This window comes from Nakamurella sp. GG22, from assembly GCF_052976845.2.
Genome location: NZ_JBRIIO020000013.1, coordinates 115,344 through 170,044 on the forward strand (window position 1 = coordinate 115,344; position 54,701 = coordinate 170,044).

A 54,701-nucleotide genomic window follows, 5' to 3' on the forward strand; every position below is an offset into this window, starting at 1 on the left:
TCTCGGTCGTCTCCCGAAGCACACTGACCAGTTGGTCGAGGTTTTCCAGCCGGGATCCGTCCTGCGGGTCGTCGGAGGCCTCGAGTTCGGCGCGGTAGCCGGTGCGGTCCAGCACCGCCGTCAGCAGGTCGGCCGGTTCCATCCCGAATCCGACCTCGGCGCGCAGCCCGGCCAGCAGTCCGGCGAACGATTCGAGTGAGTTGGCGGACCTGGTGGCCAGGCCGGGGATGTCCTTGATCCGCTGCAGCGCCTCGCCGAACCCGATGCGCTCCCGTTCGGCGAAGACCGCGACAGTGGCCTCCGCGCGGTCACCGATCCCCCGCCGCGGGGTGTTCAGGATGCGCCGGAGATTGATCTCGTCATCGGGATTGGCGATCGCGCGGAGGTAGGCCAGCGCGTCCTTGACCTCTTTGCGCTCGTAGAACCGGACCCCGCCGACGATCCGGTACGGCATCCCGGTCCGGATGAAGACATCTTCCAAGGATCGTGACGCCGAGTTGGTCCGGTAGAACACCGCGACATCGCCGAACACCGCGTCGCCGGCATCGACGAGGGCGTCGATCTCCTTGCCGACGAACTGCGCCTCGTCGTGCTCGTTGTCGCCCACGTACCCGACGATCTGGGTACCGCCACCCTGCGCGGTCCACAGATTCTTGGCCCTGCGCTCCGGGTTACGGGCGATGACGGCGTTCGCCGCCGACAGGATCGTCTGGGTCGAGCGGTAGTTCTGCTCGAGCATGATCGTCCGCGCGTTCGGGTAGTCCCGCTCGAACTCGACGATGTTGCGGATGGTGGCGCCGCGGAACGCGTAGATCGACTGATCAGCGTCGCCGACCACGACCAGTTCGGCCGGGGGCACCGATGACGCCGCCGGACGCACCAGCTCGCCGTGGGCGGTGCGGACCTCCCGCTCGTCGGTGGTCCCGCCGACCAGGTGCTTGACCAGCATGTACTGGGCGTGGTTGGTGTCCTGGTACTCATCGACCAGCACGTGCCGGAACCGTCGCCGGTAATGCTCCGCAACGTTGGGATACGCCTGCAGCAGCTCGACCGTCTGCATGATCAGATCGTCGAAGTCGAACGCCTGCGCCGCCCGCAGCCGGGACTGGTAGCCCTCGTAGACCCGCGCGACGATCTTCGCCTGATCGGAATCCGCCCGGTCGATCGCCGTCTGCGGATCGATCAGCTCGTTCTTCAGGTTGGAGATCTGCGCTGCGAGCGAACGGGCCGGGTACTTTTTGGTGTCGATGTTCAGCCCGTTGGCCACCAACTGCGCCAGCCGCTGCGAGTCGGCGGCGTCGTAGATGGTGAAGGTGGACTTCATCCCGAGCTGACCGGCCTCGGCGCGAAGGATCCGGACGCACATCGAGTGAAACGTCGACACCCACATCGCGCGGGCTCGGTTGCCGACAAGGTCGCCGACGCGCTCCTTCATCTCCCTGGCGGCCTTGTTGGTGAACGTGATCGCCAGGATCTCGCCGGGCTGCGCCCCGCCCACTGCCAGCAGGTATGCGATACGCCTGGTGAGCACCCGTGTCTTGCCCGAGCCTGCTCCGGCAACGACGAGCAGCGGCGCTCCGCGGTGCTCGACGGCCTCCCGCTGTGGCGGGTTGAGGCCCTCCAGCAACTCGTCGGCGCGCTGCTTGGCCCGCTCGGCGCGTTCCCGGGCGCGTTCGGCATTGGCGGCCGCGGCTTCCGCGCCGAGGTTGCGAACACCCACCGCCGCGGCCGTCGCCACACCGGCGGGAGGGAGCTCGAAAAGGCTTGTCATATCGGCAACAACGCTACCCGGAACAGCCGACAGGACGGTGACGCCGCCACGCGCGTCCGGGTCGGGAGCGCCCGGACCGGGTCGTCGCGCGCCGGGGTGCGTCTTGTTGGCGACGACGCCCTGACGTGTGCACATCTGTGTGCGAAGGGGATGCGGACGACCGGGCTGATGTGGTTCACTACCCGACATGACCTGCCGCGGAACTCTCAGCTGTGCGCTCGCACGGCCGGAGTTTTTTTATGGGTACCGGATCCCGGTGCCCGTCCGCGGCTGAACCAACCGCCACGACGACGCCCCGAGGTCCGCAGAGACCCGGGGCGTTTTTCGTACCCGGCTCGAGCGGCCAGGGGCAGAATGAGGTTCGATCATGACCACCCCAGTCAGCACCGCCCCAGCCAGCACCGCCCCGACCAGCACCGCCCCGACCAGCACCGCCCCGATCGCCGCACCTGCCGGCGCCCCGACTGCAGGCGCCCCGGCCAGTAGATCTCTGGCCGACAGCGCGGTCCGCGCTACCCTCCCGGTGCACCAGCGGACCCGAGCCACCCTCACGGAGCAGGCCATCGACGCCACCGATCCAACCCAGGCACCGGCACCCGAGCTGATCCCCGTTCCACAGGATCAGGAGGGGATCGACGTGCTCCGCAAGGAGATCGACGCGATCGATGCCGAACTCGTCAAGCTGATCCTGCACAGGACCGCGATCTCGCACGCCATCGGCACCGCGCGCAAAACCCTCGGCGGACCCAAGATCGTCTACAGCCGTGAGATGGCCATCTTGGAGCGCTTCCGCGCGCTCGGCCCTGCGGGTACCGACCTCGGGATGCTGCTGCTCGCGATGGGGCGCGGCCGGCTCGGCCGCAAGTAACCCGTCACAAGCACCCGTCACACGCACCCGTCACTGGGCCTGTGCAGGTAACGGTGTGAGCCGCAGCCGAACTGCTGCGCGCCTCCGTCAGGTCCTCCCTGCGAAGTCGACATCGGCGGTGGCGACGGTTCCGGCGGTCCGGCCCGATAGGTCCAGTACAGGTTCGTGTGTGCGATCACCTGCTCCGGCGGTGGCGCGCCCCATTCCGACATGTCGCTGGTGGTGTGCGCGTCCTTGACCAGGGTCGCGTCGTATCCCCGGACGAGCGCGCCGTGCAACGTCGAGCGGATGCACTCATCGGTCTGAGCGCCGGCCACGATCAGCCGGCCCACCGAGAGACCTGCCAGCACCGACTCCAGGGTGGTTTCCTCGAAGGCGTCGCCGTAGCTCTTCTCGACCAGCGGCTCCGCCTCGTCCGGCTTCAACTCCGGCACGATGCGCCAGCCGTCACTCCCCCGGATTATCTCCTGGTCGCTGTGCTGAACCCAGACGACCGGAACCTGCTCCTGCCGAGCCTTGTCCACCAGGCCGGAGATGTTGGCCACCACCGCATCGCGCCGGTGCCCGTCCTCGACCACGCAACTCTGCACGTCGATCACGAGAAGCGCTGTATTGGGCCGGTTGTCGAGTGTGGTCATCGTCGCTCCCTTGTCCGCCGGACGCCTGGGGCGACCGTAGACCTCGCCACCGACAGCCGTTGTCTGCCTTGTTAGTCACCGACTGTGGGTGCGACGGCCGCGAGATGACGGGCTTCCAGGTCTCGACAATCGGTATGCCGTCAGCGCCGCCGAGCGTGGCTTTCGGTTGCCGGCAGTCAAACCGGACAATGACGCCGATCGGCGGCGCGCCAAGTTGCAGGCTGGCCAACCCTGCCTGGAGGGGCCGCGCGGGTAGGCAGGGCGGTCAGACCAGGCGGCGGTCGGACGCCCAGCGGGACAGCTCGTAGCGGTTCGACTTCTGCGTCTTGCGCAGCACGCTCGAGACATGGGTCTCGACGGTCTTGATCGAGATGAACAGCTGCGCGGCGATTTCCTTGTAGGCGTAGCCCCTGGCCAGCAGTTTGAGCACCTCGCGCTCGCGGGGCGAGAGCATGTCCAGCTCGGGGTCGGCGACCACGGCGGGCCCGTTGCGGTCGGAGAACGCGTCCAGTACGAAACCCGCCAACCGCGGGGAGAACACCGCGTCCCCCGCCGCGACCCGGACGACCGCGTCGGCCAGTTCGCGTCCCGAGATCGTCTTGGTGACGTATCCACGTGCGCCCGCCCGGATCACGGCGATGACGTCCTCCGCCGCGTCGGACACGCTCAGCGCCAGGAACACCACGTCGGGGAACTTGGCGTGCACCTGCTCGAGCACGGCGCGACCGCCGCCGTCGGGCATGTGCACGTCGAGCAGCACCACGTCCGGCGGCTGGGAGGTGATCCGCACGACGGCTTCACCGACCGACCCGGCCTCGCCGACAATGGCGATGCGGTCGTCGTCCAGGCCGGCCAGTTCCGCTTTCACGCCGGTGCGGAACAAGGCATGGTCGTCGACGAGGAACACTGTGACCGGCTCGCTCACGCTGGGCCCCTTGCTTCGGCGGACGCCCTGACCGTACTCGGCTGCGCACCCGGTCCAGTGTTCGAGCCGACAGGTCCGTTGTCCGATTCAAAGGGTCCGGTGGTCGAGCCGGCAGATCCCGAGTCCGAGCCAGCAGCCCCCGTGTTCGAGCCGGCAGGCCGCGTGTCCGAGCCGGCACCGGCCGGTTCGAACGGGCCGTCGAATCCGGTCCGGTCGGTGTCGTCGGCCGCGGTGCTCACCTGCACCGTCAGCTCGACCTCGGTGCCTTCGCCCAGCGTCGAACGGACGGTGGCCTTACCGCCGTGCCGCTCCATCCGTCCGCGGATCGACTCGGCCAGTCCGCGGCGGTCGGTGGCGACGTCCTTCTGGTCGAACCCGACTCCGCGGTCACGGACGAAGACACTGGCGACGCCGTCCTCGACCTCCGCGTACACGCTGATCTCCTCGACGCCGGCGTGCTTGGCGGCATTGACCATCGCCTCACGCGCGGCGGCCACCAGCGCGGCGAGATGTTGGTCCATGGTGGCGTCGCCGACGATCACCGGCGTGACCGCAACGGCGTAGGTGTCCTCGATCTCGCCAGCGACCTCGGCCAACGACGCGGCGAGGGAGATGGACGCCGGCCGTGACGACTCGCCTGCCGCGGCATAGCCGGCCGGGCCGTACAGCCACGTCCGCAGCTGCCGTTCCTGGCTCCTGGCCAGCCGCTGCACCTCCCGGGCGTTACCGGCCTGCCGTTGGATCAGCGCGAGGGTCTGCAGCACGGAATCGTGCAGGTGGGCGGCGATCTCGGCGCGCTCGCGCTCCTGAATGCGACCCCGCCGCTCGTCACCGAGGTCCCGTACCAGCCGGAGCCACCACGGGATGGTGATGACGGCAACGCCGACCAGCGTCAGCACGACGGCGATCAGCGCCGACCGCACCGCGGTGAAGTCGAGTTGGCCGATCGCGAAGACGGACAGCCCGCCGACGACGAGCAGACAACCGCCGATCAGTCGCCACCACGAGCCGGTCGTCGGCCCGACGATGCCGGCGGCCGTCCGGCGCCAGCGTGCCCGGCGTCCCTCATCGGCCTCGCGCCAGATGAACGCGGCGCCGATCGCTGCCAGTCCCAGCGGCCCGAGGACCCAGGTCAGCACCTGCCCGAAGCCGAGCGCGGTGGCCACGATCAGCAGCGCGACACCGACCGCCGCCACGCCCAGGGCTTGGCGGCGTTCGATCGCACTGGCCGGCCCAGCGGCCTGCGCGGGCGACGGCGTGCGCTGCGGGACGAAGATCCACAGCAGTGCGTAGGCCAGCACCCCGGCTCCGGCCATCACGGCCAGCAGCGCGAAGGTCACCCGTACCCAGAGCACAGGAACGCGGAGATGATCGGCGATCCCGCCGCAGACGCCGCCGAGGATCGAGCCCTCCGGCCGTCGGGTCAGCTTGGGCAGTCCGTCCGGGGTGAACCGCGCGGCGGGCGGCGGTCCGAGTAGTCCCGCCGGTGGGACCGCATCGGTGGGCGGAAGCGGGTCTCCCGACGGGGATGGTGGCAGCTGGGATGGTGGCGTCGGAGATTCTGGCGCCGCGGACGGTGACGCGGATGCTGGCTGCGCCAAAGATGGCCTCGGGGATGGGGCTGGCGGGGCGGCCGGCGCCGATCCTGCCGCTGAACCGGCGTCCGGGGCGGGCTTTTCCGATGGCATCCCGTCGCCGGGGAGATCGACAGTCTCGTCGACGCCGGCACCGACGGCGTGCTGCCCGGTCGCGCCGGCATCGGTTGCCGCGGAGGTTTCGTCCGCCGACGGGGCAGGACTGCCCGCGGCATGACCGAAACGCAGGTGCGCGCTCGCGTGGGCGCCAAGGGCGCGGCGGGCACGGGACGACGACTTCACCAGTTCAGGGTCACACGTCCCGGTCGCGAGCGGTATCCGGGTTCACCCTGGATCGGCGAACCAGGGGGATCCCCGATGGTGTGACGAGCGCGACCGGAGCACGCTCATGGCATGAGCAATTGGCAGCAGGATCGCACCCCGGGACCGGGCGCCCCCGGCGGAGATTGGTGGACGCGGCGTCCCCGCCGGTCGGCGAACGATCGCAAGGTCGCCGGCGTCGCCGGCGGTCTCGGTCGGGCGTTCGGCGTCGACCCGGTGCTGATCCGGGTCGGCTTCGTCATCCTGACCGTCTTCGGCGGCTTCGGTGGCCTGCTGTACGTGCTGGGCTGGCTCTTGCTGCCCGCGGACGGCGACGAGGTGTCGGCGGCCGAGTCGCTGATCGGACGCGGCCGTTCGTCGACGCCGCCGGCGCTCGCGGTCGGGCTCGCCATCGTCGCCCTGTTCTCCATCGCCTCGATGTTCTCCTGGGGACTTCCCTTCTGGCCGCTGGTGATCGGAGGCATCATCGTCATTTCGGTCGCGAAGAAGCGTGGTCAGGGATGCTCCGGACACGGTGGACCGCGCGGCTCATACGGCGGGAACCTCCACGGCGGTACCGATCACAGCGGGGACGACTGGGCCGCCAGGATGACCGCGAAGGGTGAGTCCTGGGGCGCCCAGGCCGAACAGTGGGTGGCCCGCCAGCCGTGGTCGGGAACGCCGACGCCCGGCAAGGACGCACCCTCGCCGTTCGAGAAGCCCGCGTTCTGGGACGAGAAGGGCACGTCGGGAGTCAACATGACCAAGGGGGGTGCGCCGACCGCCGGTGCATCCGAAGCCCCGACGCCGACCGAACCGGAGACACCACAGCCACCCGCGTGGGATCCGCTGGGCGTCGCGCCGTTCGCCTGGGATCTGCCCGAGCCCAGCCCGCTGCCGCCGGCAGCCCCCGCACCGCGTCAGCGCGGAGTGATCGGCCGGGTGACGATGGGCGCGGTGCTGCTGGTCGCCGGCCTCGCGACCGCAGGCATCTTCGCCGGGTGGTGGCAGCTGAGCTGGGCCGGCGTCGCGGCAACCGCCCTCGCTGTGGTGGCCCTCGGCCTGTTGATCGGATCGCTGCGGGGTCGTGGGCAGTCGCTGATCGGCCCGGGCATCTTCCTGTCCGTGCTGACCCTGGGGTTGACCGTCACCGGGGTCGACGGCACCAGCGGGTACGGCCAGCAGACCTGGACGCCGTCCACGGCCGCGGTCGCGGAGCAGCAGTCGCCGTACGTCCTCAACGGCGGCCAGGGCACGCTCGACCTGTCCGGGATCACGGTGCCCGCCGGTCAGACGGCTGACATCGAGGTGGAGGTGAGGGCCGGTCAGGCGTCGGTGACCGTACCGGCGGACGCGAACGTGAACGTCACCTGCAGCGCCAATGCGGGCCAGCTCGACTGCCTCGGCATCGAGTCCGACGGATTGCAGCAGGAGATCAACCAGACGCAGGTCGGCTCGACCGACGAGGGAACCATCAATCTGACCGTCAGCGTCGGGGCGGGACACGCGGAGGTGCGCAATGGCTGAGTCGAACACGACAACCGGTGCGGGACAGAGCGGTTCGACTCACGCTCCCGGCCGTCGGGTCAACATCATCGGGCTTGTCTTCTCGCTGGCGTTCTTCGCCGTCGCCTCCGTCGGGTTCACCGGCGACCCCTGGTGGTTGCTGAACGAGGCCACGAAATGGGTGATCGCCGGCGTGGTTGCCCTCGTCGGGATCAGCCTGCTGGCCTCGGCACTACCGGGCAGGTCAAAGCAACAGTCCTGATCGGCCGGTCCTCTCCCGGTCGAACGGCGAACGGTCCCGTCACCGCACAGGTGGCGGGGCCGTTTCGGCGTCCGCATTCAGTTCAGTCCGCCGGGGCCGGCTCCGGAGGCTGGAACGCGAAACTGATCCGCTGACCCGGCCGGGCCTGCGCAGCCCGGTCCACATCCGCGGTGACGACGACAGCGATCACCGGATAGCCACCCGTCACCGGGTGGTCGGCAAGAAACAGCACGGGTTGCCCGCTCGGTGGGACCTGGATCGCCCCAAGCGTCACGCCCTCGCTCGGCAGCTCACGAGAGTCGTTGCGCCGCAGGGCCGGTGCGGCTTCGGCATCCCCGGGACGGTCCAGCCGCACCCCGACCCGGTTGCTGTTCGGCGACACCACCCACTCGCCCACTGCAAGATCGGACGGCGAGGAGAACCAGTCGTCGCGGGGGCCGGCGATCACCCGCAGCGTCAGGGGGCCGGGTGGTGGATCGGCGTCCGGTCTGGTTTCGGCGTCCTTCGCGGTGTCGAGGGCACTGCGGTGCTCGTCGGATCCCGGCGTCCGAACCCCGATGCGGTCGCCCCGGGCGATGGCCGGCGGCCCGACACCGGACAGGGTGTCGGTGCCGCACGACCCCAGGACGACGGGCACGTCGAACCCGCCGCGGACCGCCAGGTAGCTGCGCAGCCCCTGCTTCGCCGTGCCGAGCTTGAGCTGCTGACCGTCGCGGAGCTCGAGCGGCGCACCGTGGTCCGCCGGTTCGCCGTCCACGGTGACCGGCACCTGTGCGCCGGTGACGGCGACGACGACGTCACCGCCGGCCCGTACGGCCAGGCCGCCGAGGACGCTCTCGATCACCGCGGCGCCGTCGTCGTTGCCGACCAGACGATTCGCCGACAGGTAGGACGAACTGTCAGCGGCACCGGACGTCCCGACCCCGATCGACGCGTTGCCCGGGCGGCCCGCGTCCTGGAACAGGCTGAGCGGGCCGGTGCGGAGCACTTCCAGAAACGGTGCAACAGAGGCAGTCCCGTGACCGGAGTCGGTTGACCGGGTCGCCCCGTCGAGCGAGGTGCCTTCGCGATCATCCTCGCCCGAGTCGGTCGGGTCAGCCGCGTCGGACCCGCTGCCCGCGTCGACGAACCGCACCACCGTGCCGGGCCGGATCAGCGCGGGCGGGTCCCGGTCGACGTCCCACAGCCGTGCGTCCGTTGTCCCGATCAGCTGCCAACCACCCGGCGACTCGGCCGGATACACGGCGCTGTAGCCGCCGGCCAGCGCGACGGCGCCGGCCGGGACCGTGGTCCTGGACTCGTGCCGCCGCGGCACGTCCAGCGCCGGATCACCGCCGACCAGGTACGCGAATCCCGGGGCGAACCCGCCGAAGGCCGCCCGCCACGGTGCGCCGGTGTGCCGGGCGATCACCTCGGACCGGTTCAGGCCGGTGAGCTCCGCGACCTCGTCGAGATCGGGTCCGTCGTACCGGACGCGAATCCGCACCTCCTCGCCGTCCGGGGCGGGATCCTCGCCGGGATCGAGACCTTCGGCGATCCGGGCGACCGTCGCACCGAGTTCGCCGAGGTCGTTGCCGGGCGACGTCAGCACCAGCACGGTCGTCGCGGCCGGCACCAGATCCACGATGTCCGCAGAAGCGACGACCCGCAGCGCGGCGGTCAGGGCCAGAACCGCCTCGACACCGTCGACCTCCACCAGCAGGGCCGCGTCGCCGGCGGGCAGGATCCTGGTCTTCACGTGAAGGCCCGCACGATGACCCCGGCGTCCTCCAGCGCCTTCTTCACGGCCGCGGCCATCTGCACCGCCCCCGGGCTGTCGCCGTGCACGCAGATGCTCTCCGCACGCACCTTCACCACCGACCCGTCGACCGCGACAACCGTTCCCCCGGTGATCATCCCGACCGCCCGTGCGGCGACGGCGGCCGGATCGGACAGCACGGCACCGTCCTCTGTGCGGGCCGCCAGGGTGCCGGCGGGGGTGTAGGCGCGGTCGGCGAACGCCTCGGGCACCGCGCGCAGCCCGCGGAAGGTCGCGATGTCCAGCAGCGCCGACCCGGGCAGCCCGAGCACCGGTAGGTCGGGATCGACGGCCTGGACCGCGGCGATCACGGCGCCCGCCTGGACCTCGTGCTCGACGGTCGCGTTGTGCAGCGCGCCATGCGGTTTGACGTACCTGACCTCGGTGCCGGCGACCCGGGCAAGCGCCTGGAGCGCGCCGATCTGGTAGATGATGTCGGCCGTCAACTCCTCGGCCGGGACGTCGATGAACCGCCGGCCGAAGCCAGCGAGATCGCGGTAGCCGACCTGCGCGCCGATGACGACGCCCGCAGCGGCGGCGAGTTCGCAGGTCCGCCGGAGGGTCACCGGGTCGCCCGCGTGGAATCCGCACGCGACGTTCGCGCTCGTGACGAACGGCATCACGGCCGCGTCGTCACCCAGCACCCAACGGCCGAACGACTCACCCACGTCGCAGTTCAGGTCGACGACGGTCATCAGCTCTCCCTCACATCCAGCGGAATTGTGCCCCGCTGCCCGGTCGTCAATCCGGAACCCTCACACGCCTGACCGGCGGCGTATGAGCACCTTGCTCAGGAATCGCGATTCCGCGAAGCCGCGGATCGGATGCAACGCTTTCACGTCGTGCCGCAACGGTGGTGCCCGCCGGTTCGCGCGCCGGTGTATTCCAGGGAGGGTGAAGAGGTGACGGTGTGATCAATTCTCACCCGTCAGGTTCTGACCGTCAGATTCTCACGACCGACCGGAGTACGTCGCCGTGGTGCATCTTCGCGAAGGCGTCGTCGATGCCTTCGATGCCGATGGTCTCGGTGACGAAGGCGTCCAGCGGCAGCCGGCCCTGCAGGAACAGATCGATCAACATCGGGAAGTCCCGACTGGGCAGACAATCGCCGTACCAGGAGGACTTGAGTGCGCCACCCCGACCGAACACGTCGAGCAGCGGCAATTCCAGCGTCATCTGCGGGGTGGGCACGCCGACCAGCACCACGGTTCCCGCCAGGTCGCGGGCGTAGAAAGCCTGCCGATACGTCTCGGGCCGGCCGACGGCGTCGATCACGACATCCGCCCCATTGCCGTCGGTGAGCGCCCGAATGGCCTCGACGACATCCGCCGTCTTGCCGTTGACGGTGTGCGTCGCGCCCAGATCGGTGGCGGTGGACAGCTTCCGGTCATCGATGTCGACGGCGATGATCTTGTTCGCGCCGGCCAGCCGGGCTCCGGCGATCGCGGCTGCGCCGACCCCGCCGCAGCCGATGACGGCAACCGAATCACCCCGGGTCACCCCACCGGTGTTGATCGCCGCGCCCAAACCGGCCATCACGCCGCAACCGAGCAGACCGGCGACCTCGGGTGCGGCGGCCGGATCGACCTTCGTGCACTGACCGGCAGCGACCAACGTCTTCTCCGCGAAGGCGCCGATCCCCAAGGCCGGTGCCAGCTCCGTACCGTCATCGAGGGTCATCTTCTGGGTGGCGTTGAAGGTGGCGAAGCAGTACCACGGCCGGCCGCGCTTGCAGGCCCGGCAGGTTCCGCAGACGGCCCGCCAGTTGAGGACCACATAGTCACCCGGTTCGAGGTCCTGCACGCCTTCGCCGACGGATTCGACGATTCCGGCGGCCTCGTGGCCCAGCAGATAGGGGTAGTCCTCGCCGATGCCGCCCTGCACATAGTGCAGATCGGTATGGCAGACCCCACACGCTTGGATTGTGACGACGGCCTCTCCCGGTCCCGGGTCCGGCACGGTGATCGACACCAGTTCCACCGGGGCGTTCTTGGTACGGGCGATGACAGCCTTGACCTGCTGGGGCACGGATCTTTCCTTCGGGTGTTCGGCGGCGGGAGCGGGCGGGCGGTCAGTCGGTGATGGCGTCGGCCGCCCAATTCTGGAAGTCGGCAATGTGGTGCTCACTGGGCACCAGCACGCCACCCTTGGCGTAGACCTTGGAGTCGGTTGCGGCCTGACAGAGTTCGCAGGCCTCGAAGTCCTGCCGGTTGACCCGGTCGAACAGTTCGATCGACTTCGACAGGTCCACGTCGGAAGCGATCACCTCCGGCAGGTAGAGCCAGTCGCATTCGACGATCGTGCGGTCGGGGGCCAACGGGAACATCCGGTGGAAGATCACGTGGTCGGGCACCAGGTTGACGAACACATTCGGCCGGACTGTCACCGCGTAGTAACGCCGGTCCTGGTCGTCGGTGACTCCGGGAAGCTTTTCAACACCTTCCGAGCCGTCGACGGTGAAACCCTGCACGTCGTCACCAAAGACCGCTCCATGCCCGACGAAGTACTGGGCCGCGAACCCGTCCGCGAATTCCGGCAGCACCTCGGTGAGCTCGGGGTGAATCGTCGCGCAGTGATAGCACTCCATGAAGTTCTCGACGATCAGCTTCCAGTTCGCCTTCACGTCGTAGGTGATGCGCCGGCCGACTTCGAGATTCTCGATGGAGTAGTGCTCGATCGACTCGATGTCGCCCAGCCGGGAACGCACGGCCCCCATGACGGTGTCCTCGAACGACGGGGGCTCTTCGGCGATGCAGATCCAGATGTAACCGAGCCACTCCCGCACATGCGCGGTGCGCAGGCCATACTCTTCCCGGCCGACGTCCGGCATCTTGGTCAGGTTCGGCGCGGCGATCAGCTTGCCGTTCAGGTCATAGGTCCAGGCGTGATACGGACACTGGAACGAGCGCTGACCCTTCCCGCCCTCGGTGCTGCACAGCCGCGCACCGCGGTGCCGGCAGACATTGAAGAAGGCACGCGGTTCGCGCTTGCGGTTGCGGCTGACGATCAGGTTCTCACTGCCCAGTTGCACCGTCTTGAAATCGCCGGGATTGGCCAGGTCGCTGCTCCGTACGGCGCAGAACCACATCTGCTCGAATATCTTTTCCTGCTCCCTGCGGAAGATGTCCGGCGAGGAGTACGCCTTGCCGGGCAGGGTGCGGATCAGGCTCTCGGAGATCGTGTCGCCGGCGTGATCGGCGATGGTGGGATCGGGGATCGGGGATTCGTCGGTCAGGGTCATGTGAATTCTCCTCGGGCAACTGCCGGCAGTGGAATGACGAGACGGCGGCGGATCTGGTTGAAATGGCGTGACTGGTCCAGTGCGAGGACGGCGACGGGTTCACCCCCGCGGCGGTAGACGGCAGCGAAGCTGCCCTCCGCGAGCGAGCCGACCTCCAAGGTGAGCTCCAGCGTGTCCGGATGATCTGCGAGGTCCCGATAGCCGGCCAACTGCAGTCGTTTGCCGTACAGGTCCGACCAGACGTACGGCGGACGGCAGGTCGGCAGCCGCTCGGCACCGAGCAACCGGGCGGCCACGACAGCGCCGCGTTCCTTGGCCGAGGTCCAGTGCTCGATCTGATGATGATCACCGCGGTGCGGGTCGAACCAGGCGGCGCAGTCACCGATCGCGTACACCCCGGGAAGATTGGTGGCGCCGGATTCATCGCAGCGCACCGCCCCGGTTTGACCGGTCGAGCCCGCCGCGCCATTCAATTCGAGCCCGGAACCTGCGAGCCAGCCCACGGCCGGGCTGGCCCCGATACCGAGCACAACGGTTGCTGCCGGAATGGCACTGCCGTCCCCGAGCATCACCTGCAACCCGGACCCAGTGGATTGTGCGATGCCCGTGACGCGGGAATGCGGACGAACGGTGACGCCGTGCGCCTCGTGCAGCGCGGCCACCGCATCTGCGTACGGGCCGAGCGCCGCCCGGAGCGGCACATCGTCCGGCACCAGAACCGTGACCTGGCAGCCCATTTCGCGGGCTGTCGCGGCCACTTCCGATCCGATGAACCCGCCCCCGACGATGACGACGCTGCGGCCGCTCTGGACCGCACTGTGCAGATCCGCGCGCAACGCCACCGCATCGTCGATGGTGCGCAGCAGGTGCACCCCGGCCATCCCGACGCCCGGCATGTTGCAGCGGGCAGCGGCGCCGGTGGCGATGACGACCGCATCCGCATCGACGGCGACGCCGTCGGAAAGCTGCACGGTCGCGCCGCCGGCCGGATTCGGCTGAAGGCCGGTGGCGCGTACACCGAGATGCCAGGTGATGTCGAGATCTTCGGCGTCCCCCTCCAATGACAGCTCCACCTGTCCGTGGTTGCCGCCGAGAAACTCTTTCGACAAGGGCGGGCGGTCATACGGCCGATGCACCTCGTCACCGATCACGACCACCGTGCCCGAGAAGCCCTGAGAACGCAGCGCCCTGGCGGTGGACAGGCCCGCCAGCGAAGCCCCGACAACGGCCACCCGCTGCACGGTGGCGGTCACGCCATTCCTTCGGCGTCGACTTTTTCAGCGTCAACTTTTTCAGGGTCAACTCTTTCAGGGTCGACTCTTTCAGGGTCGACTCTTTCAGGGACGACTCCGGGGGGCAGGTTGGGGGTTTCGGTTGACAGCGTGACGAACACGGTGTCGCCGTCGACCGTCACCTGATGGGTGCGGATTGGTCGCTTCGCCGGTGGAGCGTCGACCAAGCCGGTGCGCAGATCGAAACGTGAGGCGTGCAGCGGGCACTCCACCTCGCAGCCCTCGAGCCAACCCTCCGCCAACGAAGCGTCCTGATGAGTGCAGGTGTCGTCGACAGCGAAGAATTCCCCGTCGTCGGTGTGGAAGACGGCGATCGGTACGCCCTGAGTATCGGGACCGTCAAGGCGTAGCCCTTCGCCCGGCTCGATTGCCGAGCGCGAACAAGCGGCGAACATGGGGTGGGGTTCTCCTTCGGCGGTCACCAGGCGGGTCGAGGAAGTGGCAGAGCGGCCGGTTGGCGACCAGGACCGACGGCTTGGTCTGCCGGCCAACCGCGCGCACTCCAGCTGTTGCGCAGTACGCATTCTGTGCGTCATGCGCAACTCTGCCGGTCCAACTACCATGCGTCAAGTGTCCCGAAAGACAATCTGAGCGGCTCTGCTCGGCGGGAAGCTGACTGCTGCGCGCCTGCGGCGCGCATCCCATCTGTCGTACGCTCGCACTCGAGCGTCTTGAGCACCTAGTAGCACCATCCGCAACCACTCGGAGAGAGTCACCATGAGCGTTGTCGACACCAATGGCGGTCCAGCGGGACTGCAATCGGTCGACCGGGCCTTGCAAGTACTCGAACTCCTGGCGACCTGGGGTTCCGGCGGGGTGAGCGAACTGGCAGCCGAGATCGGGGTACACAAGTCCACGGCGTTCCGGCTTCTGGGCGCCCTGGAGGCACGGGATCTCGTGGAGCAGACCAGCGAGCGAGGAAAGTACCAACTCGGGTTCGGGTTGGCTCGGCTCGCTCGAAGAGTCAACGTGCATCCGGAGATCACCGACCAGGCGCGCACTGTCACCGAAGGGTTGGCCCACAAGGTGGGCGAGTCGATCAACGTAGCTGTCCTGCGCGAGACCTTCGTGGTCAACGTCGTGCAGTCCAGGGGCCAGGCCTCGATCGCCAGTCACAACTGGATCGGACAGCTGACCCCGCTGCATGCCACCTCCAGCGGAAAGGTGTTGCTGGCCTTTTCGGATCCGGCGAGCCGGGAGCGGCTCATCAAGAACGGCCTGGAGCGTTTCACCTCGAACACGCATACCGACCCGGTCCTGCTGCAGAACGAACTGGCCCTCGTGCTCGAGCGTGGTCATGCCACCACCTACGGCGAACTCGAGATCGGCCTGAACGCGGTCGCGGTCCCGGTGCGAGGTGAGGACGGCACCGTGGTCGCCGCGCTGAGCGCATCGGGACCCGCGTACCGGCTCACTCCCGAACGTATTGCCGAAATTCTCGGCAAGGTAGAGGCCGCCGGCGTCGAACTCAGCCGGCGACTCGGTCACTGGGGGAACGCAGCCTGATCCGATCGCCGACGAGTCAGCTCTTGTCGACACCGACAGACGAGTCGCGAATCGGCGATTCGGTCACCGGGAATGCGGCCCGGCCCCCTTCCGCCCTGCTACCGGTGGATTGCTCGGGAAGTGCCGAACCATTGGCGATCCGCTCGGCCTCCTCGGAGTGAGCAGCGTTGGCGGTGAACACATTCGGTTCGGTCGCTCCGCTGGCGGCGGCGGTGTGCGCGCTCAGCGGCGCGGCACCGTTGGCATCGCCCGAGGTCGCAATGCCGTTTTCCATCGAGCCCTTTTCTCCTGGGCCTTTCTCCTTCGGTTTCACATTGAGGAAAAAGTCGTCGCCGTGCTTCTGGGTGCCGTAATCGACGGCCTGTTCCATGGCTACCGTCACGCGTTGACCCCTCCGGACCAGGGGATCCGAGCGCAGGTCCTTCATCAGGGCAACACACATCACGATCATCACGATCACGAACGGCACCGCCATGATGATTGTGATGTTCTGGATGCCGGCCAGTGCGTCACTGCCACCGACGACGAGCATCAATGCGGCGATCGCCCCCATCATCGCGCCCCAGAAGACGACCACCCTGCGGTCGGGATGGATCGTCCCGCGTTGGGACAGCGTGCCCATGACGATGGATGCGGCGTCCGCCCCGGACACAAAGAAGATCGCCACCAGCGCCATCGCGATGATGCCCAGAATGCTGCCGAGCGGAAGAGTGTCCAGCAGCCCGAACAGCTGACCTTCGACGGGCAGCGACCCGAGGTCGGATCCCCGTCGCTCGGCGGTGATCGCCGCGCCGCCGAAGATCCCGAACCAGGCAAGGCTGACCGCACTCGGAATCAGGATGACGCCGGCAACAAACCCACGAATGGTGCGCCCACGGCTGATTCGCGCGATGAACATACCGACGAACGGAGTCCAGGAGATCCACCAGGCCCAGTAGAAGATCGTCCAGCCGGACAGCCAGGTCTCCATGGCATCTCCGCCGGTCGCGGCGGTGCGGGAGGCCATCTGCGCCAGGTCGCCGAAGTAATCGCCGATCATCGTGGGAATGAGGTTGAGGATGACGATGGTCGGGCCGCCGATGAATACCACGGCCGCCAGCACGGCAGCGAGCACCATGTTGATGTTCGACAGCCACTGAATGCCCTTGGAAACGCCGGAGACCGCCGACGCGATGAACGCGATGGTGAGTACCACGATGATGCCGACCAGCAGGTTGGTGCCAAAGGAATCGATGAAGCCGCCGGCGACAAGGCCGCCGCCGATCTGCAGGGCGCCGAGGCCCAGCGAGGCTGCAGAACCGAAGAGCGTGGCGAAGATGGCGAGGATGTCGATCGCGCGACCGAACCCACCCTCGGTACCTCGACTGCCCAGCAGCGGGACGAACGTCGAGCTGATCAGCTGACGGCGGCCCTTGCGGAAAGTGCTGTACGCAATGGCAAGTCCCACCACGGCATAAATGGCCCACGGGTGCAGCGTCCAGTGGAACAACGTCGTGGCCATCGCCGTGTCGAACGCCTCCGGAGTGCCGGCCTCCACTGTCCCCGGGGGCGGCGAGGTGAAATGCGACAGCGGCTCGCCGACGCCGTAGAACATCAGACCGATGCCCATCCCGGCGCTGAACATCATCGCGATCCACGAAATGGTCTTGAACTCCGGACCTTCGTCGTCCCTGCCGAGCGGGATTCGTCCGTACTTGCTGATCGCGAGCCAGAGAGCGAAGACGACGAATGCGCTGGCCGCCAGGACGAAAGCCCAGCCACCGCCTTGGATGACGCCACCCAGCACGGTGGTGGCAAGTGAGCTCAAGCCATCCGTCGCGAAAAGGCCCCACCCCAGGAACGCCAGCACCAGCACCGCCGCGACACCGAACACGATCTTGTCGGTGGAGTAATGCTTCTCCGCGTCGTGCGCGACTGACGGCGATTCGAAGGGAGGCGCGAGCCCCGGATTCTCGAAATGAGGAAGGTGGTGGTGCTTGTCGGGCTTCTCGTGGTCCTGCGTGGTCATCGCTGGCTCCCTATGGTTTCGCAGTGTGTGGCTGGGTCGGACGGCGACGACGGATCGGCACCCTCGGCGGGTTGACTGCTGTCCACTCGAACTGCCGATCCTCTGGTTTTGTGGCGAGCAAGGCGATCGGACGCAGCCATCCGGAGGGGAACGAAGTCTTGGGTGTTGCCCGGATGGCGAGGCCGGGGACGCATGGCACACGGACGGTAAGACCTGTCGTTCGCTGGTGCTGATTCACGATGGAGCGTCGGTTCCGGCAGGCCACTGCTGCTCGAGGTAGCTCGACCTGTTGCGTATGGTGCGGGTTGTTGCGGAACGCGCCAAGATTGCACCAAACGTTCACGGCGAGTCAAGAGCCGTTATGTAAACGTCTGAATGCGCGCTGTTAACCGGACATCACAACCTCCAACCGGGAATCAGTCCCGAGCCTTGCCGACGCTGTCCCTGGCGGCGCCCCCTTGACGCTGTTGGACGAGTACTCGTAGGATGACCGTCGATTGATATATCAGTCGTTGACAGCGATGATGACAGGAGCGTCCCGCGGATGGTTGTTCAGGTTGACGAGGCTGCACCGGCCACCGACCGTGTTCTGGCGCGATCTCTGGCGGAAACCGACCCGGCGGTGTTCGAAGCCATCGCCGCCGAGCTCGTTCGGCAGCAGAGCACCCTGGAAATGATCGCCAGCGAGAACTTCGCGCCGATCTCCGTCATGCAGGCGCAGGGCTCGGTGCTGACCAACAAATATGCAGAGGGATATCCCGGCCGCCGGTATTACGGCGGATGCGAGCACGTCGATGTGATCGAGCGGCTGGCCATCGAACGGATCAAGGATTTGTTCGGCGCCGAGTATGCCAATGTGCAGCCACATTCCGGCGCGCAGGCAAACGCGGCGGCGATGGCCGCACTCCTCAAGCCCGGCGACACGATCCTCGGCCTGGACCTGGCACACGGCGGACACCTCACCCATGGCATGCGGCTGAACTTCTCGGGCCAGCTGTACAACGCGGTCGCCTACCACGTGCGCGCCGACGACCACCTGGTGGACATGGCGGAGGTGGAACGGCTGGCGCTCGAACACCGACCCCAGATGATCGTGGCCGGTTGGTCTGCCTATCCCCGGCAGCTGGACTTCGCTGCATTCCGGCGGATCGCCGACGCGGTCGGCGCGTATCTGATGGTGGACATGGCGCACTTCGCCGGCCTGGTCGCAGCCGGGCTGCACCCCTCCCCCGTGCCACACGCACACGTGGTCACCTCCACCACCCACAAGACCCTGGGCGGGCCGCGTGGCGGATTCATCCTGTCCACCGCCGACCTGGCGAAGAAGTTCAATTCGTCGGTGTTCCCCGGTCAGCAGGGCGGCCCACTGGAGCACGTGATCGCCGCCAAGGCAGTGGCTTTCAAGCTGGCGGCCGAGCCGGCCTTCCGGGCACGTCAGGAGCGCACACTGGCCGGCGCCCGACTGCTGGCCGACCGGCTGCTGGCCGATGACGCCCGTGCATCCGGTCTCGACGTGGTCAGCGGCGGTACCGACGTACACCTGGTTCTGGTGGACCTCCGGAAATCTCCGCTCGACGGCAAGCAGGCCGAAGACCGGCTGCACTCGATCGGCATCACGGTCAACCGCAACGCGGTGCCGTTCGACCCCCGACCACCGATGGTGAGCTCCGGTGTCCGGATCGGCACTCCGGCACTGGCGGCCCGTGGCTTCGATGTCGACGACTTCACCGAAGTCGCCGACATCATCGCCACTGCGCTCCGCCCGGAGCTCAGCGACCAGCACCTCGACGAACTCCGCTCCAGGGTCGCCCGACTTGCGCAGAGCCGCCCGCTGTATCCCGAACTGTCGAAGGACATCTGATGACCGGACCGACACCCGGCGCGGAACTTCCCGAGCACCCGGATTTCCTCTGGCGCAATCCCGAACCGCAGCCCTCGTACGACGTGGTGATCGTCGGCGGTGGCGGTCACGGCCTGGCCACCGCGCACTACCTCGCCAAGAACCACGGCATCACGAATGTCGCGGTGCTGGAGAAGGGCTGGCTGGCCGGCGGCAACATGGCCCGGAACACCACCCTGATCCGCTCGAACTATCTGTGGGACGAGAGCGCGGCGATCTACGAGCACTCACTCAAGCTGTGGGAGGGCCTGGAGGAGGACCTGGGCTACCCGATCCTCTTCAGCCAGCGGGGGGTGCTCAATCTCGCGCATACCTTGCAGGACGTGCGGGACAGCGTCCGCCGGGTGGAGGCCAACAAGCTCAACGGGATCGACGCCGAATGGGTCGGCCCCGAGGACGTGAAGCGGTTGTGCCCCATCGTGAACACCTCCGACGACATCCGTTATCCGGTTCTCGGTGGCACCTACCAGCCGCGCGGCGGCATTGCCAAGCACGACTACGTCGCCTGGGGCTTCGCCCGCCGTGCCAGCCAGGCCGGTATCGACCTGATCCAGGGTTGCGAGGTGACCGGCTTCACCGTGGACGGTGACCGGGTCGCCGGGGTGCGCACCACCAGGGGTGACATCGCCGCCGGTCAGGTACTGCTGGCCGCCGCCGGCCATACATCTGTGCTGGCCGACATGCTCGGCATCAAGCTGCCGCTGCAGAGCCACCCGCTGCAGGCACTGGTCTCCGAACTGCTCGAGCCGGTCCATCCCACCGTGGTGATGTCGAACGCGGTGCATGTGTACGTCTCCCAAGCGCACAAGGGGGAGCTGGTGATGGGCGCCGGCGTGGACTCCTACAACGGGTACGGCCAGCGCGGCGCATTCCATATCATCGAGCGGCAGATGGCCGCCGCGGTCGAACTGTTCCCGGTCTTCGCCCGCGCCCACCTGCTCCGGAGCTGGGGCGGCATCGTGGACGTCACGCCCGACGCCTCGCCGATTGTCGGCCGGGTCGGCTATCAGAATCTGTATCTCAACTGTGGTTGGGGCACAGGAGGTTTCAAGGCCACCCCCGGGATCGGCTGGTGCCTTGCGCAGACCCTCGCCAAGGAGGAACCGCACCCGTTCGTGGAGCCGTTCAGTCTCGACCGCTTCGTCACCGGAGCCCTCGTCGACGAGCACGGCGCCGCCGGCGTCGCGCACTGATTCTCCCCTGCGACACAGTTTCTCCCCTACGACACAGTCGCCAGGCGCACGCCACCTCCGCAGACCCAGGAGACCAGCACAATGCAATTGATTGAATGCCCGTGGTGCGGGCCGCGCGAGGAAATCGAATTCCACTACGGCGGCCAGGCCCACATCCCCTATCCGGCCGAACCCGCCGCGCTGTCGGACCAGGAGTGGGCGCAGTACATCTTCTTCCGCGACAACACCAAAGGCGTGTGGGCGGAGCGCTGGAACCACAGCCACGGCTGCCGCCGCTGGTTCAACGCGCTGCGCGATACCGCCACCTACCGATTCCAGGCAGTCTACCGCCTGGACGAACCCAAGCCGGTGACAGCGTGAGTGACACCGAGAACTTCCGGACCTCCGACGGTGGTCTGATCGATCGCACCCGGACGATCCGGTTCACCTTCAACGGCGATGACTTCACCGGCCACCCCGGGGACACCCTTGCGTCGGCGCTGCTGGCCGCCGGGCGGCACCGGATCGCCACCAGCATCAAGCTGGGCCGCCCCCGCGGTATCTCCGCGGCGTGGGCGGAGGACCCCTGCGGGTTGGTGCAGATCGAGCACCCGTATCCCGAGCCCATGGTGCTGGCCAGCACCATCGAGCTGTACGACGGCCTGGTCGCGCGCGGGATCCCGGGTCAGGGGCGGCTCAGCCTGGAGCCCGATCCCGCCCGGTACGACGCCGTCCATCACCATGTCGACGTGCTGGTGATCGGCGCCGGCCCTGCTGGGTTGACCGCCGCACTCGACGCGGCCAGGGCCGGGGCCCGCGTCGCGCTGATCGACGAGCAGTCCCAGGCCGGCGGGTCGTTGCTGTCCACCGATGAAAACCTCGACGGTGTTCCCGCCGACCAGTGGGTTCGCGCTGCGGTTGCCGAACTGGCCGGCCATCCCGACGTGCTGCACCTGCAACGCACCACCGCGTTCGGCAGCTATGACGACGGTTTCGTGCTGGCCCTGCAACGGCGAACCGACCATCTCGGCGGGCAGGCACCGAAAGGTGTCTCCCGGCAACGGGTGTGGCGCCTTCGCAGCACGTCGATGGTGGTCGCGACCGGCGCGCATGAGCGCCCCGTGGTGTTCGCGGACAACGACCGGCCCGGCGTCATGCTGGCCGGCGCGGCGCGCACCTACCTGAACCGCTACGGGGTGTTGCCCGGCCGGAACGCGGTGGTGTTCACCACCAACGACAGTGCCTACGACGCCGCGGCCGACCTGCATCGCGCCGGCGTGCAGATCAGCGCCGTCCTCGATGCCCGACCCGATGGCTCGCCCCGGCAGGCCGAACTGGAACGGCTGGGAATTCCCGTGCGGTCGGGATTCGTGGTCACCGGAACCGGCGGCACCGACAGGATCAGCCACGCCCTGGTCGGCCGGCTGGGCGACGACGCAGCTGGTGACATCGACGCGCTGCCATGCGATCTGCTGCTGGTCAGCGGCGGCTGGAACCCCGCCGTGCACCTGTACAGCCAGTCCCGGGGGCGGCTCCGCTACGACGAGCAGCTGGGGGCGTTCGTGCCCGGCGAACAGCTGGATGGGCTGACCGTTGCCGGCTCCGCCGCCGGCGTCTTCACGCTCGCCGGTTGCCTGAGCGACGGACGGCGGGCGGCGAATGACGCGCTCGCGCACGCCGGGATCGGACCGGCAGAAGCCACTGGCCTGCCCGTTGCAGCTTCTCCGGCCGAAGCGGCAGCACCGTTGGTGCTCTGGCGGGTTCGGGGCGGTCCTGCGGCAGCGGCCGGCACCGAGTTCGTTGACCTGCAACGGGATGCCACGGTCGCCGACATCGCCCGGGCCGTCGGTGCCGGCCTGACCTCCATCGAGCACATCAAGCGGTACACCACCATCGGCACCGCGCACGACCAGGGCAAGACCTCCGGCATCATCACCACCGGGATCACGGCGGACCTGCTCGGAGTCCCGGTGGTCGACACCGGCACCACCACATTTCGGCCCCCGTACACACCGGTCGCGTTCGCCGCACTGGCCGGACGGGACCGTGGCCGGATGTTCGACCCCGAGCGGGTCACCGCCCTGCACGCCTGGCATGTAGGGGCCGGCGCGGTGTTCGAGGACGTCGGCCAGTGGAAACGTCCCCGCTTTTACCCACAGCCCGGCGAGGACATGGAGACCGCGGTCTTGCGGGAGTGCGCGGCCACCCGCACCGGTGTCGGCATCCTGGACGGCTCCACACTGGGCAAGATCGACGTCCAGGGACGGGACGCGGCCGCTTTCCTGGACCTGGTCTACACGAATCTGATGAGCAGCCTGAAGGTCGGCGCCGTCCGGTACGGGGTGATGTGCGGGGTCGACGGCATGGTGATCGACGACGGCACCGTGCTCAGGCTGGGTGAGGAGCGTTTCCTGGTCCTGACCACCACCGGCGGCGCGGCCAGGATTCTTGACTGGATGGAGGAGTGGCTACAGACCGAATGGCCGCTCCTGCAGGTGTTCTGCACGTCGGTCACCGAGCAGTGGGTCACGTTCCCGGTTGTCGGACCACGCTCCCGCGACGTCATCGGCGCCGTCTTTCCGGGTGTCGACGTGTCCAATGAGGCGTTCCCGTTCATGGCCATCCGGGACACCACCCTGGACGGCGTACCGGTTCGGCTGGCCAGGATCAGCTTCTCCGGCGAACTGGCCTTCGAGGTCTACGTCAACCCCTGGTACGCGGTCGCCGTGTGGCAGCGCCTGCTCCAGGCAGGCGAGCCCTTCGACATCACCCCTTACGGCACCGAAACCATGCACGTCCTGCGCGCAGAGAAGGGCTACCCGATCATCGGGCAGGACACCGACGGCACCGTCAGCCCGCACGACCTCGGACTGGCGTGGGCGGTGTCCAAGAAGAAGATCGACTTCATCGGCAAGCGGTCCTTCGCCCGCGCCGCCAATCAGGACCCACAGCGCAAGCACCTCGTCGGATTGCTGCCCGTTGACCGGCAGACCGTGTTGCCGGAGGGCTCGCAGATCATCGACTTCATCGCCGACGGCCTGCTCCCACCGCCGCCGGTGCCGATGCTCGGGCACGTGACGTCCAGCTACCGCAGCGCCGAACTCGACCGCCCGTTCGCGCTGGCCCTGGTGAAGGGCGGCCGGTCCAGGGTCGGCGAGACCGTGCACGTTCCCGTCAACGGCACGCTGATCCCGGTGCAGGTCACCGGGTCGGTGCTGGTCGATCCAGAAGGAGCCCGCCGCGATGGCTGAGCTGACCCGCCTGCACCCGCTCGAGCAGATCGGCATCGACCTCGCCGCTTGCAGCAACTCGGCTGTGGCGATCACCCCGGAGCCGTTTGTGTCGATGGTCGACGTTCGGCTACCCACTGCTGCGGCGGGCGCCGAACTGCTCGGCGCCCGGCTGCCGACGACCCCCAACACCTGGGTGGCCACCAGCGCCGGCCGAGCCATCTGGCTCGGACCGGACGAATGGCTGCTGACCAGCGCAGCGCACACCCCGGACGCGCTCGACGAGCAGGCACGGGAAACGGTGCAGCCGCTGGGCGGCGCCGTGGTCGACGTGTCGGCGCAGCGGATCGGCCTGCGGCTGACGGGTTCTCGGGTACGGGAGGTGCTGGCCAAGGGTTGCTCGATCGACCTGCACCCACGGGTCTTCCATCGGGGCCGGGCCGCCCAGACCACCGTCGGCCTGGCCGGCGTGATCCTGCTGGGATTGTCCGACCCGGCCGACACCCAGCACGGGGACTACCTGCTCCTGGTCCGTTCGTCGTTCGCCGTGTACCTGGCCGAATGGCTGTTGGACGCCGCCCAAGAATTCGGCACCGAGGAATCCAGCACGGCCGAATCGACCACCAGAGCCGCCGATCCCACCAGCAGTCAGGAGTAGCGCATGTCTGCGACCCCACATGTGGTCATCATCGGAGCGGGCATCGTCGGAGCCAACCTGGCCGACGAGCTGACCGGACGGGGCTGGGACCGGGTCACCGTGGTCGACCAGGGCCCGTTGCCGCTGACCGGCGGTTCGACGTCACACGCACCGGGGCTGGTATTCCAGACCAACGCGTCGAAGACGATGACCGAGCTCGCCACCTACACCGTCGACAAACTCAAGAGCATCGATGTCGACGGTGCCTGGTGCTTCAACCAGGTCGGTGGGTTGGAGATCGCCACCACTCCCGAGCGGCTGGCCGACCTGCACCGCAGGCAGGGCTGGGCCACGTCGTGGGGGGTGCAGGCTCAGGTGATCGACGCCGACGAGTGCGTCCGACTGCACCCGCTCGTCGACCGCGAGCAGATCCTGGGCGGCCTGCACATCCCCACCGATGGGTTGGCCAAGGCCACCCGCGCGGTCGTCGCGCTGACTCACCGCGCGCAGTCCCGTGGGGCGGTGTTCCGGGGCAACACCCGGGTGATCGGCATCGAGCACACCGGCGGCCGGGTCACCGGAGTTCGCACCGACGAGGGCGTCATCTCTGCTGACATCGTCGTGTCCTGCGCCGGCTTCTGGGGTGTCGAGCTCGGCGAGATGGTGGGCATGGCCGTGCCGCTGCTGCCGCTGGCGCACCAGTTCGTCTGGACCGGCCAGGTGCCCGATCTCGTGGGTCGCAACACCGAACTACAGGAGGCCGGCCTGCCGATCCTCCGGCACCAGGACCAGGACCTCTACTACCGGGAACGGGTCGACTGCCTCGGCATCGGCTCCTACGCGCACCGGCCGATGCCGGTGGACCTGCGCACGCTGCCGACCTCCGACGAAGATGACTCAGCCGACATGCCGACCATGCCTTCTGTGCTGCCCTTCACCGAGGAGGACTTTGCTCCCGTGTGGGAGCAGAGCAAGCTGCTGCTGCCCGCGCTGCACCAGTCGAAGATCGATGTCGGGTTCAACGGCATCTTCTCCTTCACACCCGACGGTGGCCCGTTGGTCGGGGAGTCAGCGGACGTGAAGGGGTTTTGGATCGCCGAGGCGGTCTGGGTGACCCACTCGGCCGGTGTCGCCAGGGCCGTGGCCCAACTGCTGGTGGACGGTCGCTCCGAGGTGGAGTTGCACGGCTGTGACGTGCACCGGTTCGAGGACGTCCAATTGGCCCCGAGTTACGTCAGCGAGACCTCCCAGCAGAACTTCGTCGAGATCTACGACGTGCTGCACCCGTTGCAGCCCAGGGAGTCTCCGCGGAACCTGCGGGTCAGCCCGTTCCATGCCCGGCAGCAGCAGCTGGGCGCGGTGTTCCTGGAGGCTTCCGGCTGGGAGCGGCCGCACTGGTACGAGGCCAATGCCGCACTGGTCGACGAACTTCCGGCGGAGTGGACCCCGCCGGCACGGGACGCCTGGAGCGCGCAGTTCCACTCCCCGATCGCAGCGGTCGAGGCGTGGAAGACGCGGACCGCGGTGGCCATGTACGACATGACCCCGCTCAAGCGGCTGGAGGTCAGCGGGCCCGGCGCCCTCGAGCTGCTGCAGCGGGTGACCTCCGCGCAGATGGCCAAAACCGTCGGCGCCGTCACCTATTCGCTGGTCCTGGACGAGGCCGGCGGCATCCGCAGCGACGTCACGGTCGCTCGACTCGGCGAGCAACTGTTCCAGGTGGGCGCGAACAGCGCATTGGATTTCGATTACCTGCGCCGGCAGGCACCGGCCGACGGGTCGGTCCAGATCCGCGACATCACCGGCGGTACCTGCTGTATCGGCCTCTGGGGGCCATTGGCCCGCGAGGTGATCGCGGCGGTCAGCTGCGACGACTACACCAACGAGGGCCTCAAGTACTTCCGGGCCAAGAAGGTCCGCATCGGCGGGATTTCGGTGACCGCGATGCGGCTGTCCTACGTCGGCGAACTCGGCTGGGAGCTGTACACCTCCGCCGACACCGGGCAGCGGTTGTGGGACGTGCTGTGGGCCGCCGGGCAAACGCACGGGATCATCGCCGCGGGCCGGGCCGCCTTCAACAGCCTGCGCCTGGAGAAGGGTTACCGCTCCTGGGGTACCGACATGACAACCGAACACAACCCCTACGAAGCCGGGCTCGGTTTCGCGGTCAGCCCCCGCAAGGAGTCGTTCATCGGCCGGGATGCCCTGGCCGGGGTGAGCGACGACACCGTCACCCGCCGGCTGACCTGTCTGACCGTCGATGACGGCCGCAGTGTGGTGCTGGGCCGGGAGCCGGTCTACGTCGACGGCCAGGCGGCGGGGTACGTGACCAGCGCCGCCTTCGGCCACACCATCGGCACGCCGATCGCGTACGCCTGGCTACCCGCCGGCCTGGCCGTCGGCGACGGCGTCGAGATCGGGTATTTCGGCGATCGGATAGCCGCCACCGTCACCGCCGAACCACTTGTGGATCCCGACATGACCCGGCTGCGCGGCTGATTCACCTGCGATGAATCCGACCATGCGTTCGCAGACCGTCGACACCTATCTGACCCAATTGGCCGGGCGGGTGCCCACTCCCGGCGGCGGTGCCACGGCCGCCCTGCATGCCGCGCAGGCCGCCGCGCTCATCGCCATGGTGGGCCGCTACAGCAACACCGCCAGGTACGCGGCGCACGCCGACCGGATCACCGACATCGTGGCAGCGGCGGACCAGCGGCGGGAGGACGCCCTGCGGCTGGCCGATGCCGACATCGCCGCGTTCAGTGCCGTCGGCACGGCGTACCAACTCCCCAAGGAGCCCGGCGATCAGGCGGCCATCCGGGCGGCCGCCATCGCTGCCGCGCTCGTTGCGGCGGGCCGGGTGCCCGCGGAGGTGATCCGGGTTGCGGACCGGATCGTTGCGCTCGCCGAGGAATTGGAACCAATCGGTAATCCGAATGTGATCAGTGACGTTGCCGCGGCCGCGGATGCCGCCCGGGCCGCGGCCAGCACCGCCAGGGTGAACGTGGAGATCAATCTCAGCGGTATCACCGATCGGAACAGCATCGACCAGAGCGGCATCGATCAGAGCATTATCGAAGAACTGGTCGCGGCCATCGCCGATGTCGACGGGTTGGCACTGCGCGCCGACAAGGTCACTGCCGCCGTCCGTCATCGGCTGGCCCGATGACCATCACCTTGGCAGGTGCCGAGGTGGCGAAGCGGATCCGGGCGGAGGTCACCGATGCCGCCGGCCGGCTCGCCGCAGCCGGCACTGTCCCCCACCTGGCTGTTGTGCTGGCAACGGCCGACGACTCCACCGCCTGGTACGTCCGGTCGATTGCCCGGGCGGCCGAACGCTGCGACGTCCGGTGCAGCGTCGTCGACCTCGGCCCCGACGCAACCACGGCCCGCATCCAGGCCGAACTGGGCGCGCTCAGCGCGGACCCGACCGTGCACGGGATCATCCTGCAGACCCCGCTGCCACCATCAGCCGACTTCGAGGCGCTGGCTTCGGCCATCGATCCGGCCAAGGATGTCGACGGGGCCAATCCACAGAGCCTGGGGTTACTCGCGGCCCGGTTGCCGGCATTCGCCCCGGCAACCGCCGAGGCCGTTCTGGTGCTGCTCGACCATTTCGCCGTCCCGCTGTCCGGCGCCAACGCAGTCGTCATCGGCCGATCCACTGTTGTCGGCACACCTGTTGCGCAGCTGCTGATTTCCCGGGACGCCACGGTGACCGTGTGCCACCGGCACACCAAGGATCTGGGCGAACACACCCGCCGGGCCGATGTGCTGGTGGTGGCCGCCGGTCAGCCCGGATTGATCACCGCACCGGGACTGCATCCACGGACCATTGTCATCGACGTCGGCACCAACGCCACCGCGAATGGTGGGCTGGTCGGCGATGTCGACCCGTCGGTCGCCCGCCACGTCGCCGGGCTCAGCCCGGTCCCGGGTGGGGTCGGCCCGGTGACGACGGCGCTGCTGCTGCAGCACACCATCACCTCCGCCGACCGGTAGCACTCCGCGGCCAACCGAGAGTGCAGTGCTGTCAACGATTTGCATTTCGGCGAGGGCACACGCGACCGTACCCACGCCGCGCGGACGGCCGGTCGTTCGGCCGCCCGCGCCCCGTTGCCTTACCTGCCGGCTCCGGCGAAACCTCCCCGTCAGCGGAAGACGACGGTGCGGTGCCCGTTCAGGAGTACCCGCTGCTCGCTGTGCCAGCGGACCGCCCTGGACAGTGCGATGGCTTCCGCGTCCTGCCCGACGGTGGACAGCGCCCGGGCGTCGTAGTTGTGGTCGATGCGGATGACCTCCTGCTCGATGATCGGGCCTTCGTCCAGGTCGCCGGTGACGTAGTGGGCGGTCGCCCCGACCAGCTTCACCCCCCGGTCGAATGCCTGGTGATAGGGCTTGGCGCCCTTGAATCCCGGCAGGAACGAATGATGGATATTGATCGCCCGGCCGTACAGGGCGGTGCACAGCTCGTCCGAGAGCACCTGCATGTATCTGGCGAGAACAACGAGATCGGCGCGGTACTGCAGGACCAATTCGAGCAGGCGCGCCTCCGCCTCGGCCTTTGTGTTCGGGGTGACCGGCACGTGGTGGAACGGTAGCCCGGCGGCCTGGGCCATCGGCCGCAGATCCTCGTGGTTCGACACCACCGCGACGAGCTCGCCGCCGAGGTTGCCGCCCCGCCACCGGAAGATCAGGTCGTTGAGGCAGTGACCCATCTTGGACACCATGACCAGCACCCGCTCCGGTTGCTGTCCGGTGATCCGGTAGGTCATCGAGAACTTCTCGGCGACCGCGCGAAAGGCCTCGGTGAGCTTTTCTGCGTCGGTGTCGGTGGCACTGACAAAAGCGGTGCGCAGGAACAGGTGTCCACGAGCGGCGTCGTCGAATTGCTGATGCTCGACGATGTCGCAGTCGTTCTCGAACAGAAATGAGGTGACCGCGTGGACGATCCCGGGTCGCTCATCGCAGCTCAGGGTCAGGATGAAGGGGTGTGACATGGGGTGCCTCCTAGCACTCGACGACGTTGAGAGCGAGCCCGCCCCTTGCCGTTTCCTTGTATTTGTCCTTCATGTCCGCGCCGGTTTCGCGCATGGTCTTGATCGCCTTGTCCAGGGTCACGTGATGCTGCCCGTCACCGCGGACCGCCATCCGGGCCGCGGTGACGGCCTTGACCGAGCCGACGGCGTTGCGTTCGATGCACGGGATCTGGACCAGTCCGCCGACCGGATCGCAGGTCAGCCCGAGGTTGTGTTCGATGCCGATCTCTGCGGCGTTTTCGACCTGTTCCGGAGACCCGCCGAGCAGTTCAGCGAGGCCGCCGGCCGCCATCGCACACGCCGACCCGACCTCACCCTGGCAGCCCACCTCCGCACCGGAGATCGAGGCGTTTTCCTTGAACAGCAAGCCGATGGCAGCAGCCACCAAGAGGAACCGAACGACGCCGTCGGCGCAGTACGAGCCGATGAAGTCCCGGTAGTAGTGCAGCACTGACGGCACGATGCCGGCGGCGCCGTTGGTGGGCGCGGTCACCACCCGTCCACCGGCAGCGTTCTGCTCGTTCACCGCGAGCGCGTACAGGGTGACCCACTCCATCGCGCGCAGCGGGTCGGACTCGTCGGCCGCGGATTCCAGTTGAGCGTGCAGCGCCGCCGCGCGGCGCCGCACCTTGAGGCCGCCCGGCAGCACGCCTCTGGTGGCGATGCCCTGATCGACGCATTCCTGCATGACCGACCAGATGTCCAGCAGGCCCTGCCGGATCTCTTCCTCGGTGCGCCAGGCCATTTCGTTGGCCAGCATCACATCGCTGATGCTCAAACCCGTTTCGCGGGTGCGGGCGAGGAGCTCGTCGCCGGTGCGGAACGGGTATTTGACGCTGGTGGCGTCCTCGACGATGGCCGGCCGGCCGGCCTCGTCCTCATCCAGCACGAACCCGCCACCGATCGAGTAGTACTCCCGCCGGCGCAACTCGGAGCCGTCGGCCGCCAGCGCCCGGAACAGCATTCCGTTGGTGTGGAATTCCAGCCGTTTGCGGCGGTGCAACACGACGTCGGTGTCCATGTCGAAGGCGATCGGGTGTTCCCCCGCGACCAGCAGCCGGCCCTGCGTGCGCACTGCGTCCACGCGTGGTTGTGCGCCGACGGGATCAACCTGATCGGGCTGCTCCCCCTCCAGCCCCAGCACCACTGCCTTGACGCTGCCGTGTCCGTGCCCGGTGGCACCGAGCGAGCCGAACAGTTCGCACCGGATGCCCTCCACGCCCGGCAGGAGTCCGTCATCTCGCAATCCGCGCACGAACAGGTAAGCGGCCCGCATCGGGCCGACGGTGTGCGAGCTGGACGGCCCGATCCCCACCTTGAAGAGATCGAAGACGCTGATGGTCATGGTGTCCTTTGATCCGGAGCGCTCTTCGTAACAGGTACACAACTGATATGTTAGAAGTAGGAGGATGTTATGACATTCGTTGGCACGAGGCAAGCCTTTGTGACGATCAGGCCGTACGATTGGACCGTGACCGCTGAGCTGCTGGCCCAGGACCCGACCACGGGACTGTCGATGGCGGACCGGGCCTATGCCGTGATCAAGGACCGGCTGATCATGCTGGACATCCGGCCGAACGACCCCATCGACGACGGTGCCCTGGCGCAGGAGCTGGGCATCGGCCGGACCCCGGTGCGCGAGGCACTCAAGAGGTTGGAAACCGACCGATTGGTGGTCGCCTATCCACGTCGCGGAACGTTCGCGACCGGTGTCGACATCGCAGATCTCGCGGGGATCTCCGAGATCCGAGCCCAGCTGGAACCGCTGGCCGCCCGGCGCGCCGCCGAACGCGCCTCGCGCAGCACCAGAGCCGAACTGACCGATCTCGCCTCGGCCACCGCGTCGCTGGATGTCGGCACCCTGGATCGCACCGAACTGATGCGCTGGGACCAGAGGGTGCACCGGGCGATCTACCGGGCAGCGAACAACGCTCACCTGGAAGATGTGCTGATCCGGTACGACGATCTGGCCACCCGGATCTTCTGCCTGTTCCTCGACCGGCTGCCCGACGTCGACGAGCACGTGGGTGAACATGCCGAGCTGTTGCGCACCATCGCCGACGGTCAGGTGGACCGCGCCGAAGAGCTGGCTCGCGAGCATGTCCTGGGTTTCGAGCGAGCGGTGCGGGCAGCCATCTGAGGCAGGCGGTCGTCCGGTCAGCCGTGGGCGGCCAGCGTCGTCGGCCCTGCGAACTCCGCCCGGCCGATCACCGGCCGCGCCAGCAGCAGGGCGGCCGCCGCGAGCACGGTCGCCACGACCGCCGTCACGCCCAGCGCCGTTCCTGCCGTGGCGTCCCCCCAGCCGGCCGTCACGGCGGTCACCGCGCCCAGCGCGAACTGCGTCAAACCCAGCAGGGCGGATGCCGAACCGGCGATCCGGCGGTGCCGGTCCATCGCGATCGCCGACGCGTGCGGCAGCGCGAACCCGACCGCGGAGACCAGCACGAACAACGACACCAGCACCATCGCGAGCGGCCACCCGGCGAGCACGGTGGCGGTCAGCAGAACCGCCCCGATCAGCGCCTGCACGACCCCGCCGCAGAGCAGCACCCACGAGGTGGTCCAACGCAGCAGGATTCGGCCGATCACCGTCGCGAGCACGATGCCGATCGCGTTCAGCGCGAAGCACGCGCTGAACCACTGCGGCGAGACCCCGAACCCGTCCTGCAGCAGGAACGGCGACGCGGAGATGTAGCCGAACATGGCGGCGGTCACCAGGCAGCCGGCCAGCACCGTTCCCAGATAGCCGCGGTCCCGGAGAAGCTCACCGAACGCCCGCAGCGTTCCGCCGAACCCGCCCTGGGTGCGCCGGTCCACCGGCAGCGTTTCGCGCAGCACGACGGCCGCGAGCACCAGCAGAACCGCCCCGACGCCGGCCAGCACCCAGAACACCGTCCGCCAGGTGCCCACCCTCAATACCTGGCCGCCGATCACCGGCGCCAGGATCGGCGCCAACCCGTTGATCGTCGCGATGGCCGAGAAGTACGCCGCCGCAACCTTTCCTGCGAACATGTCGGCCACGATGGCCCTGCCCACCACGATGCCCGCTGCGCCGGCGGCGCCCTGCAGAAGGCGGACCGCGATCAACACCGTCATCGACGTGCTGAGGGCGCAGATCACCGAAGCGATCACGAAGAGGGCGACCCCGACCAGCAACGGGATCCGCCGGCCGAACCGGTCGGAGAGCGGACCGGTGATCAGCTGCCCGACGGCGAGCCCGACGATGCACGCGGAGAGGGTGAGCTGGGCCGACGCGGGGGTCGATCCGAAGTCGCCCGGGAGTTCCGGCAGCGCGGGCAGGTACATGTCCAGGCACAGCGGCCCGAACCCGGAGAGCGCGCCGAGGGTGATGACGAGCCAGAACCCGCCCCGCTGCTGTGTCCCCGTCACTCCCACTCGATGGTGCCCGGCGGCTTGCTCGTCACATCCAGCACGACCCTGTTGACCTCCGGCACCTCGCCGGTGATCCGGTTCGAGATCTTCGCGAGGAGTTCGTACGGCAACCGTGACCAGTCGGCCGTCATCGCGTCCTCACTGGACACCGGCCGTAGGACGATCGGATGGCCGTACGTCCGGCCGTCACCCTGTACGCCGACGGATCTCACATCGGCGAGCAGCACGACGGGGCACTGCCAGATCTCAGCGTCCACACCGGCGGCCGTCATCTCGGCGCGGACGATGGCATCGGCGGCGCGGAGCACCTCGAGGCGCTCCGCGGTCACCTCGCCGATGATCCGGATGCCCAGACCCGGGCCGGGGAACGGGTGCCGCTGGACGATCGCGGCCGGCAGCCCCAGTTCGGCTCCGAGCAGCCGCACCTCGTCCTTGAACAGCGTGCGGAGCGGCTCGACGAGCTCGAACTTGAGGTCCTCGGGCAGCCCGCCGACGTTGTGATGCGACTTGATGGTGGCCGTGCCGGTGCCGCCGCCGGATTCGACGACGTCCGGGTAGAGCGTGCCCTGGACGAGGAACCGTACCCCGCCCTCTTCGGCGCTGATATCGGCGGCCGCACGCTCGAAGACCCGGATGAACTCGCGGCCGATGATCTTGCGTTTGGTCTCCGGATCGCTGACCCCGGCCAGCGCCGCCAGGAATCGTTCGGAGGCGTCCACGGTCACCAGGTTGATCCCGGTCGCGGCCACGTAGTCGCGCTCCACCTGCTCCCGCTCACCCGCGCGCAGCAGCCCGTGATCGACGAAAACGCAGGTCAACTGGTCGCCGACCGCGCGATGTACCAGGGCAGCGGCGACCGCGGAGTCCACCCCGCCGGACAACCCGCAGATCACCTTCTCGGTGCCGACCACCGCCCGGATGGCCTCCACCTGCTCCTGCAGGATCTCCGCCGGGGTCCAGTCCGGCTTGATCCCGGCGACGTCGTGCAGAAAGCGGCGGAGAACCTCCTGGCCGAACTGCGAGTGCACCACCTCGGGGTGGTACTGCACACCGGCGAGCCTGCGGTCCAGGTTCTCGAAGGCGGCGATGGGGGTGTCCGCGGTGGTGGCGGTGACGGCAAACCCGTCCGGTGCCTGCGACACCGCGTCCCCGTGGCTCATCCACACACCCAGCCGCTGCGGCATGTCCCGCAGCAATGCCCCGCCGGTGTCGGCGACGGTCAACTCGGTCGCGCCGTATTCGCGCCGGCCCGTCCGGTCGACGTTGCCGCCGAGAGCCTGGGCCATCGCCTGGAAGCCGTAACAGATGCCGAAGACGGGGATGTCGGTCTCGAACAGGGCGGGGTCGATCCGCGGCGCGCCCTCGGCGTAGACGCTCGACGGGCCGCCGGACAGGATCACGGCGGACGGCTCCCGCGCGGTGATCTCGGTGGTGGTGATGCTCGAAGGGACGATCTCCGAGTAGACGCTGGCCTCGCGCACCCGGCGGGCGATCAGCTGGGCGTACTGGGCGCCGAAATCAACTACCAACACGGGGTGCGCCTGGGCGTCCTGGGCCGGTTCACCGGTAGGCGCATCGTGGTGCTGTTCGTCCCCGGCGCCGCCGGACTGATCAGTTGCAGCGGCATCGGCGGGGCTCGGGACAGCGTCGATCCGCACGGTGGCCGCCTTTCATCTGTGAGCCGGCGCGTCGATCGTGCTGCCGGCGTTTCAACGAACGGATCCGGGAGTCCCGAACACCGGTCGACAAGCACCGCGGAGTCTATCCGGGAGGTCCGTGACGCCTGCCCACCACGGACTTCCTTGAGTCGGCCCGTGCAGACGGTGAGCCCGGTAGCGGCGGGGGGCCAGTCCTCGTCCGCCTCCGGAGTCAGCTGTCCACTGACGTCTGTGCAGGGTTTTGCCGCCGTTTCATTCCGAGAATCCCTGCAGAACAGACAGTCGGCAAAACCCACAGCACATGGCGCGGGTGTTGCGGCATCCCTTCGGCGCGTAAGAATCGGTAGGGCACAGATCCAGCGATCGAGACATGTGAACGCAGAACAGGGAGCACCACCATGCGAGGAACAGTCCTGTACGCCCCCCGCGACGTCCGCGTCGAGGACCGCCCGGACCCCACGGTCGAGAAGCCGACCGACGCTGTCATCCGGGTGTCCGCGGCGTGCGTGTGCGGCTCGGACCTGTGGCCGTACCGGGGCATCCAGGAGGTCAACGAGCCGCGCCCGATGGGTCACGAGTATGTCGGCATCGTGGAAGAGGTCGGAAGCGAGGTCAAGAACGTCAAGCCGGGCCAGTTCGTCGTCGGCTCGTTCATCGCCTCCGACAACACGTGCGAGATCTGCCGCTCCGGTTACCAGAGCTTCTGCGTCCACCGGGAGCCGGCCACCCCCACGGGCGCACAGGCCCAGTACGCGCGCATCCCTCTTGCCGACGGCACACTCGTCGCCACCCCCGAACTGCCGGGTGACGACCTCGTGCCCAGCCTGCTGGCCGCCTCCGACGTGCTGGGGACCGGTTGGTTCGCCGCCGTCGCGGCAGCGGTCGGCCCCGGCAAGACCGTCGCCGTGGTCGGCGACGGCGCCGTCGGCCTGCTCGGCATGCTGGCGGCTCAGCAGCTGGGAGCCGAACGCATCATCGCGATGAGCCGGCATGACGTCCGGCAGGCACTGGCCAAGGACTTCGGCGCCACCGACACCGTCGAGGAGCGCGGCGACGAAGGCGTGGCCCGGATCAAGGAACTCACCGGCGGGCTCGGTGCGCACTCGGTCATCGAGGCGGTGGGCACGCAAGAGTCGATGCTGCAGGCCATCCGGTCCGCGCGGGCCGGCGGGCACGTCGGCTACGTCGGCGTCAGCCACGGCGTGAACCTGCCCGGAGAAGTGCTCTTCCGCTCCGGTGTGCATCTGCACGGTGGTCCCGCCCCTGTTCGCCAGTACCTGCCCGACCTGATCGACCGCATCTGGAACCGGGTCATCGACCCCGGCAAGGTCTTCGATCTCGAACTGCCGCTCGAGCAGACCCCCGAGGCGTACCGGGCGATGGACGAGCGTCGCGCGACCAAGGTCCTGCTCCGCCCCTGAGCGGGGCCCCGGAGAGGTGGCCTCAGGGGTGTGGGCCCTGACAGGTGCAGGAGCGAGCCAGGGCATGACGGGGGGGTGGGCGACGGCAGGTGGCCGTGCCCCCGTCGCCTAATCTCGGCCGGATGACCTTGCTGATCGACCCGCCGCGCTGGCCCGCGCACGACCGGGTCTGGTCGCATCTGGTCAGCGACTCCTCGTACGCCGAGCTGCACGCCTTCGCGGCCGAGAACGGGATCCCCCGACGCGGTTTCGACCACGACCATTACGACGTCCCCGGCGACCGGTACGACACGCTGATCGGCGCGGGCGCTGTGCCGGTGGGCAGCCGGGAACTGGTGCGCCGGCTCGCGGCCGCGGGCTTGCGGCGGCCGAAACGGGACCGGAGGTGACGTCGCGACGGACAGCCGGGGGTCCATCATGAGCAGGTGACCATCACCTCCCCGGCCCAGGTCAGCGGGACGGACCGCCCGCTGCGCTCCGTGCTGTGGCGGGGCGACCGCACCGTGGCGACGGACCTGCCCGCGGACCGGATCGCGACGGAACTGGCCGGCGACCCGGAGATCAAGGCCTGGTGGTTCCTACCGCGCGAGGCCGCCGCCCTGGCCGGCACGGCAACCCTGATGGGCCTGGACCGGCTGGCCGTCGACGACGTTCTCGGCGCCCGGGAAACACCCAAGGTGGACACGGTTGGCTCCACGGTCATCGTGGTGACTGGAGCGCTGCTGTTCAACCCGCGCACCACCGAGCTGACCATCGCCCGGGTGTCCATCCTCGCCGATCCGCGAGCGCTGGTCGTCGTGGCCGGCGAACGCGAACTGGCCCGGCTCGCGCCGACTCTGGAGGACTGCGCGGGGCGGATGCGGGCCGAGGGCATCGGTGCCGCGCTGCACATCGTGCTGGAGGCGCTCGTCCAGACCTACACCAGTGCGGTGGAGGCCATGGAGGAGGCGACCGACGGGTTGACGTCGTCGCTGTTCGACGACCGGCCGATGGGCCGCGCCGATCAACTGACGGCATTCCGGCTGCGGCAGGCGATCAGCCACCTGCGCAGGCTCGCCGCGCCGATGACCGAGGTCACCGCCACCCTGGCCGCCGCGGCCGCGAGACCCGAGGACGAGCAGGTGGACGACCCGATCGCGGCCCTGCTCGGCACCAGCATCCGCCGGCGGTTCGCCGATGTCGCCGACCACGCCAGGCACGCCGCGGACGCCACCAACGGCCTGCGCGAGATGCTGACCTCGGCCTTCGAGACCAACCTGGCGCTGTCCGACGTGCACCTGAACATGATCATGAAGAAGCTTTCCGCGTGGGCGGCCATCATCGCGGTGCCGACACTGATCACCGGGTTCTTCGGGATGAACGTGCCCTACCCGGGTTTCGGCCGCGGCGAGGGGTTCGTCTTCGGGCTGGTCATCATGGTCTCGGCGGTGATCACGCTGTACGTGCTGTTCAAGCGGAGCGACTGGCTCTGAACGCGACTGGCTTTGAACGCGACTGGCTTTGAACGCAACTGGGTGGCTCAGGCGTGGACGCTGAGCCCGACCTTCTGGAACTCCTTCAGGTCCGAGTAGCCGGACTTGGCCATCGCCCGGCGGAGTGCACCGAACAGGTTCGTCCGGCCGTCCGCACTGAGCGCGGGGCCCATCAGCAGCTGCTGCAGCGGCACCTCGGCCGGACCGCACGGGGCCGCAAAGCCCCTGGGCAGCACCGGATGTGCCGCGGTGGAGGGCCAGTACCAGCCGCGCGCCGGCGCCTCCGCGGCCCAGCTGAGCGGTTCGCCCAGCATCACCGCGTCCGCGCCGCAGGCGATCGCCTTGGCGATGTCGGCACTGGAATCGATGCCGCCGGCCGCGATGACGTGCACGTACCGCCCGCCGGTCTCGTCGAGGTAGGCGCGTCTGGCCGCTGCGGCATCGGCGATCGCGGTCGCCATCGGGACGGCGATCCCCAGCACGTCATCGGTGGTGGTCGTCCGGCCGTGCCCGGTCCCGACGATGACGCCGGCCGCACCGGTCCGCATCAGGTGGGTGGCGGTCTGGTAGTTCGTGCAGCCGCCGACGATCACCGGGACGTCGAGGTCGGCGATGAACGACTTCAGGTTCAGCGCGGATCCGTTGGACTGCACGTGCTCGGCGGACACGATGGTGCCCTGGATGATCAGCATCTCGACTCCGGCCGCGATGGCGGGGCCGGCGAGCGTGGACGCGTTCTGCGGTGACAGCCGGACGGCAACGGTGCCGCCGCCGTCGCGCAGCGTGCGGATCGCATCCGACAGCAGGTCGACCGAGACCGGTGCGTGGTAGATCCGCTGGATGGCGGCGATCAGCTCGTCGTGGTCGTCGGCGGCCTCGCCCTGTTCGATCAGGCTGTCGATCTCCCGCTGCGGATCGGAGTACCGGGCCCACAGCCCCTCGCCGTCCAGCACGCCGAGCCCGCCGATGGCCGACACCGCTGACGCCACCGCCGGCGAGACGACGGCGTCGGAGGGCTGGGTGATGAACGGGATGTCGAATCGGTAGGCGTCGATCTGCCAGCTGGTGGAGATGTCCGACGATGACCTGGTGCGCCGCGACGGGACGATGGTGACGTCCTCGAGTTCGTACGCCGAACGGGCCGTGCGCCCCATGCCGATCTCGACCTCAGGCACCGTTGCTCCTTGCAGTTGCGCGTCCGGCCGGGCAGACGTGCCACGGCGGGGTGTCGCGTAGAAGGGTAGGCGACCGGCCAGGCACCCACCTACCGCTGCAGGAGCTGAAGGACGGGTCAGCGGTCGATGTAGTTCGGCGCCTCTGAGGTGATGGAGATGTCGTGCGGGTGCGACTCACGCAGCCCCGCCGAGGTGATCCTGATCAGCTTCGCGTCCTTGAGCTGCTCGATCGTCGCCGAACCGGTGTACCCCATCGCTGCGCGCAGACCACCCACCAACTGGTGTGCGACGTCGGAGAGCCTGCCGCGGAACGGCACCCTGCCTTCGATGCCTTCGGGCACAAGCTTGTCGTCGGACAGCACGTCATCCTGCGAGTACCGGTCCTTGGAGTAGGACCGGGCCTCGCCGCGGGACTGCATCGCGCCCAGCGACCCCATCCCCCGGTAGGTCTTGTACTGCTTGCCGGCCACGAAGATCAGCTCACCGGGCGATTCGGCGACACCGGCGAGCAGCGAGCCGAGCATCACGGTGTCGGCGCCGACCGCGATCGCCTTGGCGATGTCGCCGGAGTACTGCAGGCCGCCGTCGCCGATCACCGGGACCCCGGCGGGCCGGCAGGCCTTGGATGCCTCGTAGATCGCCGTCACCTGCGGCACGCCGATGCCGGTGACCACCCGGGTGGTGCAGATCGATCCCGGGCCGACCCCGACCTTCACGGCGTCGGCGCCGGCGTCGACGAGCGCCTGCGCGCCCGCCCGGGTCGCTACGTTGCCGCCGACGATGTCCACCCGCGAGCCGACATCGGACCGGAGCCGGGCGACCATCTCGACGACACGCATCGAGTGCCCGTGCGCGGTGTCCACCATGATCACGTCGATCCCGGCGTCCACCAGCGCCATCGCGCGCTTATAGGACTCCTCGCCCACCCCGACAGCCGCCCCGCAGAGCAGCCGACCGTCGGCGTCCTTGGTGGCGTGCGGGTACTGCTCGGTCTTGACGAAGTCCTTGACGGTGATCAGCCCGCGCAGCTTCCCGTCGCCGTCGACCAGCGGCAGCTTCTCGATCTTGTGCTTGCGCAGCAGCCCGAGCGCCGCCTCCGCGCTGACCCCGACAGGCGCCGTCACCAGCGGCATCGGCGTCATCACTTCGCGTACGGGGCGGCTCAGATCGACCTCGAAGCGCATGTCCCGGTTGGTGATGATGCCCACCAGTCGGCCCTCGGTGTCGGTGACCGGCACCCCGGAAATGCGGAACTTCGCGCACAGGTCGTCGGCCTCGCGCAGGGTGGCGTCCGGCCGGCAGGTGACCGGGTCGGTGACCATCCCGGCCTCGGACCGCTTGACGATCTCCACCTGGGCGGCCTGGTCCTCGATCGACAGGTTGCGGTGCAGGACACCGAGCCCGCCCTCGCGGGCCATCGAGATGGCCATCCGCGATTCGGTGACGGTGTCCATCGCACTGGACAGCAGCGGCACCCGAAGCCGGATGTTGCGGGACAGCCAGGTACTGGTGTCGGCCTCGCTGGGCACCAGATCGGACGCGTCAGGGAGCAGCAGGACGTCGTCGTAGGTCAGCCCGACGGTGGAGAATTTGTCATCGCCGGCGGTCGGCCGGTTGATCTCGAACGGGTCGGACACCGTGGTTGTCAGCGCGGCGGCGCTCGGGCGGGCCTGCCGGGTGGAACCCGACAGATCTGGCTGTGTGACCGACGACATGACCGACCTTCCGCTGACGCCCACGACCGTTGGCCGGGCAATGGTCCGGCGAGTGTGCGTGCCCTTCATCGTAAGGGAGCCGGCTCGGCCGACCGGCAGCTACGGCTCAGCCGGCAGGTGAAACCTCGGCCGGCGGTTGTGGCGGCGGCTCGGAGCCATCCGAGCCTGCCGGAGTGGTGGTCGTCGAGGTGTCGTCGATCGGCCCGGTACCGGTTGTCGTCGGCGCGGGCGCCGGTGCGGGGGCCGTCGTTCCGATCGTGCTGGGGGCAAGGGACACCGATCCCGCCGGCACCTCGGCCGGCGGTGGCTCGACGACGACCGGTGGGGTGGGCATCTCCGGAGCGGCCGACGTCACCGGGGTCACCGGGGCCGGCGGCGGGGTGACCGGCGGCGGGGTGACCGGCGGCGGGGTGACCGGCGGCGGGGTGACCGGCGGCGGGGTGAGTGGTGTTGCGGACGGACCAGCCGGTGGTGGGGCGACCACCGTGCCCGCGGACGCGACTCCACCCCCGCCGGTCGGTCCACTGACGGGGCCACTCCCGGCCTCGGACGGCGCCGGGACGGCCGGACCCGCGACGTTCAGCGGCCGGCTCGGGTCGGGCACCACCGCACCGGCGTCCTGACCAGCCAGATAGCTGCCGCCGTCCGGAGAGGCGACCGCGGGCGGAGCGATCGTGAGCGACGCCAGGGATCGGGACGGAAGGGATTGCGGCGCACCGGATGTCGAGGGTTCAGCAACCGATGGAACGGGACTAGTCGACTGCCCGTCGGCCAGCATCTGCTCGGTCATCGGGTCTGCGGTCAAAGACGTTCCGGACAGCTCACGCGGTGCTGCCGCACGCCACAGTTGGTCGACCTCCTGCTGCATGCCGCTCTTGCCGTCGACGTCGGCGACCTTGCCCAGCTCGACCGCCGCGCGGAGCAGCGCCAGTTGCGCCTGTTGCGGATCGCCGGCGGCGAGGGCGACCGTCGCCTCGTCGAGCGCCTGCCGCACATGGTCCCGGGAAGCGACCGACACGGCCCGCTCCGGCCACAGCACCTGGGTGATGCCCCACAGCGCGGAATCCTCGTCGGCGTCCTTCGACCCGACCGTCGCCGACCCGATCAGCAGCGCCACGATGGCGGCGGCGATCGAGAGGGCAGGGCGCAGCGACCGTTTCCGCTCCTCCGTGCCGCTGACGACGGCGTCCGCCGCGCGGCGCACGGACGGGACAGGTGGGAGGGGCTCGGACGCGAGTTCGTAGCGCCAGGTTTGGAACAGTTCGGTCAGCGGATCGGCATCGGGCCGGTCCACGGTCCCGGCGGACGGACGTCCGGAGTGCTTGGTGTGCACCGTGTGTCGCCCGCGACCGAACGGTCCTGCAGGCTGACGACCGGCGGAATGACGACCGGGCAGGCCCATTTCGTGGTCGGCCCGTTCGGGGGACAGGGGGTCGCCGGCCGCGATGCTGTCGATCAGCCGGTCGTCGGCGAACACCACGTCTAGGTCGACCAGCGGCGAAGCGTGGTCGGCCCGGTGGGAACCGGGTCGCTGCGCCATCACACGAGCTGTTCGGACAATGCCGCGTCGGCCGCGAGGAGATGCCGGAGCTTGGCGAGGGCACGATGCTGCGCGACCCGGACAGCGCCGGCCGTCATGCCGAGAGCTTCCGCGGCTTCTTCCGCACTGAGCCCGACGACGACCCGGAGCCGCAGGATCTCCTGCTGCGTCTCGGGCAGCTCGCCCAGCAGGTCGTCGACAATCAGCGCCGTGGTGAGCGCGACGACGCTCTGCTCCGGCCCGCGCTCTGTCGAGGGCGCATCGGGGACCTCGGCCATCGGCATCGACCGCGACCGGCCCGCGACGCGATGAGCGTCGGCCACCTTGTGTGCGCAGATGCCGTAGACGAAGGCGAGGAACGGCTTGCCCTCGCGGCGGAAGGTCGGCAGCGCCGTGAACACGGCCATGCACACCTCCTGAGCGACGTCATCGGCTGAAGACAGGGAACGGTGTCCTGCGGACATTCGGGAACGGCAGTAACGAACGACGACCGGATGAATACGTCCCAGCACGCGCTCCACAGCCACAGCGTCACCGTTGACGGCCCGGTCGACCAGGTCGTCAAGGTCGCTGGAGTCGGTCGCGTCCTGTGACTGCTTCATCGCCTTCGGCGGCTCCCCCGTTACATGCCGTGCCCAGGTGATCACCCCGGAACGTCCAGCAATGGCGGGACGCAGATGCGCCGCCACCCGCGCAGCGACCACATCGTACCCAGCGGCCGCAACCACGTCCGCACGGCAATGACCGCCGCACGGCGGTGACGGCCGCACTGCGGTGACGGGGCCACTGCGGTGACGGGCCCACTGCGTGACGGCCGCACGGCGGTGACCGCCGCGCGGCGTCCCGGCCCCGGGAGTTGAACAGTCAGGCCGCGGTCAGGCGACGAACCCGCGACGGAAACCGAGTGCGACGGCCTGGGCGCGGTCCCGGGCACCGAGCTTGCGGAACAGCCGGCGCGCATGGGTCTTGACAGTGTCCTCGGACAGGAACAGCTCCCGGCCGATCTCGCCGTTCGACTGTCCCTGGCTCATCCCGCGCAGGACCTGCATCTCACGCTCGGTCAGCGGCGCCTCACCGTCCATGGAGTCGCGCAGCGCCGGGAGTCGCGGGGTCGTCAGGGTGTCGGCCAGCGCCGCGACGATCTCCGGCTGGGTCGCGTCCCACCGGAGAAAACCCCTTGCACCGCAGGCGATCGCGGCCGCGATGGACGCCGTGTCGTCGGGCGATCCGAAGACGATGACCACCGCAGTCGGATGGATGGCCAGCAGGCGCCGGGTCGCCTCGATGCCGCTGGTCAACGCTCGCTGGGTGCCGATCAGCACCACGTCCGCCGCCTGCCGGCCGTAGCGCGACAGCAACTCGTCGCCACTGCCGACGCAGTCGATCCCCTCGACGGACGGAACCGCTCCCATCACCCTTGTCAGACCATCACGAGCGCTACGGCGCTCGTCGCAAATCAACACGCTTGTCACGTGACTCCCCCTGCGGACGGTGTGGACGGTACTTGCACTGCAATCGATGCCGGCCCACTGAACCCCTGAGCGCCGGCACGACAACGAAACGATCCCCAACGGGGACCAACTGCATTGAGATCACCGGACGACGGAACTATCACTGCGGAGAGTAGTCGACCGCTCACCTTTAGACAGCTGCGGGTGCCCCTTCGGCGTTGCACCGGAACGTGACCGGTACCACATCGCACGCCGGGTGCCACCGCCGACCCACCGCATGGTGGGGGTGCCCCGAGCCCTTCATCAAGATCGACAAATTTCATGATCAAGGTCTTGTCGGGTGGCCCCAACCGCTCTACTGTCTGGAGATCAACAACGCCGGGATCAGCGCGGATCCTGCTTCCGAACGGCGAATCCCCAGGCGCCACCGCAGTCCTTTGACCGCGGGCCACGCCCGGTGGGAGGAGCCGTGACGCCCGCCGCGCCCCGATCCCCGGCTCGGTAGGACCTCCGGTTTCCGGGTCACAACAGACCCGGCCCCGGGAGCGCTGTTCGGTACGGCTCTCGCCCTGGCTCGATTCGTCGGGGCATTGATCGCTAGCGAGGGGATCCACGTGGCTGACACCAGGCGCCTGCCAGGCCCGAACGCCGATCTGTGGGACTGGCAACTGCATGCGGCGTGCCGCGGAATGGCCAGTTCTTACTTCTTCCACCCCGAGGGCGAGCGCGGACCCGCCCGGGCACGCCGCGAGGCGCAGGCGAAGGCGGTCTGCTTCGAGTGCCCGGCGATGGCCGCGTGCCGGGCCCATGCACTGCAGGTGCACGAGCCGTACGGGATCTGGGGCGGATTGTCCGAGGGTGAGCGTGCTCAGATGCTGACACTGGCCGCCGCTCACTGAGCTTCTTGTGCACTCTGGTGAACCCGTCAGGGTTCGCCGGCATCGTCCGGACGGCGGCAGCACGCGACAGCTACTCCGCGAAGGGACCACCGGCCGGCCTGGCATCACTCGATCGTAGTGGTCCGATAGGCAGTTTGCGCACCAATGGATGACGGCCATCCGTACCGCTCGGTAATCGCACCATGGGCACCGTCGAATCTCCCGCGACCTGGCCGGTGGGCACCGCAGTCCTGAGTCGCGACGGTTCGTGCGGCCCGAACGCCATCGAGGCGGGCGGATCCCGTGGGAACCGCCCGCCTCGATTGTTGCCCGCAGGCCCGTCGACCTGTTGGCACACCGACCTGGCTGACCGGCACTGCTGACCGACACAGCTGACCGGCACTCCTGACTTCAGGCGCGCGATGAGCGCGCGATCAGCCGATCAGTGCGAGTGGCCGTGGTGCCCGCCGTTGGACTCCGGCTCGTCCTGCTTGATCTCGACGACGGTGCTCTCGGTGGTCAGCACCATGCCGGCGATCGATGCGGCGTTGGAGACGGCCGCTTTGGTGACCTTGACCGGATCGATGATGCCGGCCTTGACCATGTCGACGTACTCGCCGGTGTTCGCGTCGTAGCCCTTGCCGACAGTCAGCTCGGCGATCTTGGAGACGACGACGGCGCCCTCCTGGCCACCGTTCGCCGCGATCCAGAACGCCGGCGACGAAAGGGCGCGGCGGACGATCGAGACGCCGGTGGACTCGTCCCCGATCAGCTCGGCTTCCAGCTCGGCCAGCTTCGCCGACGCGTGCACCAGAGCAGATCCGCCACCGGCGATGATGCCCTCGGCAACCGCGGCCTTGGTGGCGTGCACGGCATCCTCGATGCGGTGCTTGCGTTCCTTGGCCTCGATCTCGGTGGCAGCGCCGACCTTGATCACCGCGACGCCGCCGGCCAGCTTGGCCAGCCGCTCCTGCAGCTTCTCGCGGTCCCAGTCGGAGTCGGTGGTCTCGATGTCCTTACGCAGCTGCGCGGCACGCTCGGCGACCGCCTCCTTCGAGCCGCCACCGTCGACGACGGTGGTGTCGTCCTTCGTGACGGTGACCCGGCGCGCGGTGCCGAGCACCTCCAGGCCGACGTCGGACAGCTTGAGGCCGACCTCCGAGGAGACGACCTCGGCGCCGGTGACGATCGCCAGGTCCTGGATGAACGCCTTCCGCCGGTCACCGAAGAACGGCGACTTGACCGCGACGACCTTGAAGGTCTTGCGGATGGCGTTGACCACCAGGGTCGAGAGAGCTTCGCCCTCGACGTCCTCGGCGATGATCAGCAGCGGCTTGCTCTCGGCGAGCACCTTCTCCAGCAGCGGCAGCAGGTCGGCCAGCGCGGAGATCTTCTCCCGCACCAGCAGCACCAGGGTGTTCTCCAGAACCGCCTCGCCGGCCTCGGGGTCGGTGGCGAAATACGGTGAGATGTAACCCTTGTCGAACTGAACGCCGTCGGTGTACTCCAGCTCTGTGCCGAGCCCGGAGTGCTCCTCGACGCTGACGACGCCGTCCGCGCCGACCTTCTCGAGCGCTTCGCCGAGCAGGTCGCCGATCAGCGGGTCGCGGGATGCGATGGTGCCGACCTGCGCGATGGCCGCACGGTCGCCGGCCACCGGGGTCGCCCACTCGGTGAGCAGCTCGTTGACGCGGTCCGCGGCCTGGGTGATGCCGGAGCGCAGAGCCAGCGGGTTCGCGCCGGCGGTGACGTTCCGCAGGCCCTCGGCGATGATCGCCTGGGTGAGGATCGTGGCGGTGGTGGTGCCGTCACCGGCCACGTCGTTGGTCTTGGTGGCGGCGGTCTTGACGAGCTGGGCGCCGAGGTTCTCCTGCGGGTCGTCCAGGTCGATGTCCCGGGCGATGGTCACGCCGTCGTTGGTGATGGTCGGGCCGCCGAACTTCTTGTCGAGCACGACATAGCGGCCGCGCGGGCCGAGGGTGACCTTGACCGCGTCGGCGAGCTTGTCGACGCCGCGCTGCATCGCAGCGCGGGCTTGGGTATCGAAGCTGATCTGCTTCGCCATGGTGTTGTCCAGTCCTTGGATGTCTCGGGTGGATCGAGTCAGGTGGATCGAGTCAGATGTGTGGAGCCGCCTGGTACGACCGTGCCCCGACAGCCCGCGGGTGCGGGCCGCCGGGGCACGGGTCGAACGTCAGCGTGTGACCGGCTGCAGTCGGTCTGCCGAGAGATCCAGCAGGTCAACGGCGGCCGGTCGGTGTCACTTGGCGACCTTGGCCAGCACGTCACGTGCGGACAGGAGCAGATACTCCTTGCCGCTGTACTTGACCTCGGTGCCGCCGTACTTGGAGTAGATGACCACGTCGCCTTCGACGACGTCGATCGGAATGCGCTTGCCGTTGTCGTCGTAACGACCCGGGCCTACTGCAAGGACGGTGCCCTCCTGGGGCTTCTCCTTGGCGGTGTCAGGAATGACGATGCCGGACGCGGTCGTCGTCTCAGCCTCGTTGGCCTGGACGAGGATCTTGTCCTCGAGCGGCTTGATGTTCACGCTCGCCACGGTGTGACCTCCCCCTTCTGGGGTTCGACTCTGTGACAGCGCCTTTCGGCCCTGCCGACGGGTTTGTCTTCTCGGGTGCCCGGCGAGGATCGGGCCCGTCGTCGCGGGTGCCGGGCCGTCACTGTGCCGTTCGACTAGCACTCTAGCCATGCGAGTGCCAGGTCTCAACCACCGGACCGGGTTTGTCCGCTGATCCCGGGGTTCGCGGGCACGTCAGCACCGCCCAGCCGCGCTCATGCATGCGGGGAGACGCCTCGACGCGTCGGTGCTACCCCCGCCGGCGAGCACCGCTGCCCGGCGCGGTGACGCCTTGGGTCAGCCGGCAGTGGCGTCGTGCAGGCCGTCGCGGAGGCGGTGCACCGCACCGAGCGCGGCGGTCAGCGTCCCGTTCGCCTCGTGACCGGCGTACCACTCGTTGTTGGCGCTGATCTCCATCCGGTCGAGTGCCGCCTGCGCGACCATCCGCCGGCCGGGAGTCAGTTCCGTGTCGACATGATGCAGCCAGCCGCGCAGCCCGTCCTCGTCGGCGGCGCCGTCGAGCAGGGTGGGGTCGTTCGCCGCCAGCAGTAGGGCGATCGCGGCAATCGCGGCGTCCACCTCCTCGGCGGTCAGGTGCGAACTCGCACTGACCACCGTGCGGACGATCTTGGACAGCCGGTCACCGGTCCGACCGTCGGTTGCCTGCCGCAATTCGCTCAGCAGCGTGGCCGCGGCCTCGCTGTTCAGGAAGGCATTGGCATCGTGTGCAGTCTTGGCGCTCATCGTTGAACTCCTCTGATCCGCTGGGCCCGTCAGGTCGCGGACGACCATCGACAGGGTAAAGGCAAATCCGCTGAAAGGGCACAAAAAGGGCACTTTAGGACGCCCTCCAGCCGTACTGCCTCACGCCGTGCTGCTGAGCCCCCGGTACAGCGTCTCGAGCAGCGCGCGGTAACTGCGCTCGGGATCCGGGACCTTGACCATGCCTTTGATCTCCAGCTGGACGGCACCGTGTACCGCGCTCCAGATCTGTTGTGCCACTTCGTGAGCGTCGCCGTCACGCAGGGCGCCGCCGACCATTCCGTAGCGCACGTGCCCGACAAGCTCCCCGAACGATGCCTCGGCGACAGGTCCGACGTCAGGGGATTGCGCGTCCTGATGGATCGCGTTGCCGAACATGGCCAGGTAGTGCGCCGAGTTACCGAGAGCGAACATTCGATAACGCAGACCTGCGTTCATCAACCGCTCCGACGGATCCGACTCGCCCCGCGGCTCGATCGCAGCTCGCAGAGCCTGGAAGCCACGAATCAGCAGCGCGTCGACGAGGCCGTCCTTACCGCCGAAGCGGTTGTAGATGCCCATCGGGGCGACGCCCGCCTCCACAGCGACCGCGCGAACGGTGACCGCTTCGGGTCCTTCACGGACGAGGACCCGTTCGGCCGCGTCGACCAGGGCCTGTTCGACGTCACGGCTGGGGGTGCGGCTGGCTGCGGCCGTGGCCGGGCCGTTTCTTGACGGCCCAGTTCTCAACTGCATCGTCGCATTCTCCCCCGACTGATCGAAAAGGCTGGTCATCACCCTGTCGCCATGATAGAACGTTGTTCTACATTGGTAGAACGGCGTTCCACAAGGAGACCTCATGGCGCTTCCCCTGTACTCGACCGGGCCGGTGCTGGACGCGCCGCCACCCGTCGACCCGGCCCGTTCACGGCGCTGGTGGGGGCTGGCCGCGATCGGCCTCTGCGTCCTGCTCGTGGGCATCGACAACACGATCGTCAACGTGGCCCTGCCGACCATCGGCCGCGAACTGGACGCCTCGACCAGCGACCTGCAGTGGATCGTCGACGGCTACACGCTCGTCTTCGCCACGCTGTTGCTGCTCGCGGGCCACCTCGGCGACCGGTTCGGCCGTCGCCGGATGCTGCTGACCGGACTCGTCCTGTTCGGCCTGACGTCGGTCGCGGCGTCCTTCGCCGGAACCGTCGGACAGCTGATCGCCGGCCGGGCAGCCATGGGCGCCGCCGCCGCGCTGATCTTCCCCGCCACCCTCGCGCTGCTCGTCTCGCTCTTCCCCGACCGACGTGAGCGCGCCGCCGCCATCGGGATCTGGTCCGGCATCACCGGCCTGTCGGTCGCCCTCGGGCCGGTCACCGGCGGGGTGCTCGTCGAGCATTTCTCCTGGTCAGCGGTGTTCCTGGTGAACGTGCCGCTGGTGCTGATCGCCTGTGTCGCGGTGGCCCTGCTGATCAGGGAGTCCCGTGATCCGGCTCCAGGCCGGTTCGATCCGATCGGCGCATTCGGTTCGATGATCGGGATCGGGCTGCTCGTCTGGACCATCATCGAGGCACCGGTGAACGGCTGGACGTCACCCGCGACGGTGCTCGGACTGGCCGGCGCCGTTGGTGCCCTGGCCCTGTTCGTGTGGTGGGAGACGCGGCGCGCCGATCCGCTGTTCGACGTCACCCTGTTCGCCAACGCACGCTTCTCCGCCGCAAGCGGGGCGATCGCGGCCGCGTTCTTCGGCCTGTTCGGGTTCATCTTCCTGATCACCCAGTACTTCCAGATCGTTCTGGGCTACGGCGTTCTCGAGGCTGGGTTCGCCACCCTGCCGTTCGCGGTGGTGATCGGGTCGCTCTCACCGGTCGCGATCGTTGCGATGAAGCGATTCGGGACGACTGTCGTCGTGAGCACCGGGCTCGCGCTGATGACCGCCGGGTTCCTGCTGGCGGCCGGATCGGGGGCCGATTCAGCTTACTGGGGAAGGATTGTCGCTTCGATGACGCTGATGGCCGCTGGGTTGGCCTTCACCGCCGGGCCTGCGACGGAGGCGATCATGGGCGCACTGCCGGGCGGTCGCGCCGGTGCCGGGTCCGCCGTGAACGACACCACCAGGGAGGTCGGCGGAACGCTCGGCGTCGCGATCGTCGGATCCGTGATGAACTCGATCTACGCCGGCCGACTCGTCGACGCGCTCAGTGGCACGTCGCTCTCGGCGGAGGACGTCACGGCCGCGAGTCGTTCGGTGTCCGCGGGCTTCGACGCGGCGACGCTGGTCCCGCCGGCCGAAGCCGGGGTCGTCGTGCAGGCGACCTCGCAGGCATTCCTGGACGGGATGACGGCTGGTTCGCTGGTCGCCGCCGCCGCGACCGGTGCGGCCGCGATCGCAGTGCTGGTGTTCCTGCCGGCCCGGCACCGGGATCCGGTCTGAGAATCCCCAGAGCCCAGCTCCCCGCTCACCCGCGCCCGTCGGAATCCGCCCAGCGGTGACCTCGGCGGCCGTCGGTAACCTGGCGTGCCTCAACGTCCCAGTCAGTGCGCACGCTCCGGGCGGCAAGGTGGTCAACCGACAGGGGCGACCGCCTCGCGTGAGACGTGCACGACGGAAACGGGCAGCCCGGGGTCCCCGGTGAGCAGTTCGTCGGACGGCTGGCCGCCTGCGGCGACCACGTGCGCACCGACGGCGGCGATCATTGCGCCGTTGTCCGTGCACAGTCCCGGTCGCGGAACTCGCAACTCGAGACCTGCCGCGTCGCATCGTTGCTCAGCGAGTTCACGCAGTCGTTTGTTGGCTGCGACACCGCCTGCGATGACTACGGTGTCGATGTTCAGTTCACGTGCGGCACGGACGGTCTTGGCCGTCAGGACGTCGACCACTGCTTCCTGGAACGACGCGCACACGTCCGGGATGTCGATGGCTCGACCGGCCCGCTCGGCGGCTTCCACGTGTCGCGCGACCGCCGTCTTGAGCCCGGAGAAGGAGAAGTCATAGGGCGAGTCGCGCGGACCGGTCAGGCCACGGGGGAACCGGACGGCCGTGGGATCGCCGTCAGCTGCGAGCCTGTCGATGACGGGGCCACCCGGGTATCCGAGACCGAGCAGCCGAGCAACCTTGTCGTAGGCCTCCCCCGCTGCATCGTCGACGGTCGTTCCGATCTCGGTGATGTCGCCCGCCAGATCGTCAACCCGCAGGAGTTGGGTGTGACCTCCTGAGACCAGAAGCGCCAGCGCCGGTGTCGGCAGGGCACCGTGCTCGAGCGTGTCTGCGGCGACGTGTCCGGCGAGATGGTTGACGCCGTAGAGCGGCACGTCCCAGGCGGCGGCGTACGCCTTTGCCGCCGCGACACCGACCAGCAGCGCGCCGGCGAGTCCGGGTCCACAGGTGACCGCCACCGCACCGACGTCACTGGGGTCCACCCGGGCGTCGGCGAACGCAGCGTGCACGGTGGCAGTCATCGCCTCCAGATGGGCGCGGGATGCGATCTCGGGCACGACGCCACCGAACCGTGCGTGCTCGTCCTGACTGGAGGCCAGCGCCGAGCCGAGCAGTTCCGGCGCGCCTTCGGTGATCTGGACGAGGCCGACACCTGTTTCGTCACAGGAGCTTTCGATGCCCAATACAATGGTGCCGACGGCCAGGTTTGCGGCTCGGCCGTTCTGCTGCGGACCCGCGAACGCCGTCATCGCGGCCGCGCCATCGTGTACGCATCAGAACCGCTCGGACGGTAGTACCTGCGACGAATGCCGACCATGGTGAAACCCTCCGAGGTGTACAGCGAAATTGCTGGGACGTTATCCGTCCGCACTTCCAGCAGCAGGCGACGCGTCCCCGCGACGGAGATCAGATGACGCAACAGTTTCCGCCCGATGCCTGCACCCTGCGACGCCGGGCGCACGCCGATCGTGTGCACCTCGGCCTCGTCCTGCATCAGCGCCAGACCCGCATAGCCGTTGATGACGGCGTTGGCATCGCGGTGCACGACGTAATGGTTACCCGCCTCCAGTTCCGACGCGAACATCTCCCAGCTCCACGGCGAATCGCCCGGAAACAGGATCTCCTCGAGTTCGACTAACGCGGGAATGTCGGGCCATTCCAGCAGTTTTAGTCCGGGAGTCACAACGGGTGGCTCATCGCGGCGCAGCACCGCCATCACCGGCCCAGTACCGATTTGCGCGCGCCAGGCTCGGTTGCGTCCGGTCGGCGGAGGTACAGCGGCTTCAGCGGTCCCGGTACCGCTCCGGTCAGCAACGGCACTGCGGCGCGTTCGACCAGACCCAGGGCCAGCGAGTACTCAGCTGTTTCGCTCCGACCAGCGCCCCCCTCGTCGCGTGTGGCCGCCTGGTTGCCTGCGCCCGGCACGCCGGCGGACACCCGGATCGGATCGAACGAAGGCGTGCGGGCGCTGTCGAGCAACGCCGTCCCCGCGCCGGTGATGTAGGTCGGCGTCAGGCCGTTCTCGCTGAGCAGGTCCGCCACCCCGGCGGGCTTATGAACGAGCGGACCGAGCACCCTGCTGCCGTCGGCCTGGTACACCGACAAGTACACCTCTCGACGCCGGGCGTCCGTCACGACGAGCAGGTCCCCCGACAGCGGCGCCATCGACGTCGCCACCGCATCGTGACTGGGGATCCCGTGGACAGGTATCCCCAGCCCGTCGCCCAGGGCGACCGCGGTCGCGACGCCGACCCGCAGTCCGGTGAAGGGGCCTGGGCCCACGCCGACCACCACGCCTGCCAGATCCCGCAGCGTCCCGCCGGCCTTCGACAGAGCCGCCAGCGCCAGCGGCATCAAACGCTCCGCGTGGGCGAAAGGATCGGTCACCACCTCCTGCGCTAGCAGAGCACCCGGCCGTGTCGCGGCGTCGCCGAGAACCGCACCGGCCTCGAGAGCCGCGATGATCTCGTGCGGTTCGCGCAGCCGAACGACACCGGCGGTGACCGACGGCGTCGAGGTGTCCAGAGCGAGAACGAGCACGGTGAACCATCCTACGTTCGCGGCGTCCGGCCCCGGATCGAACGAGAACGGCACCGTCCTGAGCGGCCGTCGCCGCTGGGAATCACCACGGGAGTGAGAGCGCGATCCCGATAGGCTCTGTGCGACAGCCAGCCAGCCCGAACCCGTTCGACGACCCACTTGTCGCCCGTTGAAGCCAGGAGGTGCGACGTGTCCGGACAGGTCACGCTGGCCGACGTGGCGCGCTGGGCAGGTGTGTCGCTCGCCACGGCGTCGCGGGCACTGCATGGCGGGGCCGGGCGAACTGTCGGACCCGACCTCCGCGCCCGGGTGAGAGCCGCAGCTGCTGAACTGAACTACTCGCCGAACGCCAATGCCCGGGCGATCGTCCGCGGGACAACCACCACGGTCGGATTGATCGTCCATGACATCGCAGACCCGTCCGCCGCGGCGCTCGCGTCCGGAGTCATGGCAGCAGCCGCTGAACGCGACCTGATCGTCACCATCGCGTCGACGCTGTCGGATCCGTTCGTCGAGATCCGCCATGTGGAGGCACTCCGTCGACAGCGCGCGAGGGCCGTCATCCTCGCTGGATCCCGGTTCAACGACGCGGAGTCCGCGGCACGGCTGGCGGAGGAGCTCCTCGGGTTCTCGGTCGGCGGCGGACATGTCGCCGTCATCGGCCAGAACAGCCTCCCCCTGAACACGATCGCGATTGATAATGTCGGCGGCGCAGCACGTCTCGCGCGTTCTCTGGCATCGCTGGGCTACCGGCGATGCGCGGTATTGGCCGGGCCGGAGTCGCTGGTGACCTCGGAGGACAGATTGTCCGGCTTCCGGCAGGGTTTGGAGACGGCAGGCCTGGCCCTTCCCGAAGAGAATGTGATCGGCGCCCAATTCACCCGCGACGGGGGGTATGTCGCGATGACCGAACTCCTGGACAGGGAGATCGACGTGGACGTGGTTTTCGCGGTGAACGACGTGATGGCAGTGGGCGCGACCGCAGCGCTGCGAGACCAGGGTTACCGCGTCCCTGATGACATGGCAGTCGCTGGCTTCGATGACATCTCGACCCTGCGGGACGTGCGCCCTGCGCTCACCACGGTGCGCCTGCCGCTGGTCGAAATCGGCCGTCGCGCCCTCGATCTCGCGCTGGACCATCCATTGCGAGGCGAGGACGACAGTCCCCCGGTCGTGGTGACCGTGTTGGGGGACGTGGTCATCCGTGACAGCACGCCGCCCAGAGACACGGAGCGCCCGACCGGCGCCTGACGACCTGGTCGACATCGGGCCCGCGCGAGCGGCTCCGCCCGGGCGTTCCTTCCGCTTCTGGTCCATCGAGCAATGACCCACCGGCGTGGACCCTCGGCGAACGCCAACGACAGTCGATGCCGTGACGACTGCGAGGACCGCAGCGAGAGCCCCGAGAAGCTGTGCCGCAACAACAGACTGCAGGGCGGCCACCGAACAGACGGTGACCGCGGCCGCGACACCGACGGCCGCCCTCAGAGTCAGCACCGCCAGCGCCGCGAAGGGACGACGAATCTGCCACCAAAATCCCTGCCGCACACAACCGACGTCGGCGGGTTCGCGCCATTTCCCGACGTTAACGGTCACCTCCCAGATAAGCCGAACAGATCGAATGTGGAGCATCGCGCAACTTCCCGACAGAGGGGTTGTTCCGAGAGGACGACCTCAATTACTCGTCGACAATAGGCCGAGTTCACACGGTTCGCTGCGATCGGCGAAGTTATCCACATGTTCGAGGTTATCCATCGACAATCGTTGCGAAGAACGAGCTCGCGCCGGAGTTGTCCACACCAGACCGTCGCAGCCATAGGCGATGTCGTACTCTCATGCTATGTGCGGGCATGACCGGCTGATACAGCGAACATCTCATGCGCGCCGTATGGGCAGGGCTCGACCTTCACCATCTACGCCGTCGGCGCCGCATCACAAAGCCCTACCCGCTCACGGCTTCTGGCCGCCGCATTTCCCTTCGCTCGTCTCATTGATTATTGGTGGGGTGAGTGGCGG

44 protein-coding genes and 2 pseudogenes (1 of these 46 only partly in view) are annotated in these 54,701 nt (G+C 68.6%); 19 read left to right on the forward strand and 27 right to left on the reverse strand.

Annotation, left to right across the window (positions count from 1 at the left end; genetic code table 11):
- A protein-coding gene (locus tag ACVBEQ_RS14650) for a UvrD-helicase domain-containing protein (protein ID WP_447154088.1) crosses the window boundary here: on the reverse strand, window positions 1–1,771 show its 5' portion. Its footprint begins 860 nt before the window's first position; 1,771 of the gene's 2,631 nt are visible here — the first part of the coding sequence; its start codon is at window positions 1,769–1,771; its stop codon lies beyond the left edge, outside the window.
- Window positions 1,772–2,138: 367 nt separating this feature from the next.
- Between ACVBEQ_RS14650 and ACVBEQ_RS14655 the strand changes: the two genes are divergently transcribed.
- On the forward strand, window positions 2,139–2,639 hold the full coding sequence (locus tag ACVBEQ_RS14655; protein WP_447154042.1) for a chorismate mutase: 501 nt from the start codon (window positions 2,139–2,141) through the stop codon (window positions 2,637–2,639).
- A gap of 87 nt (window positions 2,640–2,726) precedes the next feature.
- Here the strand turns inward: ACVBEQ_RS14655 and ACVBEQ_RS14660 are convergent.
- The 3 genes and pseudogenes from ACVBEQ_RS14660 to ACVBEQ_RS14670 all read right to left on the reverse strand — a co-directional run bounded on the left by ACVBEQ_RS14660 (window position 2,727) and on the right by ACVBEQ_RS14670 (window position 6,079).
- Window positions 2,727–3,277 (reverse strand): annotated as a pseudogene (locus ACVBEQ_RS14660) (isochorismatase family protein).
- A gap of 265 nt (window positions 3,278–3,542) precedes the next feature.
- Window positions 3,543–4,202 carry a response regulator gene (locus ACVBEQ_RS14665; RefSeq protein ID WP_447154043.1) on the reverse strand — a complete coding sequence of 220 codons (660 nt, stop codon included), beginning with the start codon at window positions 4,200–4,202 and terminating at the stop codon, window positions 3,543–3,545.
- Entirely contained in the window at window positions 4,199–6,079 is a 1,881-nt protein-coding gene (locus ACVBEQ_RS14670; protein WP_447154044.1) for a PspC domain-containing protein, read from the reverse strand. The genes ACVBEQ_RS14665 and ACVBEQ_RS14670 overlap by 4 nt, the downstream gene beginning before the upstream one ends.
- 111 nt (window positions 6,080–6,190) lie before the next feature.
- On the opposite strand from ACVBEQ_RS14670, the gene ACVBEQ_RS14675 reads away from it, so the two are divergent.
- Window positions 6,191–7,624, forward strand: a complete 1,434-nt coding sequence (locus ACVBEQ_RS14675) for a PspC domain-containing protein (RefSeq protein WP_447154045.1) — start codon at window positions 6,191–6,193, stop codon at window positions 7,622–7,624.
- Window positions 7,617–7,865, forward strand: coding sequence for a hypothetical protein (locus ACVBEQ_RS14680; RefSeq protein ID WP_447154046.1), 249 nt, complete (start codon window positions 7,617–7,619; stop codon window positions 7,863–7,865). Before ACVBEQ_RS14675 ends, ACVBEQ_RS14680 begins: the two co-directional genes overlap by 8 nt.
- 82 nt (window positions 7,866–7,947) lie before the next feature.
- Here ACVBEQ_RS14680 and ACVBEQ_RS14685 read toward each other — a convergent pair whose 3' ends face one another.
- The 6 genes and pseudogenes from ACVBEQ_RS14685 to ACVBEQ_RS14710 form a co-directional block, all read right to left on the reverse strand.
- Window positions 7,948–9,603, reverse strand: a complete 1,656-nt coding sequence (locus ACVBEQ_RS14685) for a 5-oxoprolinase subunit B/C family protein (RefSeq protein ID WP_447154047.1) — start codon at window positions 9,601–9,603, stop codon at window positions 7,948–7,950.
- Entirely contained in the window at window positions 9,600–10,358 is a 759-nt protein-coding gene (locus ACVBEQ_RS14690) for a LamB/YcsF family protein (protein ID WP_447154048.1), read from the reverse strand. Before ACVBEQ_RS14690 ends, ACVBEQ_RS14685 begins: the two co-directional genes overlap by 4 nt.
- 247 nt (window positions 10,359–10,605) lie before the next feature.
- Window positions 10,606–11,691 carry an S-(hydroxymethyl)mycothiol dehydrogenase gene (locus tag ACVBEQ_RS14695; RefSeq protein WP_447154049.1) on the reverse strand — a complete coding sequence of 362 codons (1,086 nt, stop codon included), beginning with the start codon at window positions 11,689–11,691 and terminating at the stop codon, window positions 10,606–10,608.
- Window positions 11,692–11,734: 43 nt separating this feature from the next.
- The gene (locus ACVBEQ_RS14700; protein WP_447154050.1) at window positions 11,735–12,904 is read right to left on the reverse strand and encodes an aromatic ring-hydroxylating oxygenase subunit alpha; all 1,170 of its coding nucleotides are present in this window, start codon (window positions 12,902–12,904) and stop codon (window positions 11,735–11,737) included.
- Entirely contained in the window at window positions 12,901–14,157 is a 1,257-nt protein-coding gene (locus ACVBEQ_RS14705; protein WP_447154051.1) for an NAD(P)/FAD-dependent oxidoreductase, read from the reverse strand. The genes ACVBEQ_RS14700 and ACVBEQ_RS14705 overlap by 4 nt, the downstream gene beginning before the upstream one ends.
- A gap of 98 nt (window positions 14,158–14,255) precedes the next feature.
- Window positions 14,256–14,591 (reverse strand): annotated as a pseudogene (locus tag ACVBEQ_RS14710) (bifunctional 3-phenylpropionate/cinnamic acid dioxygenase ferredoxin subunit); the annotation flags it as partial.
- A 322-nt stretch (window positions 14,592–14,913) separates the two neighbouring features.
- Here ACVBEQ_RS14710 and ACVBEQ_RS14715 point away from each other — a divergent pair.
- Window positions 14,914–15,702 (forward strand): IclR family transcriptional regulator, encoded by a 789-nt coding sequence (locus ACVBEQ_RS14715; protein ID WP_447154052.1) that lies wholly within the window; start codon window positions 14,914–14,916, stop codon window positions 15,700–15,702.
- 16 nt (window positions 15,703–15,718) lie between these two features.
- On the opposite strand, the gene ACVBEQ_RS14720 is transcribed toward ACVBEQ_RS14715, so the two are convergent.
- On the reverse strand, window positions 15,719–17,710 hold the full coding sequence (locus ACVBEQ_RS14720) for a BCCT family transporter (RefSeq protein ID WP_447154053.1): 1,992 nt from the start codon (window positions 17,708–17,710) through the stop codon (window positions 15,719–15,721).
- A gap of 544 nt (window positions 17,711–18,254) precedes the next feature.
- On the opposite strand from ACVBEQ_RS14720, the gene ACVBEQ_RS14725 reads away from it, so the two are divergent.
- From ACVBEQ_RS14725 to ACVBEQ_RS14760, 8 genes are all read left to right on the forward strand, one after another.
- Window positions 18,255–19,571 carry a serine hydroxymethyltransferase gene (locus ACVBEQ_RS14725; protein WP_447154054.1) on the forward strand — a complete coding sequence of 439 codons (1,317 nt, stop codon included), beginning with the start codon at window positions 18,255–18,257 and terminating at the stop codon, window positions 19,569–19,571.
- Window positions 19,571–20,803, forward strand: coding sequence for a sarcosine oxidase subunit beta family protein (locus ACVBEQ_RS14730; RefSeq protein ID WP_447154055.1), 1,233 nt, complete (start codon window positions 19,571–19,573; stop codon window positions 20,801–20,803). Before ACVBEQ_RS14725 ends, ACVBEQ_RS14730 begins: the two co-directional genes overlap by 1 nt.
- An 81-nt stretch (window positions 20,804–20,884) precedes the next feature.
- Window positions 20,885–21,163 (forward strand): sarcosine oxidase subunit delta, encoded by a 279-nt coding sequence (locus ACVBEQ_RS14735; RefSeq protein WP_447154056.1) that lies wholly within the window; start codon window positions 20,885–20,887, stop codon window positions 21,161–21,163.
- A complete protein-coding gene (locus tag ACVBEQ_RS14740) occupies window positions 21,160–24,033 on the forward strand; it encodes an FAD-dependent oxidoreductase (protein ID WP_447154057.1) in 2,874 nt (957 codons plus the stop codon). The genes ACVBEQ_RS14735 and ACVBEQ_RS14740 overlap by 4 nt, the downstream gene beginning before the upstream one ends.
- Window positions 24,026–24,670, forward strand: a complete 645-nt coding sequence (locus ACVBEQ_RS14745; RefSeq protein ID WP_447154058.1) for a sarcosine oxidase subunit gamma — start codon at window positions 24,026–24,028, stop codon at window positions 24,668–24,670. Before ACVBEQ_RS14740 ends, ACVBEQ_RS14745 begins: the two co-directional genes overlap by 8 nt.
- 3 nt (window positions 24,671–24,673) lie before the next feature.
- A complete protein-coding gene (locus tag ACVBEQ_RS14750; protein ID WP_447154059.1) occupies window positions 24,674–27,148 on the forward strand; it encodes a GcvT family protein in 2,475 nt (824 codons plus the stop codon).
- Between the two features lie 22 nt (window positions 27,149–27,170).
- Window positions 27,171–27,821 (forward strand): cyclodeaminase/cyclohydrolase family protein, encoded by a 651-nt coding sequence (locus tag ACVBEQ_RS14755; protein WP_447154060.1) that lies wholly within the window; start codon window positions 27,171–27,173, stop codon window positions 27,819–27,821.
- On the forward strand, window positions 27,818–28,654 hold the full coding sequence (locus ACVBEQ_RS14760; RefSeq protein ID WP_447154061.1) for a bifunctional 5,10-methylenetetrahydrofolate dehydrogenase/5,10-methenyltetrahydrofolate cyclohydrolase: 837 nt from the start codon (window positions 27,818–27,820) through the stop codon (window positions 28,652–28,654). Before ACVBEQ_RS14755 ends, ACVBEQ_RS14760 begins: the two co-directional genes overlap by 4 nt.
- 149 nt (window positions 28,655–28,803) lie before the next feature.
- On the opposite strand, the gene purU is transcribed toward ACVBEQ_RS14760, so the two are convergent.
- Both purU and ACVBEQ_RS14770 read right to left on the reverse strand, forming a co-directional pair.
- Window positions 28,804–29,652 (reverse strand): formyltetrahydrofolate deformylase, encoded by an 849-nt coding sequence (purU, locus tag ACVBEQ_RS14765; RefSeq protein WP_447154062.1) that lies wholly within the window; start codon window positions 29,650–29,652, stop codon window positions 28,804–28,806.
- 10 nt (window positions 29,653–29,662) lie between these two features.
- A complete protein-coding gene (locus ACVBEQ_RS14770) occupies window positions 29,663–31,036 on the reverse strand; it encodes an L-serine ammonia-lyase (RefSeq protein WP_447154063.1) in 1,374 nt (457 codons plus the stop codon).
- 171 nt (window positions 31,037–31,207) lie between these two features.
- Between ACVBEQ_RS14770 and ACVBEQ_RS14775 the strand changes: the two genes are divergently transcribed.
- On the forward strand, window positions 31,208–31,831 hold the full coding sequence (locus tag ACVBEQ_RS14775) for a GntR family transcriptional regulator (RefSeq protein WP_447154089.1): 624 nt from the start codon (window positions 31,208–31,210) through the stop codon (window positions 31,829–31,831).
- A gap of 17 nt (window positions 31,832–31,848) precedes the next feature.
- On the opposite strand, the gene ACVBEQ_RS14780 is transcribed toward ACVBEQ_RS14775, so the two are convergent.
- Window positions 31,849–33,081 carry a multidrug effflux MFS transporter gene (locus ACVBEQ_RS14780; RefSeq protein WP_447154064.1) on the reverse strand — a complete coding sequence of 411 codons (1,233 nt, stop codon included), beginning with the start codon at window positions 33,079–33,081 and terminating at the stop codon, window positions 31,849–31,851.
- Complete coding sequence (gene guaA / locus ACVBEQ_RS14785; RefSeq protein WP_447154090.1) at window positions 33,078–34,616, reverse strand: glutamine-hydrolyzing GMP synthase; 1,539 nt, start codon at window positions 34,614–34,616, stop codon at window positions 33,078–33,080. The genes ACVBEQ_RS14780 and guaA overlap by 4 nt, the downstream gene beginning before the upstream one ends.
- A gap of 524 nt (window positions 34,617–35,140) precedes the next feature.
- Here guaA and ACVBEQ_RS14790 point away from each other — a divergent pair.
- The 3 genes from ACVBEQ_RS14790 to ACVBEQ_RS14800 all read left to right on the forward strand — a co-directional run bounded on the left by ACVBEQ_RS14790 (window position 35,141) and on the right by ACVBEQ_RS14800 (window position 37,635).
- Window positions 35,141–36,163, forward strand: coding sequence for a zinc-dependent alcohol dehydrogenase family protein (locus ACVBEQ_RS14790; RefSeq protein WP_447154065.1), 1,023 nt, complete (start codon window positions 35,141–35,143; stop codon window positions 36,161–36,163).
- Between the two features lie 122 nt (window positions 36,164–36,285).
- Complete coding sequence (locus ACVBEQ_RS14795; RefSeq protein WP_447154066.1) at window positions 36,286–36,552, forward strand: DUF4031 domain-containing protein; 267 nt, start codon at window positions 36,286–36,288, stop codon at window positions 36,550–36,552.
- Window positions 36,553–36,588: 36 nt separating this feature from the next.
- A complete protein-coding gene (locus ACVBEQ_RS14800) occupies window positions 36,589–37,635 on the forward strand; it encodes a CorA family divalent cation transporter (RefSeq protein ID WP_447154067.1) in 1,047 nt (348 codons plus the stop codon).
- A gap of 47 nt (window positions 37,636–37,682) precedes the next feature.
- Here the strand turns inward: ACVBEQ_RS14800 and ACVBEQ_RS14805 are convergent, their stop codons facing one another.
- The 5 genes from ACVBEQ_RS14805 to ACVBEQ_RS14825 all read right to left on the reverse strand — a co-directional run bounded on the left by ACVBEQ_RS14805 (window position 37,683) and on the right by ACVBEQ_RS14825 (window position 43,537).
- Window positions 37,683–38,789 (reverse strand): GuaB3 family IMP dehydrogenase-related protein, encoded by a 1,107-nt coding sequence (locus tag ACVBEQ_RS14805; RefSeq protein ID WP_447154091.1) that lies wholly within the window; start codon window positions 38,787–38,789, stop codon window positions 37,683–37,685.
- A gap of 137 nt (window positions 38,790–38,926) precedes the next feature.
- On the reverse strand, window positions 38,927–40,525 hold the full coding sequence (gene guaB, locus ACVBEQ_RS14810; protein ID WP_447154068.1) for an IMP dehydrogenase: 1,599 nt from the start codon (window positions 40,523–40,525) through the stop codon (window positions 38,927–38,929).
- Window positions 40,526–40,631: 106 nt separating this feature from the next.
- Window positions 40,632–42,065, reverse strand: coding sequence for a hypothetical protein (locus ACVBEQ_RS14815; RefSeq protein ID WP_447154069.1), 1,434 nt, complete (start codon window positions 42,063–42,065; stop codon window positions 40,632–40,634).
- The gene (shbA, locus tag ACVBEQ_RS14820; RefSeq protein ID WP_447154070.1) at window positions 42,065–42,667 is read right to left on the reverse strand and encodes an RNA polymerase sigma factor ShbA; all 603 of its coding nucleotides are present in this window, start codon (window positions 42,665–42,667) and stop codon (window positions 42,065–42,067) included. Before shbA ends, ACVBEQ_RS14815 begins: the two co-directional genes overlap by 1 nt.
- A 273-nt stretch (window positions 42,668–42,940) precedes the next feature.
- The gene (locus tag ACVBEQ_RS14825; protein WP_447154071.1) at window positions 42,941–43,537 is read right to left on the reverse strand and encodes a LuxR C-terminal-related transcriptional regulator; all 597 of its coding nucleotides are present in this window, start codon (window positions 43,535–43,537) and stop codon (window positions 42,941–42,943) included.
- 593 nt (window positions 43,538–44,130) lie between these two features.
- Here ACVBEQ_RS14825 and ACVBEQ_RS14830 point away from each other — a divergent pair.
- Window positions 44,131–44,415 (forward strand): WhiB family transcriptional regulator, encoded by a 285-nt coding sequence (locus ACVBEQ_RS14830; protein WP_447154072.1) that lies wholly within the window; start codon window positions 44,131–44,133, stop codon window positions 44,413–44,415.
- A gap of 421 nt (window positions 44,416–44,836) precedes the next feature.
- On the opposite strand, the gene groL is transcribed toward ACVBEQ_RS14830, so the two are convergent.
- From groL to ACVBEQ_RS14850, 4 genes are all read right to left on the reverse strand, one after another.
- The gene (groL, locus tag ACVBEQ_RS14835; protein ID WP_447154073.1) at window positions 44,837–46,459 is read right to left on the reverse strand and encodes a chaperonin GroEL; all 1,623 of its coding nucleotides are present in this window, start codon (window positions 46,457–46,459) and stop codon (window positions 44,837–44,839) included.
- 195 nt (window positions 46,460–46,654) lie between these two features.
- The gene (groES, locus tag ACVBEQ_RS14840; RefSeq protein WP_447154074.1) at window positions 46,655–46,954 is read right to left on the reverse strand and encodes a co-chaperone GroES; all 300 of its coding nucleotides are present in this window, start codon (window positions 46,952–46,954) and stop codon (window positions 46,655–46,657) included.
- A 315-nt stretch (window positions 46,955–47,269) separates the two neighbouring features.
- A complete protein-coding gene (locus tag ACVBEQ_RS14845; RefSeq protein ID WP_447154075.1) occupies window positions 47,270–47,716 on the reverse strand; it encodes a hypothetical protein in 447 nt (148 codons plus the stop codon).
- A 120-nt stretch (window positions 47,717–47,836) separates the two neighbouring features.
- Window positions 47,837–48,469, reverse strand: coding sequence for a TetR/AcrR family transcriptional regulator (locus tag ACVBEQ_RS14850; RefSeq protein WP_447154076.1), 633 nt, complete (start codon window positions 48,467–48,469; stop codon window positions 47,837–47,839).
- 103 nt (window positions 48,470–48,572) lie between these two features.
- Between ACVBEQ_RS14850 and ACVBEQ_RS14855 the strand changes: the two genes are divergently transcribed.
- Window positions 48,573–50,141 (forward strand): DHA2 family efflux MFS transporter permease subunit, encoded by a 1,569-nt coding sequence (locus ACVBEQ_RS14855; protein WP_447154077.1) that lies wholly within the window; start codon window positions 48,573–48,575, stop codon window positions 50,139–50,141.
- 131 nt (window positions 50,142–50,272) lie between these two features.
- Here ACVBEQ_RS14855 and tsaD read toward each other — a convergent pair whose 3' ends face one another.
- Genes tsaD through tsaB form a run of 3 tightly spaced genes read right to left on the reverse strand, consistent with a single transcriptional unit; the run spans window position 50,273 to window position 52,685 of the window.
- Window positions 50,273–51,394 (reverse strand): tRNA (adenosine(37)-N6)-threonylcarbamoyltransferase complex transferase subunit TsaD, encoded by a 1,122-nt coding sequence (tsaD, locus tag ACVBEQ_RS14860; protein WP_447154078.1) that lies wholly within the window; start codon window positions 51,392–51,394, stop codon window positions 50,273–50,275.
- Window positions 51,391–51,861: a ribosomal protein S18-alanine N-acetyltransferase gene (rimI, locus tag ACVBEQ_RS14865; protein ID WP_447154079.1), complete on the reverse strand. Its 471-nt coding sequence runs from the start codon at window positions 51,859–51,861 to the stop codon at window positions 51,391–51,393. The genes tsaD and rimI overlap by 4 nt, the downstream gene beginning before the upstream one ends.
- On the reverse strand, window positions 51,861–52,685 hold the full coding sequence (gene tsaB, locus ACVBEQ_RS14870) for a tRNA (adenosine(37)-N6)-threonylcarbamoyltransferase complex dimerization subunit type 1 TsaB (protein WP_447154080.1): 825 nt from the start codon (window positions 52,683–52,685) through the stop codon (window positions 51,861–51,863). The genes rimI and tsaB overlap by 1 nt, the downstream gene beginning before the upstream one ends.
- Window positions 52,686–52,874: 189 nt before the next feature.
- Here tsaB and ACVBEQ_RS14875 point away from each other — a divergent pair, with 189 nt between their 5' ends.
- Window positions 52,875–53,936, forward strand: a complete 1,062-nt coding sequence (locus ACVBEQ_RS14875) for a LacI family DNA-binding transcriptional regulator (protein WP_447154081.1) — start codon at window positions 52,875–52,877, stop codon at window positions 53,934–53,936.
- Window positions 53,937–54,701: the final 765 nt, after the last annotated feature.

Bases quoted from the DNA above. Each gene is read 5' to 3' on its own strand.
- ACVBEQ_RS14655 (WP_447154042.1), top strand. From the start codon at position 2,139: ATGACCACCCCAGTCAGCACCGCCCCAGCCAGCACCGCCCCGACCAGC.
- ACVBEQ_RS14795 (WP_447154066.1), top strand. From the start codon at position 36,286: ATGACCTTGCTGATCGACCCGCCGCGCTGGCCCGCGCACGACCGGGTC.
- ACVBEQ_RS14715 (WP_447154052.1), top strand. From the start codon at position 14,914: ATGAGCGTTGTCGACACCAATGGCGGTCCAGCGGGACTGCAATCGGTC.
- ACVBEQ_RS14730 (WP_447154055.1), top strand. From the start codon at position 19,571: ATGACCGGACCGACACCCGGCGCGGAACTTCCCGAGCACCCGGATTTC.
- ACVBEQ_RS14700 (WP_447154050.1), bottom strand. From the start codon at position 12,904: ATGACCCTGACCGACGAATCCCCGATCCCCGATCCCACCATCGCCGAT.
- shbA (WP_447154070.1), bottom strand. From the start codon at position 42,667: ATGAAGCAGTCACAGGACGCGACCGACTCCAGCGACCTTGACGACCTG.
- ACVBEQ_RS14760 (WP_447154061.1), top strand. From the start codon at position 27,818: ATGACCATCACCTTGGCAGGTGCCGAGGTGGCGAAGCGGATCCGGGCG.
- ACVBEQ_RS14745 (WP_447154058.1), top strand. From the start codon at position 24,026: ATGGCTGAGCTGACCCGCCTGCACCCGCTCGAGCAGATCGGCATCGAC.
- ACVBEQ_RS14850 (WP_447154076.1), bottom strand. From the start codon at position 48,469: ATGCAGTTGAGAACTGGGCCGTCAAGAAACGGCCCGGCCACGGCCGCA.
- ACVBEQ_RS14735 (WP_447154056.1), top strand. From the start codon at position 20,885: ATGCAATTGATTGAATGCCCGTGGTGCGGGCCGCGCGAGGAAATCGAA.
- ACVBEQ_RS14855 (WP_447154077.1), top strand. From the start codon at position 48,573: ATGGCGCTTCCCCTGTACTCGACCGGGCCGGTGCTGGACGCGCCGCCA.
- ACVBEQ_RS14725 (WP_447154054.1), top strand. From the start codon at position 18,255: ATGGTTGTTCAGGTTGACGAGGCTGCACCGGCCACCGACCGTGTTCTG.
- purU (WP_447154062.1), bottom strand. From the start codon at position 29,652: ATGTCACACCCCTTCATCCTGACCCTGAGCTGCGATGAGCGACCCGGG.
- ACVBEQ_RS14675 (WP_447154045.1), top strand. From the start codon at position 6,191: ATGAGCAATTGGCAGCAGGATCGCACCCCGGGACCGGGCGCCCCCGGC.
- ACVBEQ_RS14770 (WP_447154063.1), bottom strand. From the start codon at position 31,036: ATGACCATCAGCGTCTTCGATCTCTTCAAGGTGGGGATCGGGCCGTCC.
- ACVBEQ_RS14720 (WP_447154053.1), bottom strand. From the start codon at position 17,710: ATGACCACGCAGGACCACGAGAAGCCCGACAAGCACCACCACCTTCCT.
- ACVBEQ_RS14815 (WP_447154069.1), bottom strand. From the start codon at position 42,065: ATGGCGCAGCGACCCGGTTCCCACCGGGCCGACCACGCTTCGCCGCTG.
- rimI (WP_447154079.1), bottom strand. From the start codon at position 51,861: ATGGCGGTGCTGCGCCGCGATGAGCCACCCGTTGTGACTCCCGGACTA.
- ACVBEQ_RS14755 (WP_447154060.1), top strand. From the start codon at position 27,171: ATGCGTTCGCAGACCGTCGACACCTATCTGACCCAATTGGCCGGGCGG.
- ACVBEQ_RS14690 (WP_447154048.1), bottom strand. From the start codon at position 10,358: ATGACCGTCGTCGACCTGAACTGCGACGTGGGTGAGTCGTTCGGCCGT.
- guaB (WP_447154068.1), bottom strand. From the start codon at position 40,525: ATGTCGTCGGTCACACAGCCAGATCTGTCGGGTTCCACCCGGCAGGCC.
- ACVBEQ_RS14790 (WP_447154065.1), top strand. From the start codon at position 35,141: ATGCGAGGAACAGTCCTGTACGCCCCCCGCGACGTCCGCGTCGAGGAC.
- ACVBEQ_RS14805 (WP_447154091.1), bottom strand. From the start codon at position 38,789: ATGGGGCGCACGGCCCGTTCGGCGTACGAACTCGAGGACGTCACCATC.
- tsaD (WP_447154078.1), bottom strand. From the start codon at position 51,394: ATGACGGCGTTCGCGGGTCCGCAGCAGAACGGCCGAGCCGCAAACCTG.
- ACVBEQ_RS14680 (WP_447154046.1), top strand. From the start codon at position 7,617: ATGGCTGAGTCGAACACGACAACCGGTGCGGGACAGAGCGGTTCGACT.
- ACVBEQ_RS14775 (WP_447154089.1), top strand. From the start codon at position 31,208: ATGGCGGACCGGGCCTATGCCGTGATCAAGGACCGGCTGATCATGCTG.
- ACVBEQ_RS14750 (WP_447154059.1), top strand. From the start codon at position 24,674: ATGTCTGCGACCCCACATGTGGTCATCATCGGAGCGGGCATCGTCGGA.
- ACVBEQ_RS14845 (WP_447154075.1), bottom strand. From the start codon at position 47,716: ATGAGCGCCAAGACTGCACACGATGCCAATGCCTTCCTGAACAGCGAG.
- groL (WP_447154073.1), bottom strand. From the start codon at position 46,459: ATGGCGAAGCAGATCAGCTTCGATACCCAAGCCCGCGCTGCGATGCAG.